Source organism: Flavobacterium sp. N3904 (genome assembly GCF_025947305.1).
Classification (GTDB): domain Bacteria; phylum Bacteroidota; class Bacteroidia; order Flavobacteriales; family Flavobacteriaceae; genus Flavobacterium.
The window spans coordinates 2,238,707-2,296,377 of the sequence record NZ_CP110009.1; the positions used below are offsets into that span (position 1 = coordinate 2,238,707).

General features: G+C 34.9%; 52 protein-coding genes, 3 tRNA genes and 1 riboswitch (2 of these 56 running past the window's edge). Of the genes, 29 read left to right on the plus strand and 26 right to left on the minus strand.

Going from position 1 to position 57,671, the window contains the following annotated elements; all coding sequences use genetic code 11:
• A protein-coding gene (locus tag OLM57_RS09375; RefSeq protein ID WP_264563440.1) for a hypothetical protein crosses the window boundary here: on the plus strand, positions 1 to 1,328 show its 3' portion. Its footprint begins 310 nt before the window's first position; 1,328 of the gene's 1,638 nt are visible here — the last part of the coding sequence; its start codon lies off the left edge, out of view; its stop codon occupies positions 1,326 to 1,328.
• 88 nt (positions 1,329 to 1,416) lie between these two features.
• On the opposite strand, the gene OLM57_RS09380 is transcribed toward OLM57_RS09375, so the two are convergent.
• Positions 1,417 to 1,782, minus strand: a complete 366-nt coding sequence (locus OLM57_RS09380) for a hypothetical protein (protein ID WP_264563441.1) — start codon at positions 1,780 to 1,782, stop codon at positions 1,417 to 1,419.
• A gap of 167 nt (positions 1,783 to 1,949) precedes the next feature.
• On the opposite strand from OLM57_RS09380, the gene OLM57_RS09385 reads away from it, so the two are divergent.
• The 3 genes from OLM57_RS09385 to OLM57_RS09395 all read left to right on the plus strand — a co-directional run bounded on the left by OLM57_RS09385 (position 1,950) and on the right by OLM57_RS09395 (position 4,712).
• On the plus strand, positions 1,950 to 2,525 hold the full coding sequence (locus tag OLM57_RS09385; protein WP_264563443.1) for a pseudouridine synthase: 576 nt from the start codon (positions 1,950 to 1,952) through the stop codon (positions 2,523 to 2,525).
• An 18-nt stretch (positions 2,526 to 2,543) separates the two neighbouring features.
• Positions 2,544 to 2,993 carry a tRNA (cytidine(34)-2'-O)-methyltransferase gene (locus OLM57_RS09390; RefSeq protein WP_264563444.1) on the plus strand — a complete coding sequence of 150 codons (450 nt, stop codon included), beginning with the start codon at positions 2,544 to 2,546 and terminating at the stop codon, positions 2,991 to 2,993.
• 111 nt (positions 2,994 to 3,104) lie between these two features.
• Entirely contained in the window at positions 3,105 to 4,712 is a 1,608-nt protein-coding gene (locus tag OLM57_RS09395; protein ID WP_264563445.1) for a class I SAM-dependent methyltransferase, read from the plus strand.
• A 78-nt stretch (positions 4,713 to 4,790) separates the two neighbouring features.
• Here the strand turns inward: OLM57_RS09395 and OLM57_RS09400 are convergent, their stop codons facing one another.
• The 4 genes from OLM57_RS09400 to OLM57_RS09415 form a co-directional block, all read right to left on the minus strand.
• A complete protein-coding gene (locus OLM57_RS09400) occupies positions 4,791 to 5,567 on the minus strand; it encodes an ABC transporter ATP-binding protein (protein ID WP_264563446.1) in 777 nt (258 codons plus the stop codon).
• 51 nt (positions 5,568 to 5,618) lie between these two features.
• Complete coding sequence (locus OLM57_RS09405) at positions 5,619 to 5,963, minus strand: 5-carboxymethyl-2-hydroxymuconate Delta-isomerase (RefSeq protein ID WP_264563447.1); 345 nt, start codon at positions 5,961 to 5,963, stop codon at positions 5,619 to 5,621.
• Positions 5,964 to 6,060: 97 nt separating this feature from the next.
• Positions 6,061 to 7,089: a FecCD family ABC transporter permease gene (locus OLM57_RS09410; protein WP_264563448.1), complete on the minus strand. Its 1,029-nt coding sequence runs from the start codon at positions 7,087 to 7,089 to the stop codon at positions 6,061 to 6,063.
• A gap of 63 nt (positions 7,090 to 7,152) precedes the next feature.
• A complete protein-coding gene (locus tag OLM57_RS09415) occupies positions 7,153 to 8,295 on the minus strand; it encodes an ABC transporter substrate-binding protein (RefSeq protein WP_264563449.1) in 1,143 nt (380 codons plus the stop codon).
• A gap of 262 nt (positions 8,296 to 8,557) precedes the next feature.
• Positions 8,558 to 8,816, plus strand: a riboswitch (cobalamin riboswitch).
• Positions 8,817 to 8,846: 30 nt separating this feature from the next.
• On the opposite strand from OLM57_RS09415, the gene OLM57_RS09420 reads away from it, so the two are divergent.
• Together OLM57_RS09420 and OLM57_RS09425 are read left to right on the plus strand one after the other, a co-directional pair.
• On the plus strand, positions 8,847 to 10,694 hold the full coding sequence (locus OLM57_RS09420) for a TonB-dependent receptor plug domain-containing protein (protein ID WP_264563450.1): 1,848 nt from the start codon (positions 8,847 to 8,849) through the stop codon (positions 10,692 to 10,694).
• Positions 10,695 to 10,698: 4 nt separating this feature from the next.
• Positions 10,699 to 11,799 (plus strand): YncE family protein, encoded by a 1,101-nt coding sequence (locus OLM57_RS09425; protein WP_264563451.1) that lies wholly within the window; start codon positions 10,699 to 10,701, stop codon positions 11,797 to 11,799.
• Between the two features lie 121 nt (positions 11,800 to 11,920).
• Here OLM57_RS09425 and OLM57_RS09430 read toward each other — a convergent pair whose 3' ends face one another.
• Positions 11,921 to 13,366: a S41 family peptidase gene (locus OLM57_RS09430; RefSeq protein ID WP_264563452.1), complete on the minus strand. Its 1,446-nt coding sequence runs from the start codon at positions 13,364 to 13,366 to the stop codon at positions 11,921 to 11,923.
• Positions 13,367 to 13,489: 123 nt separating this feature from the next.
• On the opposite strand from OLM57_RS09430, the gene OLM57_RS09435 reads away from it, so the two are divergent.
• The 5 genes from OLM57_RS09435 (at position 13,490) to OLM57_RS09455 (ending at position 16,759) form a co-directional block, all read left to right on the plus strand.
• Positions 13,490 to 13,999, plus strand: coding sequence for an RNA polymerase sigma factor (locus tag OLM57_RS09435; RefSeq protein ID WP_264563453.1), 510 nt, complete (start codon positions 13,490 to 13,492; stop codon positions 13,997 to 13,999).
• Positions 13,986 to 14,435, plus strand: coding sequence for a hypothetical protein (locus OLM57_RS09440; protein WP_264563454.1), 450 nt, complete (start codon positions 13,986 to 13,988; stop codon positions 14,433 to 14,435). The genes OLM57_RS09435 and OLM57_RS09440 overlap by 14 nt, the downstream gene beginning before the upstream one ends.
• An 80-nt stretch (positions 14,436 to 14,515) precedes the next feature.
• Complete coding sequence (locus OLM57_RS09445; protein ID WP_264563455.1) at positions 14,516 to 15,043, plus strand: DUF4252 domain-containing protein; 528 nt, start codon at positions 14,516 to 14,518, stop codon at positions 15,041 to 15,043.
• Position 15,044: 1 nt separating this feature from the next.
• Entirely contained in the window at positions 15,045 to 15,584 is a 540-nt protein-coding gene (locus OLM57_RS09450; protein ID WP_264563456.1) for a DUF4252 domain-containing protein, read from the plus strand.
• Positions 15,585 to 15,637: 53 nt separating this feature from the next.
• Positions 15,638 to 16,759 (plus strand): type I restriction enzyme HsdR N-terminal domain-containing protein, encoded by a 1,122-nt coding sequence (locus OLM57_RS09455; RefSeq protein WP_264563457.1) that lies wholly within the window; start codon positions 15,638 to 15,640, stop codon positions 16,757 to 16,759.
• A 228-nt stretch (positions 16,760 to 16,987) separates the two neighbouring features.
• Here OLM57_RS09455 and OLM57_RS09460 read toward each other — a convergent pair whose 3' ends face one another.
• The 10 genes from OLM57_RS09460 to OLM57_RS09505 all read right to left on the minus strand — a co-directional run bounded on the left by OLM57_RS09460 (position 16,988) and on the right by OLM57_RS09505 (position 28,291).
• Complete coding sequence (locus OLM57_RS09460) at positions 16,988 to 17,623, minus strand: NTP transferase domain-containing protein (protein WP_264563458.1); 636 nt, start codon at positions 17,621 to 17,623, stop codon at positions 16,988 to 16,990.
• On the minus strand, positions 17,613 to 18,374 hold the full coding sequence (gene xdhC, locus OLM57_RS09465; RefSeq protein WP_264563459.1) for a xanthine dehydrogenase accessory protein XdhC: 762 nt from the start codon (positions 18,372 to 18,374) through the stop codon (positions 17,613 to 17,615). The genes OLM57_RS09460 and xdhC overlap by 11 nt, the downstream gene beginning before the upstream one ends.
• Before the next feature lie 180 nt (positions 18,375 to 18,554).
• The gene (locus tag OLM57_RS09470) at positions 18,555 to 20,738 is read right to left on the minus strand and encodes a xanthine dehydrogenase family protein molybdopterin-binding subunit (protein ID WP_264563460.1); all 2,184 of its coding nucleotides are present in this window, start codon (positions 20,736 to 20,738) and stop codon (positions 18,555 to 18,557) included.
• A gap of 2 nt (positions 20,739 to 20,740) precedes the next feature.
• A complete protein-coding gene (locus OLM57_RS09475; protein WP_264563461.1) occupies positions 20,741 to 21,199 on the minus strand; it encodes a (2Fe-2S)-binding protein in 459 nt (152 codons plus the stop codon).
• A gap of 590 nt (positions 21,200 to 21,789) precedes the next feature.
• Positions 21,790 to 24,972, minus strand: coding sequence for a chemotaxis protein CheB (locus tag OLM57_RS09480; protein WP_264563462.1), 3,183 nt, complete (start codon positions 24,970 to 24,972; stop codon positions 21,790 to 21,792).
• A 379-nt stretch (positions 24,973 to 25,351) separates the two neighbouring features.
• Positions 25,352 to 25,714 (minus strand): hypothetical protein, encoded by a 363-nt coding sequence (locus OLM57_RS09485; RefSeq protein ID WP_264563463.1) that lies wholly within the window; start codon positions 25,712 to 25,714, stop codon positions 25,352 to 25,354.
• A 105-nt stretch (positions 25,715 to 25,819) separates the two neighbouring features.
• Positions 25,820 to 27,433, minus strand: coding sequence for an FAD-dependent oxidoreductase (locus OLM57_RS09490; protein WP_264563464.1), 1,614 nt, complete (start codon positions 27,431 to 27,433; stop codon positions 25,820 to 25,822).
• 549 nt (positions 27,434 to 27,982) lie between these two features.
• A tRNA-Leu gene (locus OLM57_RS09495) sits at positions 27,983 to 28,065 on the minus strand.
• Positions 28,066 to 28,107: 42 nt separating this feature from the next.
• A tRNA-Lys gene (locus OLM57_RS09500) sits at positions 28,108 to 28,180 on the minus strand.
• A gap of 38 nt (positions 28,181 to 28,218) precedes the next feature.
• Positions 28,219 to 28,291 (minus strand) — tRNA-Lys (locus tag OLM57_RS09505).
• Positions 28,292 to 28,417: 126 nt separating this feature from the next.
• Between OLM57_RS09505 and OLM57_RS09510 the strand changes: the two genes are divergently transcribed.
• The gene (locus OLM57_RS09510; RefSeq protein WP_264563465.1) at positions 28,418 to 28,936 is read left to right on the plus strand and encodes a shikimate kinase; all 519 of its coding nucleotides are present in this window, start codon (positions 28,418 to 28,420) and stop codon (positions 28,934 to 28,936) included.
• On the opposite strand, the gene OLM57_RS09515 is transcribed toward OLM57_RS09510, so the two are convergent.
• Together OLM57_RS09515 and OLM57_RS09520 are read right to left on the minus strand one after the other, a co-directional pair.
• Positions 28,928 to 29,428, minus strand: a complete 501-nt coding sequence (locus OLM57_RS09515; protein ID WP_264563466.1) for a phosphoribosyltransferase family protein — start codon at positions 29,426 to 29,428, stop codon at positions 28,928 to 28,930. The genes OLM57_RS09510 and OLM57_RS09515 overlap by 9 nt on opposite strands.
• Before the next feature lie 93 nt (positions 29,429 to 29,521).
• Positions 29,522 to 29,911, minus strand: coding sequence for an RNA-binding S4 domain-containing protein (locus OLM57_RS09520; protein WP_264563467.1), 390 nt, complete (start codon positions 29,909 to 29,911; stop codon positions 29,522 to 29,524).
• Positions 29,912 to 29,989: 78 nt separating this feature from the next.
• Between OLM57_RS09520 and OLM57_RS09525 the strand changes: the two genes are divergently transcribed.
• The gene (locus OLM57_RS09525; protein WP_264563468.1) at positions 29,990 to 31,045 is read left to right on the plus strand and encodes an FKBP-type peptidyl-prolyl cis-trans isomerase; all 1,056 of its coding nucleotides are present in this window, start codon (positions 29,990 to 29,992) and stop codon (positions 31,043 to 31,045) included.
• Positions 31,046 to 31,221: 176 nt separating this feature from the next.
• Here the strand turns inward: OLM57_RS09525 and OLM57_RS09530 are convergent, their stop codons facing one another.
• The 6 genes from OLM57_RS09530 to OLM57_RS09555 form a co-directional block, all read right to left on the minus strand.
• On the minus strand, positions 31,222 to 32,175 hold the full coding sequence (locus OLM57_RS09530; protein WP_264563469.1) for a transketolase family protein: 954 nt from the start codon (positions 32,173 to 32,175) through the stop codon (positions 31,222 to 31,224).
• 117 nt (positions 32,176 to 32,292) lie between these two features.
• A complete protein-coding gene (locus tag OLM57_RS09535) occupies positions 32,293 to 33,147 on the minus strand; it encodes a transketolase (RefSeq protein WP_264563470.1) in 855 nt (284 codons plus the stop codon).
• Between the two features lie 147 nt (positions 33,148 to 33,294).
• Positions 33,295 to 33,726, minus strand: coding sequence for an OsmC family protein (locus tag OLM57_RS09540; RefSeq protein WP_264563471.1), 432 nt, complete (start codon positions 33,724 to 33,726; stop codon positions 33,295 to 33,297).
• A gap of 5 nt (positions 33,727 to 33,731) precedes the next feature.
• A complete protein-coding gene (locus OLM57_RS09545) occupies positions 33,732 to 34,046 on the minus strand; it encodes a rhodanese-like domain-containing protein (protein ID WP_264563472.1) in 315 nt (104 codons plus the stop codon).
• 6 nt (positions 34,047 to 34,052) lie between these two features.
• Positions 34,053 to 34,331: a rhodanese-like domain-containing protein gene (locus OLM57_RS09550; RefSeq protein ID WP_264563473.1), complete on the minus strand. Its 279-nt coding sequence runs from the start codon at positions 34,329 to 34,331 to the stop codon at positions 34,053 to 34,055.
• A 248-nt stretch (positions 34,332 to 34,579) separates the two neighbouring features.
• Positions 34,580 to 35,020, minus strand: coding sequence for an endo-arabinase (locus OLM57_RS09555; RefSeq protein ID WP_264563474.1), 441 nt, complete (start codon positions 35,018 to 35,020; stop codon positions 34,580 to 34,582).
• Positions 35,021 to 35,224: 204 nt separating this feature from the next.
• Here OLM57_RS09555 and tgt point away from each other — a divergent pair, with 204 nt between their 5' ends.
• From tgt to OLM57_RS09595, 8 genes are all read left to right on the plus strand, one after another.
• Positions 35,225 to 36,355 carry a tRNA guanosine(34) transglycosylase Tgt gene (gene tgt, locus OLM57_RS09560; protein ID WP_264563475.1) on the plus strand — a complete coding sequence of 377 codons (1,131 nt, stop codon included), beginning with the start codon at positions 35,225 to 35,227 and terminating at the stop codon, positions 36,353 to 36,355.
• An 88-nt stretch (positions 36,356 to 36,443) separates the two neighbouring features.
• On the plus strand, positions 36,444 to 37,532 hold the full coding sequence (locus OLM57_RS09565; protein WP_264563476.1) for an LptF/LptG family permease: 1,089 nt from the start codon (positions 36,444 to 36,446) through the stop codon (positions 37,530 to 37,532).
• Positions 37,519 to 38,403, plus strand: coding sequence for a DMT family transporter (locus OLM57_RS09570; RefSeq protein ID WP_264563477.1), 885 nt, complete (start codon positions 37,519 to 37,521; stop codon positions 38,401 to 38,403). The genes OLM57_RS09565 and OLM57_RS09570 overlap by 14 nt, the downstream gene beginning before the upstream one ends.
• 136 nt (positions 38,404 to 38,539) lie before the next feature.
• On the plus strand, positions 38,540 to 39,493 hold the full coding sequence (locus tag OLM57_RS09575) for an acetyl-CoA carboxylase carboxyltransferase subunit alpha (protein WP_264563478.1): 954 nt from the start codon (positions 38,540 to 38,542) through the stop codon (positions 39,491 to 39,493).
• Positions 39,494 to 39,633: 140 nt separating this feature from the next.
• The gene (gene dnaB / locus OLM57_RS09580; protein WP_264563479.1) at positions 39,634 to 41,178 is read left to right on the plus strand and encodes a replicative DNA helicase; all 1,545 of its coding nucleotides are present in this window, start codon (positions 39,634 to 39,636) and stop codon (positions 41,176 to 41,178) included.
• 442 nt (positions 41,179 to 41,620) lie between these two features.
• A complete protein-coding gene (locus OLM57_RS09585) occupies positions 41,621 to 42,292 on the plus strand; it encodes a sensor histidine kinase (protein ID WP_264563480.1) in 672 nt (223 codons plus the stop codon).
• 3 nt (positions 42,293 to 42,295) lie between these two features.
• Positions 42,296 to 42,961, plus strand: coding sequence for a response regulator transcription factor (locus OLM57_RS09590; RefSeq protein ID WP_264563481.1), 666 nt, complete (start codon positions 42,296 to 42,298; stop codon positions 42,959 to 42,961).
• A gap of 96 nt (positions 42,962 to 43,057) precedes the next feature.
• Complete coding sequence (locus tag OLM57_RS09595; protein ID WP_413614325.1) at positions 43,058 to 44,320, plus strand: asparagine synthetase B; 1,263 nt, start codon at positions 43,058 to 43,060, stop codon at positions 44,318 to 44,320.
• 67 nt (positions 44,321 to 44,387) lie between these two features.
• On the opposite strand, the gene cphA is transcribed toward OLM57_RS09595, so the two are convergent.
• Positions 44,388 to 47,012 (minus strand): cyanophycin synthetase, encoded by a 2,625-nt coding sequence (cphA, locus tag OLM57_RS09600; protein WP_264563482.1) that lies wholly within the window; start codon positions 47,010 to 47,012, stop codon positions 44,388 to 44,390.
• 241 nt (positions 47,013 to 47,253) lie between these two features.
• Here cphA and OLM57_RS09605 point away from each other — a divergent pair, with 241 nt between their 5' ends.
• Together OLM57_RS09605 and OLM57_RS09610 are read left to right on the plus strand one after the other, a co-directional pair.
• Positions 47,254 to 48,126, plus strand: a complete 873-nt coding sequence (locus tag OLM57_RS09605; protein WP_264563483.1) for a cyanophycinase — start codon at positions 47,254 to 47,256, stop codon at positions 48,124 to 48,126.
• Positions 48,127 to 48,201: 75 nt separating this feature from the next.
• Positions 48,202 to 49,041, plus strand: coding sequence for an isoaspartyl peptidase/L-asparaginase (locus tag OLM57_RS09610; RefSeq protein ID WP_264563484.1), 840 nt, complete (start codon positions 48,202 to 48,204; stop codon positions 49,039 to 49,041).
• A gap of 2 nt (positions 49,042 to 49,043) precedes the next feature.
• Here OLM57_RS09610 and OLM57_RS09615 read toward each other — a convergent pair whose 3' ends face one another.
• Positions 49,044 to 49,847 (minus strand): endonuclease/exonuclease/phosphatase family protein, encoded by an 804-nt coding sequence (locus OLM57_RS09615; RefSeq protein ID WP_264563485.1) that lies wholly within the window; start codon positions 49,845 to 49,847, stop codon positions 49,044 to 49,046.
• Positions 49,848 to 50,148: 301 nt separating this feature from the next.
• Here OLM57_RS09615 and OLM57_RS09620 point away from each other — a divergent pair, with 301 nt between their 5' ends.
• The 6 genes from OLM57_RS09620 to OLM57_RS09645 form a co-directional block, all read left to right on the plus strand.
• On the plus strand, positions 50,149 to 50,649 hold the full coding sequence (locus OLM57_RS09620; RefSeq protein WP_264563486.1) for a hypothetical protein: 501 nt from the start codon (positions 50,149 to 50,151) through the stop codon (positions 50,647 to 50,649).
• 489 nt (positions 50,650 to 51,138) lie between these two features.
• On the plus strand, positions 51,139 to 51,906 hold the full coding sequence (locus OLM57_RS09625) for a DUF2490 domain-containing protein (protein WP_264563487.1): 768 nt from the start codon (positions 51,139 to 51,141) through the stop codon (positions 51,904 to 51,906).
• A 51-nt stretch (positions 51,907 to 51,957) separates the two neighbouring features.
• Positions 51,958 to 53,574 carry an NAD-dependent malic enzyme gene (locus OLM57_RS09630; protein ID WP_264563488.1) on the plus strand — a complete coding sequence of 539 codons (1,617 nt, stop codon included), beginning with the start codon at positions 51,958 to 51,960 and terminating at the stop codon, positions 53,572 to 53,574.
• A 210-nt stretch (positions 53,575 to 53,784) separates the two neighbouring features.
• Positions 53,785 to 55,464 carry an aspartate-alanine antiporter gene (aspT, locus tag OLM57_RS09635; protein WP_264563489.1) on the plus strand — a complete coding sequence of 560 codons (1,680 nt, stop codon included), beginning with the start codon at positions 53,785 to 53,787 and terminating at the stop codon, positions 55,462 to 55,464.
• A gap of 136 nt (positions 55,465 to 55,600) precedes the next feature.
• Positions 55,601 to 57,010 carry an aspartate ammonia-lyase gene (aspA, locus tag OLM57_RS09640; protein ID WP_264563490.1) on the plus strand — a complete coding sequence of 470 codons (1,410 nt, stop codon included), beginning with the start codon at positions 55,601 to 55,603 and terminating at the stop codon, positions 57,008 to 57,010.
• 38 nt (positions 57,011 to 57,048) lie between these two features.
• Positions 57,049 to 57,671, plus strand: the 5' portion of a protein-coding gene (locus OLM57_RS09645) for a type II asparaginase (protein ID WP_264563491.1). It continues 436 nt past the right edge of the window; only the first 623 of its 1,059 coding nucleotides appear in the window; its start codon is at positions 57,049 to 57,051; its stop codon lies off the right edge, out of view.

Here is a 57,671-nt window from a genome sequence, read left to right on the forward strand (position 1 = left end):
TGAAAAGCAACAGTAATTCTAAAAATAGTTTCAATCAAAACCGTGATAATGACAGTACGGATAAAAAAACCACAATTGTCAAATTAAATACTATTCAAATACATTCAAATCATAACCAGATTGTTACCATTTCAAACAATTCTTCTATAGCGGAAAAAAAATCAAGATTTAAGAATGCGGATCAAAATAAAAGAGAATCAAAATCCAATTCGGTAGTTGCGAATCAGAATTCAACTTCAATAGCTTCAACATCAAAATTAATAGTTGGCAATACTGTTGAAGTTGCTAATTCAAATTCCAGTGATAAAGCTTTAGTAAATAATGAAAATAAAAGCATTTCACAGTTGAATGCTGATAAAGATGATTTAGAAAATTCAATTTCCAAATCATCATTGTCAATTGATAAGTCAACTCAAGTGAGTAATATAAATGCCAATAAAGTGGCTATAACTAACCAAGAAACTAGTATTGAAAAACCTAACAGCAATAAAAAATCGATAGAAAGTGCAATCTCAAAAGATTCACTTAGCAAAATAAAATCAGAAGTTGCTCAATTAGAACAGGCTTTAGTGCAGGTGGAACTGGATAAAACAAAGAAAAAAACAATATCAGAAAGCATTGATAAATGGTCACTTCAAGTGTTTGCAGGAGTTATGAGTTCACAAAATTACAACAATGAAAAAGCTCTTGGAAACACTGTAGATTCAAAACAATCCAATGGTTATGGAGTGAAGACCAACTACAAACTGAACAAAAAATGGGGAATAAGTTCTGGATTTAAAATTAATGAACTTGGGCAAAAAATAGCAGGGGTTTCGTATTATGAACAACAAAGTCGTTCTGGAATTGTATCAGGTACTTTGCCAATTGTAAATACTATTTATCAGCCTAGTTCTTCAAAAAACAATTATGAAATTGTTTTTATTTCTAATAATCAAGATTATATGTTTGCATCAAATTCCAATGTTGATAATGGTTTTGAAAAAGGTAATGTGACTCAAAACTTAAAATATTTTGAGATGCCTTTAGAGGTTTCTTATGTGCTTTTAAGCAAAAAGAAAGCCAATATTACTATGAATACAGGAGGTTTTGTCGGTAAGTTAATTTCTAATGATATTGCTTTGAATGGCAATTCTATAGGAGAAAATAAAAATGTAAATGATTATGTGTACGGAACTTTATTGAGCAGTACTTTGCAATATGAAATCTATAAGAAAACCAAATTTTTTATCGAACCAGGAATGAATTATTATGTAAATCCATTAGAAAATCAATCGTTCAATCAGTTTCAATTGGTGTTTAATGTTGGGTTAAATGTTTCGTTTTAGTTTTAAAGCCTTAATAAAAAAATGCTAGATACTCTGGAGAGCACCTAGCATTTTGAGTTTAAAATTTTTTTCAAAAAGACCTTAACTCTTACTCATCCAATTTCTGATTTCCTCGATCTATGTGATTATCAGGATTTGAGTTTGGATATCGATTCGGTGTTATATCCGAATTTCGATCTCTATTTTCTAGTGTTTTTTTCGTGTCTTTTTCTGTTAAAACTCCACGGTTCAAACCTTTTTTTTCTAGTTGATCTGTATCGATTTCTTCCGGAAGATTTGGAATGGTACCTTCAATATTACGAGCTCTTTGTACTACTTTTTCATTCCCGTGACTATCAATTTCTATTTCTTCTTTAAGTTTTGATGTTTCTGGATTCAAGCTTCCAACAATAGATTCGGTGTCTGAATTTTGCTTGTTATTGGTTTTTTTAGAACCTAAATTATTGCTTTCCATATCGTTAAATTTTAGTGTTACTACTGTAATTACTATAATGGTACGCTTTTTTTCTACAGTAATTCAATTATTTAACAAAGCGTTTGGTTTAAAAAACGAAATGTGTAGTCCTTTTTTTTTATAGTGCAAAAACAAAACTATCTTTGTTTATTTAAAATTTAGTTATAATGTCCCATCATCATTTCATTCTCCATAAGCCCTATGGTTATTTAAGTCAATTTATTTACGAATTGAAGCGCAAGAAAAAACTCTTGGGAGAATTACACGATTTTCCTGCTGGAACAATGGCAATTGGTCGTCTTGATGAAGATTCTGAAGGTTTGCTATTATTGACGACCGACGGTAAAATGAGTGAAATCATTCGGAGCAAAAAAGTCGATAAAGAGTATTACGTGCAAGTCGATGGCATTATCACACAAGAAGCGATTGAACAATTGAAAAGGGGAGTTGAGATTGGTTTTAATGGCACCAAATACATCACCAAACCCTGCAAAGCTTTTATAGTAAACGAAATTCCCAATTTTGGAATAAGAGGAAAAAAGATTCGGGACGAACGTCACGGTCCTACTTCTTGGGCTTCTATAACTGTTAATGAAGGGAAGTTTCGCCAAGTACGTAAAATGACAGCAGCTGTTGGTTTTCCAACTTTAAGATTGGTAAGAGTCCGAATCGGAAACGTACATTTGGACGATTTGCAAGCAGGAGCAGTTTTAGAAGTGAAGGATTTCCAAATAGACAAATAACCGATTAACCATTAAGAAATGCTAAATATAGTTCTCGTAGAACCCGAAATACCAAATAATACCGGAAATATTGGCCGTCTATGTGTAGGCACCCAAAGTCGTTTGCATCTAATTCATCCTTTTGGATTTGTTATCAATGATAAAAACCTGAAGCGCTCCGGACTCGATTATTGGGTACACCTTGATGTAACCGAATACCAAAATGTAGCGGAATGGATGTCTCAAATTCCAGACCAATCCAGAGTTTTTCTGATGAGTTCTCATGCTTCGACATCAATTTATGATGCAAAATTCCAAGATGGTGATTGGCTGGTTTTTGGAAAAGAAAGTGTGGGTTTGAGCGTAGAAGTTTTAGGTTTATTCGAAAACCATCTGACTATTCCTATGTCACCATTAATTCGAAGTTTTAATATTGCCAATTCGGTTGCTTTTGTTGTTGGTGAGGCCAAGAGACAGATTGGGTTGTAGGTTTGTTTTTAGGTACTTAAAGAAAATTAGATACACAATTAGTAAGTCATTTTTAAAGGAAATTTCATATATTTGAGATAGACAATTTTGCTCTGTCTTAAATTCTTTTTTATGATAGATAATGTTTCCTTACGAAGTACCATTTTTAAACATTTGGATGGTTTAGTAACCGCGCCAGTTGCTTATTCGCTTTATAAAAAAGGAATAATGACTTGCATTTTGGATAAAAAGAAAACAAGTCTTTCAGAACTTACAGAAAAATTCAAAGCCAACGAAGGTTATCTTAATGTGGCTTTAAGAGTATTAGCTTCACAAGGTTTCTTAGATTATAAAATTGACGCAGAAGCTGACGGAATTACAATTAGCACCAATGAGATAAGCGAAATTGCTTTTTCTCTGTTTCCATTGTATAAAGAGGTGGTGGATTTATTGCAGTTTTCTATGGATTTTCATCCTCGATTGTTTGATGAAGCTCCATTTGAACGCTTAAAATTTATTTTCGAAAAATACAAAGACAACTATGGAATCTCATTTTCTACGGATTCTATGACCAATTCAATACAGCATCAGATTCTAAAACATATTGAAGGTTTTTTGGTTGGTCCAACTATTGTGGGTTTGGGTATGAGTGGCATGTTTCACAAATATTTTATGGAGATTTCCTTTCGCCCAGAGGAATTTCATAAATCACCTGAAAATTTCAAAATTATACTCGATTTTTTGGTGTATTTAGGTTGGTTTACCCAAAAGAAGGGCAATTATCAGTTTACCGAAACAGGTTTGTTTTTTGCCAAAAGAGCTTCGGCTTATGGAGTCACGGTTTCATATTTGCCTACTTTTAGTAAAATAGAGGAATTGATTTTTGGTAATCCTTCTATTTTAAGGATTGTTGGAGATGGAGAAGATGAAATTCACGTGGACCGCGAGATGAATGTCTGGGGAAGCGGAGGTGCACACGATGCTTATTTTAAAGTGGTGGACGAAATTATCATCAAATTATTTAATTTGCCAATAGAGGAACAACCCAAAGGAATCTTGGATATGGGCTGTGGAAACGGCGCTTTCCTAGAACATATTTTCAATGTTATTGAACGTCAAACTTTGAGAGGAAAAATGCTTAGTGCTCATCCTTTATTTTTGGTGGGAGCCGATTATAATCAAGCGGCTCTTAAAGTAACAAGAGCCAATTTGATTAAAGCCGATATATGGGCGAAAGTAATTTGGGGAGATATTGGTCGTCCCGATTTGCTGGCAGAAGATTTGTGGGAGAACTATAATATTGATCTGAAAGATTTGTTGAACGTAAGAACTTTTCTGGATCACAATAGAATTTGGGAAATGCCAAAACAAATCACTGAAGAAAGAATAAGTAATTCAACTGGAGCATTTGCTCATAGAGGCGTTCGGATAAATAATAGTTTAGTGGAAGATAATTTATTGGAGCACTTCAAAAAATGGTCGCCTTATGTTCATAAATTTGGATTGCTAATTATTGAATTGCATACTATTGCTCCTCATTTGACCGCTTTAAATTTAGGAAAAACTGCCGCAACGGCTTATGATGCCACGCACGGTTTTTCGGATCAATTTATAGTTGAGGTTGAAGTACTTCATAAAATCGCAGCCGAAGCTGGATTATTTCCAGATCCTAACTATTTTAAAAAATTCCCCGATTCAGAGATTGCAACGGTTAGTATTAATTTACTGAAAGGAGCATAAAATAGTTCACAGATTTCAGTTTACAGATTTCATTCTAGTACAGTAAAGCTAAGACCTATAATTCATGACTAATAATTTCTAAGTAATAACAAATTTACCCTTTTCGCTGTGAAAAACAATATGTTCGTCTTTGAATAAAGTATTAAAACTGCCTTTACTAATCAAGTTACAAGGGTCATCTTGGACTACTGTCTCCGGAGTCATGATAATCATTTCATCACTTAATTGTATGGCCATATCAATGTCGTGAGTTGAAAACAAAATACATTTTCCAGTTTCGTGAGTTAGTTTTTTTAATAGTTTAAGCAAAGAAACTTTGTGTAATAAATCCAAATGGGTAGTGGGTTCATCCAGAATAATCAAAGGCGTATCTTGCGCCAATGCTCTTGCAATCAAAACTTTTTGCAACTGTCCGTCACTGATTTCGAAATGTTTTTTTTGAGACAAATGGCCAATTTGTGTTAGTTCTATTGCCTCTTGAATGATTTTGACATCGGTATCTGCTAAAGTGCCAATCCAATTAGTGTAAGGCTGACGTCCGAGCGCCACCAATTCAAAAACGGTTAAATTACTCGAAGGCAACTTTTCGGTCAAAACCATACTTAAATTTTGGGCCAGTGCCAAAGGTTCGTAACTAGTTATTTTCTTATCGTTCAAAAAAACAGTTCCCTGCAAAGGTTTCTGAATTCCAGTAATGGTTCGTAATAAAGTAGATTTTCCAATACCATTTGCCCCAATCAAAGCAATCAGTTTCCCTGCCTGCAAATTCAAGTTGAGGTTTTCAGCAATGGTCACTGTTTCTTTTTTGGAAGTGTAGCCAATGCTTAAATTTTCTGTGGTTAGGATAGTATTCATTTTTGAGATGTTCTAAATTCTTAAATAATGGCTTTACTGAAAAACGAAAACTTAAACCATAGATTTATTGCAATAGGTTGCTTTTTCAAAGTCCCTAATATTGATAGATAAAATTGGAACCTCGGGAAATAGTACTTTTAGTTTACCAACTATTTTGTTGGAGAGATTGCTTTTTTGAACTGTGGTTCTCCCTTCCATTATATTGGCAAAAATATGAATAAAATCATCAGTAGTATTCCCAATATTGTAATATTGAAAAGGATTGATGCGAACTTTGATGTCACCGGGGCTAAAAAGGCCAGTGGATTCTGCGGTGTCATAAACAGCTTGCATAATTTCTTGGGGGGATTTTAGATTCAGTATGCTTTCGGAACAATCAATTACAAAATGTGGCATAATATGTTTTATTTATAGTTTTATTTTTTTTTAACCACATAGATTAAATTTTGAAATCAACACAGAATCTATGTGGTTAAAATTGAATCTTGAACCATCACTTAAAACTGCTCTTTCGAACCAACAGCCAAATCACAACTGGCGCTCCCAATATCGAAGTAATAGCATTAATAGGCAAGGTGATTTCCATTCCTGGCATTTGGGAAACTACATCGCAAATTAGCATAATTGCAGCTCCAAAAAGCAAAGTACTCCAGTATAAAATAGTATGATTACTCGTTTGAAACACTAATTTGGCAATATGGGGTACTGCCAAACCTATAAAAGCTATAGGGCCGGCATAGGCAGTAATGCTACCTACTAAAATACTGGTTGCCAATATAATTATAAGTCGGGCTCTATTGAAATTCAGCCCCATACTTTTAGCGTAATTCTCGCCCAAAAGCAACGCATTTAAAGGTTTAATACTGTATAAACTCAATAGTAACCCAATTGAAACACAGATGGACAAAATAAGAATTGAAGACCAAGATAAATTGCCCAAGCTTCCCATTGACCAAAAAGTGAATTTTTGCAATTGTTCTGCTGTACTAAAGTAAGAGAGTACACTAACAATGGCACTTGTAAAACTTCCAAACATTAGTCCAACAATAAGAATAGCGGCAGTGTCCCGCAGCTTTTGTGAGACAACTAAAACTAGAAGCAAAACCATTGTGCTTCCAATTGTTGAAGCCAAAATGATTCCGTAGGATGACAGTAATATGCTACTCAAAAATGGAGGTAATACACTAGCACCCAATATCACAAAAGCGACACCTAAGCTGGCACCAGAACTGAGTCCCAAAACGTAAGGTCCAGCGAGTGGATTTCGAAATAAAGTTTGCATTAATAATCCACTTATTGACAAGCCAATTCCAACTAACACTGCTGTAATGGCCTTAGGTAAGCGATAATTAACGATGATGTATTCCCAAGTTGATTTACTCGATTGTCCTCCTGTCAAACTGGTGTATACTTCTTTAAAAGGAATTCTAATGGATCCAAAACTGATGTTTATAAAAAACAGAACGATAAGCCCTAAAAAAAGCAATGTGAATAAAATTGTATTTCGTTTTGGATTGTTCAATTCGCTTTTTTTAGCAAAGCCCTAACCCGTCTTAGCAAGCTGTTAGGTCTGTTGAGTTGTTTTTTAATTTAGTTTTTGCGCAAATGTAAAAGTATAATTTGGAAGAAGTTCTGGATTGAAAATTTTAATATAATCTTTAAGAACTAAATCAGGACGACTTGCTGCAAGTTCGTAATAAATTGTGCCGCCAGTTGCTCCATATTTATTTTCAAATGTATAAACATTTTTTGTTTTGACAGCATCAAATTGACTGTAATGAGGATTGCTATTTTCTAATTCTAAAAATGTTTTGAAGGAACCTGTGGCAATCCAAAATTGAGCGTTTTTTGCCTTTTCCAAAACTTTTTCAAAGGGTAAACTTAGGCTTCCGGTTCCAGATTCATTTGCCCATAAATAATTGGCTCCAGCATCTTTCATAAACTGTGCTACCCAACTGTTTCCTCTAGCGACAAACCATTGGTCTTGGTACATAGAGCCATACATTACAGTTGGTTGTCTGTTAGTGTTGGCAACTAATTGTTTGGCAGCATTGTAGTTTTTGACAATAGTATTAAAGAGATTTTTTGCTTCTTTTTCTTTGCCAAAAAGTGCTCCGTAGAGTTTAATCCATTCTGCTTTTCCAAGAGGAGACTGCTCCATCCAATCAGCTTCAATCAGTACATTTAAACCACTTTTTTGAAGATTTTCAATTGATGGATTGTTATTGTCAATGCCAAAAGTGACAATTAGATTTGGTGACAAATCGATTAGTTGTTCGATATTAAGTTTCTCATTTTGCCCAACGTTTTTAATTAAATCGGCATCAATTAGAGCTCTCGTTTTTTGGGATGAAATATAATTGGTGTCGGGGAATCCTATTAATTTTTTTTCAACTCCTAGCATTTCCAAAAAAGGAATATTTGTTGTTGAGGTCACTACAATAGATTGCAGAGGAACGACAATTGTTGGATTTTTTTTCAAACTATCTGGTACAATTCCGTTTTTTTCTTTTAGAATATAAGTAAAGTTTTTATGGGCATCTGGCCACGGATTTGATACGGTTACTACAGTATAACCATTGTATTTGCAAATAGCCAAACTTTTGGCATATTCGACACTATTCTTTGATTTTGAAATGTCTAGAGAGCTTTTTTTTTCTTTGTTTTGGCAACCCGAAACAGACAATAGAGCAATAAAAAATAGTGTCCTGTAAATTGAAATTCTCATATTTTAATAATTAACTATGGCAACAAAGGTATGCCAATTTATAAATCCCTTGTTTATTTTTTATAAGAAAAAATAAGACAAATATTAGTTTTAAAAACCATTTTGGTTAAAAACCCAAGATAAATTATTTTAAAAAAAGAGAAATTTAAGCCCTAAAACTAGGTTACTATTCTTTCTTATTGCGTTTAATTTTTATGTTTAAATTTAGTTGTTTTTCGATTAAAAAAATAAAACTGTTGGATTTGTAGATTCATTTCGGTTATATTTGCATCCGAATTAAGGTTGTATTTTACATTTTTCGAAAACACATTAAAAGGGAATTAGGTTCAAAACCTAAGCTGTTCCCGCAACTGTAAGCTATCAAGCTTGTTGTTATCTACAAACCACTGTTTTAAATTGTAGATTTTAGAATTCAGATTTTAGATTAACTCTAAAGTCTAAACTCCGAAATTTAAAATTGTAATGGGAAGGTCAACAACAAGACGCAAGCCAGGAGACCTGCCTTTTTTCTTAACGAATATCGAACTTTCGGGAAAAAAGGTTCAGAAATTATGACTTTAAGAAAACTAATATTTTCCTTTTTTGTGTTGATGTGCCAATTTATTTCGGCGCAAAATGACTCTATAACCAATTTAAAAGAGGTTATTGTTTCTGACCGTACTCTATATACCAATAATAAATCGCAATCGATTCAGGTTCTTAATGATTCAGTTATTAACAAAAATCAATCTTCACTTTCCAATTTGTTGAATTATAACAGTGTGCTGTATTTCAAGGAATATGGGCGCGGAATGACTTCGACGGTTTCTTTTAGGGGAACAACAGCTTCGCAAACGGCAGTAATCTGGAACGGAATAAACGTTAATTCGCAACTCAACGGAAGTGCCGATTTTAATACATTCACAGCGCCCGATTTTAATTCGATAAGTATAAAAGGCGGTGGGGGAAGTGTGAGTTATGGAAGTGGCGCCATAGGAGGAACTGTTCATTTAAGCAATGATTTGGTTTTCAGGAACAAATTTGAAAATGATATTCGATTGGATTACGGAAGTTTCAATACTGTTAGTGTCAATTATAAAATGACGATTTCAAATAAAAAATGGAGTACTCAAGTTGGGTTTTCAAGAAACAGCTCGGATAATGATTATCCTTATATAAACCAATTTACAGGGGACGGGAAGCAGCGAAAAAACGAAAACGGACAATACGCAACGACCAATTTGTTTGCCAACGTTGGATACAAAATCAAACCCAATTCGGTTGTTACTTTTTACAGTCAGACTTCAAACACTGACCGTAATAACTCTTTAATTTCAGAATCCGATTCCAAAACAAAGTATATCAACACCTTTAGTCGAAATCTTTTGGAATATTCAACCACCAATGATCGTTTCACCAGCAATTATAAAATTGCCTATCTCACAGAACTATATCAATATTATGAAAATAATGACAGTGATGATTTTAGTTTTGGCAAATCGGAATCGTTTATTGCAAAAATGGATCTGGGCTACACAGTGTTGAAATCGGTTAAGTTAAACGGAATTTTAGACTACAATCGTACGAAAGGTTTTGGCACCAGTTTTGGAGACAATACCCGGCAGATTGGTGCGATTGCAATAAAAGCAGTTCAGAAATACAATGAAAAATGGCAAAACGAATTGGGTCTCAGAAAAGAAATTAGTTCGGATTATGAAAGCCCGTTTTTATTCTCATTGGGCTCGTCTTATATCTTTAATTCTTTTTATAATTTAAAAGTCAATCTTTCGAGAAACTTCCGGATTCCAACATTCAATGATTTGTATTGGCAGCCGGGCGGAAATGTCAATTTGAAACCCGAGAATTCCTATCAGGCCGAAGTTGGTAATGTTTTTTCGTATAAAAAAATCACTTTATCCGAAACAATTTATTTTATAAAAATAAATGATTTGATTGGCTGGATACCAACAAACGGATCAAATTGGACCCCCGAAAACACAAATCGAGTTAATACTTATGGTTCCGAAACTATTTTGGGTTGGTCAAATACTTATGGCAAAAATAATATAGCACTCAATGCAAGTTATGCTTATACTGTTTCAAAAAATGTAGAAACGGGTGAACAATTAATATATGTTCCATACCATAAATTTAATTCTAACGTTTCGTATTCCTATAACAAATGGACAGCAACTTATCAATTTTTATTTAATGGAGCAGTGTCAACACCTTCTGCAAAGTATAATTTGGTCAAAGAATATTGGGTTTCAAATCTAGCAATGTATTATAATTTGGGTTCAAAATATACCTATTCATTGGGTTTACAAGCATTGAACCTTTTTAATCAGAATTATCAAAGCATTTCTCAGCGTTATATGCCGGGAAGAAATTTTACAATCAGTCTAACCTTTAAATTTTAATACTATGAATTTCAGTAAATCAGTTTTGGCCTTAGTTTGTTTTTCTTTGTTTTTTGTATCCTGTACAAGTAACGATGACACAAATGACGATACTCCATTGGGAAGTTATGATAACGGCTTTTTAATTTTAAATCAAGGTGGATTTGGACATACAGATGCCTCAGTTTCTTATGTTTCGTCTGATTTTGTTACGGCACAAAATGATATTTTTTCAGTAGTAAATCCAACAATCACTTTAGGAGATGTAGGACAGGATATCGGTTTTAATGGAGAAAACGCTTATATTATATTGAATGGAAGTAACAAAATAGAAATCGTAAATCGTTATACGCTACAAAGTGTTGGAAGCATTAACTCGGGATTAAAGAATCCGAGATATATTGCTTTTGCAAATGGCAAAGGGTATGTGACCAATTGGGGCGATGGCGGTGTTGCAACAGATGATTATGTTGCCGTAATCGATTTGACAGCGAATAAAGTATCAAGCACCATTCCGGTTGTTGAAGGTCCTGAAAGAATTATTGCAAATTCAGGAAAATTGTATGTAGCCCATAAAGGTGGCTACAACTATGGAAATAAAATTTCGGTTATAGATGCCGCTACTAATAGTATTTCTACAACAATTGCAGTTGGCGATGTTCCAGACAGTATGGACATAAAAGGAGGAACTTTATGGGTTGCTTGTTCTGGAAACCCAAGCTATGTTTCTGCTCCTTTGACAGAAACGGCGGGAAAAATAGTAAAAGTAGATATGTCAACCAATAAGGTGACCAGTACAATTGGGTACTCGGATGCAAAAAAACATTTGTCAAATTTAGTTTTGGGAGGCAACGATGCTTACTATACTGTTGATGCGGATATTTTTAAAATGGAAGATGGGGCAACCGCTTTGCCTGCATCTCCATTGTTCAGCACTACTCCACAAGGTGTTTATGGTGTGTACAGTTTTGCAGTACACGGAAGTTATATTTATGTGGGTGATGCAGGAGATTATCAGCATAATGGAAAAGTATATGTTTATGGACTGATCTCACCATCTATAGGAGTCTTAGAAAAAACTTTCTCAGTTGGTGTTATTCCAGCGGGATTTTATTTTAATGATTAGTTTGGTATAATATCGTTGTATGTTTCATTTAATATTTTGAAATAATTAATGGTATTAGGTTTTTTAGTTTTTGGAAAAAAAAAGGCTTTCAGTGATGAAAGCCTTTTTTGATTTGATTTATTTATTCCAAAGATTTTAAAAGCCCGGCTGGTACTTTTTCGACATACATTTGATCTTGACCAATTACAGATTTTGCATCTTTAAAATAAGGGTATGATTTTCCTGAACTCTTTTTAATCATTTTGGCAGTTCCGATAATTTTCCCAATTGCCGTACTCAATAAAGGATCAGATGTAGTGCCTAAAATACCCAAATTGGCAAGGTTTTCTTTTAAGGCATAAGTAGGAGTTAAACCATTATAATAATCACCAAAATCAACTGCATTTACAATTTTTAAAACTAAAGGTTGCATGGCATAACGATGATTCGGATTTCTATTTTCTTTCCCAAAAGTTGGAGAGTCGTAGATCGTGATTGAACCCACATTTTTACCGGTAGTGATATCCCCAATTTGAACCACATCAATATAAGGCTTTAATCCGTTGATGACCAATTCACTTGCCGAGGCTGTGCTTTTGGTTGTTAAGATATAAATTTTAGTAAGATTCAAACTGTTCAATGGATCGGTACCAACTTTATTAGTAAATAAGTTTTTTAATGCTTCGGGATCTTCAGATTCAAAATAAGCATTGATTTTATCGTTCCATCGTTGTTTAGAAAAAACTTTGTCGGTAAATTGTCCCGTAATCATACTCGCCAAACGGGTAGCAGTTTGAACGGAACCACCAGAATTATATCTTAAATCTAAAACTAAATCGGTTACTCCTTGCGTTTTTAAAGTCCCAAAGGCATCATTCAATTGTGTGTCATAATTGGGGTAAAAACCATTGTACATTAAATACCCAATTTTATGGCTTCCGGATTCAATTACTGTATTTACCAAAATTGGATTTTCGGCAAGTTCGGTTTTTGTTAAAGATACCGATTTTCCGTTTGGTGTAATTTGACCATTATCAAAATCAGCTAAATTCAGAGTATAACTTTCGGCATTTATCAATAGCGTTTGGTAGTTGCCAACGGTAAGTTTTGTTCCATTTACACCATAAAATATAGCGCCACGTTTAATATCCTTGGTTGCAGCATCTGAGTTTGGAATAATGTATCGTACCCATCCAAATATTTCATCAGAGCTTGATGATTTGCGGTAGAGACCAAAATCTACTCCGTCATTTTTTGTTGTTCCTTGAAGCATCCCTTCCAGTTCCAGATAATCACTTACAATCCAACTAAAACGATCTATAGTTTTATCGACTCTTAATGCATCAAATAAATCTTCAGGTTTGTTGTATCCTTTCAAAAAAGTATTTAAATCGGTTTGATTGGCAAATCGCTTGTCTGCCAAATTAGGAACATCAGCTTGCCATAAATAATATAAGTTTAAGCCTTTCCATATAAAATCATTGACTTCTAGAGAAGGGGGTGGAGCAACATCGTCCATATCTTCGCAACTCTGAAATATAAAAAGGGCCAAGAATAATAAAAGTGTAATTTTGAAAGATGTCTTCATATCATATTTTCTAGTAGGTACAGAACGCAAAAATACTAACTTTAGTTTAATTTAATTTTTTTTTTGTAACAAATGTAATAGTGTATCGTCTTGATTGTATAACCGAATTAATAGAACCATTTTATGAACCAAAATGAATTTGTGTTTTTAATCAATCCATTCAAAGACAAGCTCTTTCGATTGGCCAAGCGATTGCTCGTAAGCACAGAGGAAGCAGAAGATGCCACTCAGGAAATTTTGGTAAAATTATGGAGTAAAAATGAAAACTTAGATTCGTATAATAGTATCGAAGCAGTGGCAATGACAATGACCAAAAATTATTGTCTGGACCAGTTAAAATCGAAAAGAGCCAGTAATCTAAAAATTGTGCACAATAATTTTACGGATAGAGAGCCAAGTTTAGACAAAAAAGTAGAGGACAACGATAGTTTAAATTGGGTAGAAAAAATTATAGAGCAACTGCCCGATCAACAACGATTGATTATTCAACTACGGGATATTGAGCAATGCGAATTTTCGGAAATCGCAAAAATAGTGGAGATGAATGAAACTGCCGTAAGAGTGGCACTTTCAAGAGCACGGAAAACAATTAGAGAATACATGTTTAAAACACACAGTTATGGAATACAATAAAATGGAAGCACTTTTAGAAAAATACTTTGAAGGAGAAACAAGTATTGCCGAAGAAAATGAGTTGAAAGATTATTTTTCTTCTCCAAATGTAGCAGAACATTTAGAGCAATATCGCCCTTTATTCGGGTATTTTGCAAAAGCAAAAGACGATACTTTTACACAAAAAGTAGCACTGCATTCAAAAAAAGGAAAAATCGCCTGGTTTTCGATAGCAGCATCGATTGTTGTGATGTTGGGAATAGGAACTTATACTTATTTTAATACTAATACCGTAAAAGAAAATCGAGAGTTAGGAACTTATGATGATCCGGAAGAAGCCTTAGCAGCCACTCAAAAGGCATTGGCCATGTTGTCTAATCATGTAAACGTTGGGATTGAAGGGGTGCAATATCTTCAAGTATATGAAACAACCAAGAACAAAGCATTTGTTGAATAAAAATAAAGCGAGAGTGATTCTAGAGCATTCAAGCCAATAGTTGAATTTTAAAATAATAATAATCATTAAATCAAAATAAAATGAAAAAGTTAATAATCACATTAGTAGCAGTATTAGTATCAAGTCCATTTTTTGCACAAGGAGCATTCGATAAATTTGACGGACAAGATGATGTAACATCAATTGTAGTCAACAAGAAAATGTTTGAATTGATGAGCAAAGTAAAAGTGGATACCTCCGATAAAGAGGCCCAGCAATACATGAACCTGATAAAGAAATTAGAAAATTTAAAAGTGTTTACTACTCAAAGTACAAGAGTAGAAGGCGAAATGAAAGTAGCTGCCGATAAATACATTAAGACCGCTGGGTTGGAAGAATTGATGCGTGTAAATGATAAAGGCCGAAACATCAAAATTATGGTGAGATCAGGAGCCAAAGATTCACAAATTAAAGAGTTGCTAATGTTTATCGAAGGCGGAAAAGACGAAGACACGGTCCTGATGTCATTAACAGGAGATTTTGATTTGGATGAAATCTCGGTCCTGACTGATAAAATGAGAATTCCTGGCGGGGATGATTTGAAGAAAGCAACTAAAGGTAAAAAGTAAAATGAAACTTATACTATTTATAATCACACTGCTGGTCAGTTTGTTTTTTGGAAGCTGTAATTCGGAGCCTACTTTGCAAAAATACTTTGTGCAGAATACCGAAAACAAAGATTTTATTGCCTTGGATATTTCGTCAAACATCTTGAATGTTGATAAAACCAAATTGACAGTTGCGCAGAAAGAAGCCTTGCACTCTTTTGATAAAGTCAATGTTTTGGCTTTCAAATTGAATGATAAAAACAAAGCGCAATTTGAAACAGAACGTGCCAAGGTCAATTTGATTCTAAAAGATACGATGTACCAACAGTTGATGAAATTTGGTTCGGGCAAGGAAGGAGCTTCAGTCAGTTATGTTGGGACTGATGATCATATTAATGAATTTGTGTTTTTTGCCAATAAAAAAGATGCTGGTTTTGCTGTCGTCAGAGTTTTAGGAAAAGACATGAATCCAACGAATATTATGAATATGATTTCGGTTTTGAAAGAATCAAAAATTGATTTGGAACAACTAAAACCATTGCAGGAATTAATTAAGAAATAGGTTGAATTTAATTTGTAAAAAAGCGTTTCGATAGTTTTCGAGACGCTTTTTTTATGTTAAATATTGCAATTGAAAGAATTATGCAACAAAAAGGTTTGCTAAAAGCAATGTGTAGATTTATTTTATTAGATTTGATTATAATAATTAAAAATTCTAAAATGGCAACAAATATTCCTAAACAGGCTATTAATCAATTGAAAAAATTGCTCGATAATTTTAAACTTACTGAAGCTATTGAATTATGTTCTAATGAAGCACAAACCCGTAAGTTTTTGATTGAGCCTTTTTTTGAGATGCTAAATTTTGTTTCAAATGATTTAATACCGGAATATAATGCGGATTTTGGAAATCGTATAAGTCAGAAAATAGATTATGCTATAATTTTAAATAAAAAGGATACTATTTTAATAGAAGCAAAAAAGTATAATAGTCGTTTAACTGATAAAGAAGCAGGTCAATTAAATGGGTATTTTGGTAATACAAAAAATTCAAAAATTGCAATATTAACAAATGGTATAGAATATAGGTTTTATTCAGACGTAATAGACCCAAATGTGATTGATAGTAAACCTTTTTTTATATTTAATTTAAACAGCTATACAGAGAGTGATATTGAAACATTAACTAAATTTGATAAGAGGTATATTTTGGTTAAGGAAATTATTCAAACTGCCCAAGAAAGTGTTTTTGTTGAAGACTTTGAGAATGCTTTGTTAAAAGAACTTCTTGCTCCGTCGAAGGACTTATTGAAAATTATTCATAGAAATATGAATTTCAAGACTAAGTTTAATGATGAAACGCAGAGTAAAATGATAAGTTTAATTAATTCCTCATTACTAAAATCACTATACGATAAAAAAGTTATTAATGAATCAAATTCTAATTCATTAGGGGTTGTTACGACAGAGTCTGAAATTCAAGCATATCATATGATAAGAACACTACTTATTCAAAATAAGAAAGTTCCAAATGAAAGAATTTTTTATAAAGATTTTAAAAGTTTTTTTAATATCAGTATTGATGATAGTACAAAAAAAGTAATCTGCAAATTAATGTTTAGCGATTCTAAAATGAAATTAAGTATTGAAAACAATGAATATTTATTAGAGCATTTAGATGATGTATTAAAATACAAGAATGAATTAACGAATAGAGCTTTGTTTTTACTTCAATAAAGATTTTTACGACTAATTTTTAAAAGCGTTTCGATAGTTTTCGAGACGCTTTTTTTTATGCTTATTTCTGATAAAAATTTAAATCTGCAATAGGCATTAGATTTTATTTGGCAGAGAAGCGCGAAGAATTCACAAAGTCTCGCAAAGTTTTTTAAGCTCAATCTCAAGAACCCATTTTTTCTTTGCGAATCTTTGTGTCTCCTTTGAGTAACTTCGTGAAATTTACTCCTATTGTGGAATTTCCGTTAAATACGTTGCCCAATCTTTTGGAGTATTTAGATTTTTTACGATACTGGAATCGGTTATCGCGATTGTTGTTATTTTTGAAGGATTTATTTTTTTGATTTCCAAATCCAATCGGCTACTTTCATCGGTTGGATCTAACGAAAGTAAAAGCTCCCAAAATTCTGAACCCAACTTTATCGGATGACCATTTTTGCCTTCAAAATTGGGAAGTACAATTTGGTTTTGTTCTTCGATAATGTTTTGTAGTTCGGCAGAGTTCAATATAGGAACGTCAATAGGACTAATGAGTACCGATTTGTTTTTGGGAATCTGGTGTAAAACAGTTTGAAGCGTTGAGAAAGAGCCTTGTTCCGGATTTTGGTTTATTAGAACTCTTACTTTTAAATTTTTATAAAGAACAAAATCCAATTGTGCTTCTTTGATCCATGAAATTGTATTCAAATATTCTTCGGAAAAATAACCCAATCCAATAAAAACTTCGGTTAGGGTTGAATTAGCAATGCGATTTAATTGTTCCAAAATCCAATAGGTGTTTTGGTATTCGAGCAATCCTTTTGCAACACCCATTCTTTCGGATTTTCCACCAGCCAGCAATACGAATACGGTATTATTTTCCATAATAGACTTTCAGTAATTCAGAACCGATGCTTATGGCAATTTCTTTAGGGGAATTACCGCCCAAATCCAAACCGATTGGGCAATGAACAGGAGAAATTCCAGCGCTAAAATTCAATTCGTTTATCAATAAATTATTGAATTTATTTTTCTTGGTTTTGCTGCCAATCAATCCAATGTATTTAGTTTGTTGGTGTAATGCTAAAGCAGTGATTTCAAAATCCAGTTTGTGGTCGTGAGTCAAGATCACAATGTAGCAGTTTGGTCCCCAGTTTATGGTTTGTTTGTAAAGATCAAAAGGAACAGCACTGTAAGTAACGGTTTGGTCAATTTGAACAGTTTCTCTCCAATTTTCTCGAGTGTCCAAAAGTGTAATTGCAAAAGGAGTGTCTTTTAAAACATTGCAAATGGCAACGCCTATATGTCCGGCTCCAAATAAGTATAATTCTGGGGATTGATTCATGGGTTCAATAATTAATTCTACTTTTCCGCCGCAGCATTGTTCAAATTCGGGACCTAAAGTATAAGTGGATTCTAAAATTTTATTTTCTTGTATAGCACGAACCGCTTCATCAATTACCTGAAATTCTAATTTTCCTCCACCAATGGTTCCATATATCTCTTTTTGAAGGGTAACAATCATTTTTGACGCAACTTTGCAAGGAGCTGAACCAAGAATTTTGGTGACTGTAACGAGTGCAACTGGTTTCTTTTTGCTTTTAAAATCGTGTAATAGTTCAATCCAATTGTTCATTAAAAATAGGTATTCGTTTGGGAATTTAATTTTTAAAAAATGACCGCAGATTCGCTGATTTTTTTGAAAAGTGAAATTTGTAATCTTATTAAAAACAATTTGCGCAATTTTGTTGGATGTGTAATTCATATAAAATCTGCGAATCTGCGGTAAAAAAGACTTATGCCTTTGCCTTGTCAATTATACTAAATCGTAATCACTTAACGGTAAATTGTAATATCGTTTTCCGGTTAGTTTAAATATCGCATTGACAATAGCAGGTGCAATCACAGGAACACCTGGTTCTCCTACACCAGTAGGTTTTTCGGTGCTTTCTACAATTTCGACATGAACCTTTGGAATTTCATTCATACGAATCATTCGATAATCACTGTAGCTATTTTGTTCTATTGCTCCGTCCTTGGCTGTTATTTTGCCGTAGTAAGCTAATGACATTCCGAAAATAGCAGCGCCTTCCAATTGCGATTTTATAGTGTCCCTATTGACAGCCGTACCACAATCAATAACGGTGTATACATTATGTACTCTTATTTTGTCGTCTACCATCGAGACTTCAACTACCGAAGCAACATAGGAATAAAAACTATAATGAAAAGCTATGCCATAAGCGTGTCCTTTGGGTAATGGTTTTCCCCAATTGGCATTTTTTGCAGCCATTTTGAGAACATTTTTGAGACGTGCGGTATTGTATTTTAGAGGGTCTTTAGTGTCTTCAATACGGTCATCACCGATTAATTTTAGCCGGAATTCTATTGGGTCTTGTTTTGCTGCATGCGCCAATTCATCGACAAAAACATTGATTGAAAAACCATGCAGTATATTAATTACCGATCGCATCCAGCCAATTCGAACCATTGCTGGAGCCTCACCCGATTCAACTTTGAAGTTTTTTATAGCAAAAGGAACATCCGCGGCGCTTGAAGCTTCCCATCCGGCAGGATAATCGGTGCCTGGCTGAAAGGTTGACATGATCGATGGGAAAGCAGATCGGTGTAGCCAACCTGTAACAGTGCCTTGTGCATCTAGCGAAGCTTTCATGTATTGGGAACTTACGGTATGATAATAACCGTGTTTGATGTCATCTTCCCGTGACCAAACTACCTGTACTGGTGCATTGATAGCTTTGGAAACCATAACGGCTTCTACAATATAGTCCGGTTTTGATTTTCGTCCAAAACCTCCACCCAAAAAGGTGACATTTAAAGTAACTTTATCTATTGTTGTGCCTAAATACGTAAAAACTTCTTCTCTGGCAGTTTGAGGAGATTGGGTGGGTGCCCAAACTTCGCAAGTATCTCCTTGAACCCAAGCTACAGCATTGGGAACTTCCATTGGCGCATGTGCTAAATGTGGCAATTGAAAAGTGCTTTCGACAATTTTCGTTGCTTCACTAAATGCTTTGTTTAGATCACCAATTTCTTTTTCGACTTTTGCTGCTTTATGGACTCTTTCGGTTAATTCGATCATGTATTTCTCCGAATCGTAACCTTCATTTTTGCCGTAATTCCATTTTATTTCCAGAGCTTCTTTTCCTTTAAAGGCAGCCCAAGTATTGGAAGCAATAACTGCAACTCCTCCGAGTGCCCCAAAAGGTCTTTCGATTCTTGGAATTTCGATTACATCTTCAACACCGCGTATTTTCATGGCAGCGGTTTTGTTGAAAGATTTGACGGTTCCAAAAGTAACGGGACATCTGGCGATAGCTACAACTTTCATGTTGGGTAATCGTTTGTCGATACCGTAAATAGCGCTTCCGTTTGCAAAATCTTTAACGTCGATGCTTTTTAGGGTTTTACCAATATACTTGAAATCTTTAGGATTTTTGTAGCTAATGTTTGTTGGAACGGGCAATGTTTTTACTAAATCGACCAATTCTCCATAACCTATTTTTTTTCCGCTGGAATGGATGATAAAGTGGTTTTGTGCTATACATTCACTTTCGGGAACTTGCCACGTTTTTGCGGCGGCGGTAATTAGCATCATTCGAGCCATGGCACCCATGGTACGCATGGTTTGATAAAAATCGGTTACACTTCTGGAACCGTCGGTATTTTGGTCTCCGTATTTGGCATCTCCAACAGCTTGTTTAACCGAAACTCTATTCCAATCGGCATCCATTTCATCTGCAACGATTGAGGTTAACGAAGTTCTTACTCCGTTACCCATTTCCGAACGAGAAACAGTAATGATTAAGCTTCCATCCGAATTTAATTGTACAAACAGATTCGGATTGAATTCGGTTGCAATTCCCGATTCGATGTCTTTAGAAAACAAAGTATAATTGCAGGCTAGGATTAATCCGCCAGACGCCAATCCCATGTTTTTTATAAAATTCCTGCGACTTATGTTTTGAATTTCACTCATGATTAGCGATGTTTTTTAAGTTCTACAGTATGTTGAATAGCATTTTTGATGCGTTGGTACGTGCCACAACGGCAAATATTACCACTCATGGCATCGTCAATATCAGTATCAGAAGGGTTTTTATTGGAGTTGAGTAGGGAAGTAGCGGTTATTAATTGCCCTGGTTGACAATAACCACATTGCGGGACATTGAATTCCTCCCAAGATTTTTGTAATAATTGTAAATTTTCAGAAGTTCCTTCAATGGTTGTAATGTTTTTGCCTTCAACCGTTGAAACAGGAGTTAGACACGAATAAGTAGCGACATTGTCAACAAGTACTTTACAAGCGCCACAAGCACCAATGCCACATCCAAATTTGGTTCCCGTGAGTCCGATACTGTCTCTAATAGCCCAAAGCAAAGGCATTTCGGGATCAACATCGATGGTGTATTTTTTTTTGTTTATGAGTAGTGTCGTCATTTGGATTTCAATTTTGCAATTAGGAAGTTGAAAGTTATGAATTTTTTTGAAATTTTATGAGATGAAATTAACATTGGTTATTATATCGCAGATAGTTGGTTTATAAAAGCAAAAAAATAGCAGCCATATTTTAAGGATGGTTGCTGTTTTTTCTAAAAATTGAAAGTGATGTTTTTTTTATGATACTATTTTATAATCAATTTATAGCGTTCAATACTTTTAGAAGAGATTTGAGAAAGATTATATTTGCTAAAAGGCTTATCGAAATGGTACTCGTTTTTTGGAATATTGTATTAAATAAAAAAATAAATAACAATAGAATCAATTGCAAACTCATTTAAAAATTAAAAAAGAGCATTCAAAAAGTAAGCTTGCTTAATATTTTTAATGCTCTTTTTTAATTTTTGTGAACTTCTTGGTATAAAATCCGAACCTTTTATTGAAAAATTGTCAACTCTTAAGCGAGTTGACAAAGGTTTAAAAAGATTCTGTATGTTTATGAAATAAAAATTAATCTTTGTAAAAATAGAGAGTATTTATATTTCTCTCAACATTGTTGAGTGTTTTAGAAAATTTGCTAACTTGTTCAATCACGCTTCAATCAATTCCTGGTTCAAATAAATTATAAATTTTGTACCTACACCCAATTCACTTTCTACAACGATTTTGCCTCCCGCAGCATTAATTATTTTTTTTGCAAGGTATAAGCCAATGCCACTTCCTTCAATATCTTGATGCAGTCTGCCATAGATATCGAAAATTTTAAGGAGTCCTTTTTCTGAGATTCCAATCCCATTGTCAGATATTGTTAAAACGCAGTAATTACCTTCCTGAGATGCCTTGATTGTTATTCCTGGATGTTCTTCACTTCTAAATTTTATGGAGTTACAGATCAGATTATACAATATACTTCGAATGTTTTTCTTAGAAAAATGAATTTCTTTAATAATAAGTTCCCGTGTAATTTTTGCTTCTGATTCTACGATTTTGTCTTTCAGACTCCATTCTATATTGTCTAAAATTTCGTTGAGGTCGACTTTCTCTGTTTGAATCATATCGTTTTCTACTTTGGCTATGGTAGATATATCAGTAATCAGCGCCCGAAATGTCTTGATTGAACTATTGATTATATATAAAAATTCTGAGAAGCTGGAGTCTGATATTTTTGTGTCATTCAACATTTCAATACTGCCTTCTATATTTCCCAAAGGGGTCAGAAGATCATGTGAAGCAGCATGGATGAAATGGTCTAAATCGGTATTGATACGTATGAGACTCTGGTTCTTTTTGTTGAGTTCGTATTGCATTTTTTTCAGTTCGGTGATATCGTTAAAAGTAATAATAGCACCATTATTCTTATTGCTTGCCTGAACATAAGGCATTATCATTACTTGGTACCATTTCTCATTGTTCGTTTCAATTTCCTTACTGATTACAATTCCTTTCTCTAGGACCAACCTAGTGTCTTCAATAATGGTATCAAATTTTATATTTGTTGATATGTGATTAATCGGGCGCCCAATGTCAGTATCTAGCAAATTAATATGTTTTACTGCGCCAGGTGAAAACTTCATCAATTTCAAATCATTGTCAATAAAAAGTTGTCCGTTTAAATTGCTTCTGAAATAGTTATTCAGGTCGTCATTGATTTCCAGTAGTTCTTTATTTTTTAAATGATAATCGGTATTTATAGTGTGCAACTCTTCATTGACTGATTGCATCTCTTCATTGGTACTTTGCATTTCTTCGTTGGCAGAAATCAACTCCTCATTAAAAGACTGCATATTTTCATTAGATGTGTCTAGTTTGTCATAAGTAGCCTGAAGCTTATTTTTGACTTCTTTTAATTCTGCTTCTAATGCTTGAGTATAACTTGTATTATAGGTTACTTCATCAAATAAAGGGTGTTCGTTTTTTTCTGGGCTAGCTAATTTGTCATCATTAAAAATTACAATCAAACCCTTTTGTTGATCTCCGTCAATTAGAATAGGGTTTACGGATAGGCTTACTTTCATTACTGCATTATTATGCTTGACGAATATTCCTTTTACAGTTGCACTTTCTTCATTTTTGAAGGCTTCTTTACTTAACGTATTATAGGCCACAGCCAATGCGCGTGGCAATAGTTCTGGCAGGTTTGTATTAAAATTTTTTGCCAGAAGGTATTTTGAGGTATGCCCATACGATTTGATTACCGTGTTTTCCTGATCCACACATATAGCTAGATATCCTATCTGATTGGCAAGAGTTGTGTTTATCGTTTCGGTCAAAGTATTATTCGAGCTTTTAGAAACATCATTCTTGATAGTTGTGATTTGGCGAAAATTGATGAGTTCAGGCAATGCAAACGTATCAATTCTGGGAGAGCGCTTTTCTTTTAAGCTTTTATAAACACGCCATTTTTTATTGATTATTTGCAAATTCTCAATAATGACCAATGGATTTTCACTTGAGCCCAAAAACAGGAAGCCATTTGTTTTAAGTCCGAATAAAAGCATTTCATATACCTTTTTTTGTAGAATAGGTGTCATATAAATTAACAAATTACGACAGCTAATGAAATGCATATTGCAATAAGGCGGGTTTTTTACCAAATCATGTTGCGCAAATATCATCATCTCGCGAATTTCTGGCTTAATTATATAATTGCTTCCATCAAAAGTAAATCGTTGTTTAAGTCGTTTCGGACTAATACCCTTTACCCTTTCAGGAGCATAAATTCCTTTACCCGCATGGAGTAATGCAGCCGAATCAATATCGGTTGCAAAAATTTTGACAATAGTGTTCTTAAATTTTCCTGTTAAGAGCTCTTTTAGCAAAATGGCGATAGAATATGCTTCTTCACCAGTGGCGCAACCCGCTATCCAAAACTTAATTTCATCATGAGGGGAGTGGTTTTCCAGTATTCTTGGCAAAACTGTATTTTGTATAAATTCAAATGCTTCGGGATCCCGAAAGAAAGAGGTAACACTGATTAGAAAATCTTTTGACAGAGCATTGACCTCCTCTGGAGTTTCTTTCAAAAAGAGCAAATAATCTTTGAGATTATAAATATTGATCGATGCTGCTCTTCTTTTAGTCCGTCGGACTATGGTTGTCATTTTATAATCTGAAAAATCGAAAGGCGATTTTTTGTTAATGTATTCGATAATTGCAGTGATATTTTTTTCATCCGATTTAGTGCTTTCCGATAGTTCGTCATTTTGTTTTACATATGCCTCTATAGCATTGGGCATAAATTGAGGTTCTAGAATATAATCAATCATATCGGTGGCTATTGCATTGACAGGCATACTGCTAAATTGGGTTGACTCTGGGTTTCGTGCAATAGTCATTCCGCCAGCTTCTTTTATGGCTTTGATGCCTTCACTTCCATCTGAACCCAATCCTGAAAGTATAATACCAATCGCTTTTTTGCCATTGTCTGTTGCAAGAGAATTAAAGAAAGTATTTATTGTGAGATGAGGACCGCGTATTTTTTCTTTATCCGTCAAATAGAGTCTATTATTTTTTATAGTCATATACTTATCATTCGGAATAAGGTAAACTATATTGGTGCAAACAGCCATTCCATGCGTAGCTTCCTTAACTAACAGCCGGCTATGTTTTGATAATAATTCGACCATACGACTTTTAAAATCGGGTGATAAATGCTGTACAATAACATAAGCCACCCCGTCAAGAGGTGTATTTTCAAAGAATGTATTTATCTCTTCCAAGCCTCCAGCAGAAGCGCCTATTGCAATAATATAGTTGGGTTCTTTGTTAATCATAAAATCTTGTTTTCTAATATTTTAAATCATTTTTTTTAAATATTTTTTGATTTTGTAGGCTGATAAATTTTGAATTTAAGTATAACAAATGTAGAGCGATGACTATGTGTAATGTTATAGAGTTTCGCTTTATTCTTATATAATATTTGGATGATTTTAAATTAATCATCCTTATGCGCTTAAAAACTAATTCCAATACATTTTGATTTTACTTCATAAAAATTCCCAATATTATTACATATTAGCTATGAAATAATATTAGGAACTTCTAATGATTTAGCAACTTTTCCTTAATAGTTTATGCTATACTTGCAAAGAAATGTTTTGCCTATCTTTTGCTTGCTTTTTTAGCTGCCATTATATTGACAAATCATAAGAGTTAGAATTGTCTTGGGTTGTTTTCTGGATAAAATTCCTCAGAGGTTTTATCAATTTCATCATCTTCTTTTTCGTTGTCTTCTTCTAAATCGTCCAGATTGTTGAAGTCATCACTTTCATCCTCTTCGTCATCATTAGTAATAGGGTCATCCTCATCAATTACTCGTTTTTCATTTGGGATGTTCTCATTTCGAGTGTAGCCATTTACTGAATAGTTATCATCTTCAATTGGGTCTTCTAAATATTCAATTTCATACACCCTTTTATTTAAAAAATTTCTTTCCGTAGAAACAAGGGTATTTTCATTTTCTTTGTAAAAACCTCGTTTAACTTGTCCGTAATTTTGTTTGATGCTTGTTTTCATGGTACTATATTTAATATTAGTTATTTTTTTGGTGTAAAACTACTTTGGGACTTTATGTGAATAATTTGCTCGATTTTTTTAGTTCAAATTTCACAAATGTGCTATTTATTCAGAATCTAAAAAAGACTGATCTTTCGTCATTATTTTTTTTAAATTGGAGATTGCCGGACCATTTATTAATTCACCATCAATGGTAAAACGCGAACCGTGGAGAGGGCAGTCAAAAGTCTTTTCATCATCATTCCATTGTACTATCGCTCCTAAGTGAGGACAAACCGCTGAGCAGATATGAAGATTATTCTCTTCGTCACGATATACTGCGGCCTTTTTTAACCCTGACGAAATAATTCCGCCTTGCCCAAGTTTTAAATCAGCTACTTCTTTTGCGTCTCCTTCAGTAAACCAGTCTCCATATTGTGCCAGCATGTTTCCAACTTCGTGCAAATAATCGCCTGTAGTTTTTAATGTAATACGTGACGGGCTGTAGATTTTGATCCAAGGATTTTCTTTTCCCGTGATAATATCAGAGATAATCATTCCGCCAAGTGTTCCGTATGTTATGCCATTTCCCGAATGACCAGTAATGATATAAATATTCTCATCACCAGGATTCTTGCCAATGTAGGCCAATGAATCAATAGGCTCTAGTACTTGACCTGACCATTTGAATTCAGTAGCACCAATAGCAGGAAAATGGTTCTTCGTCCAATTTTCCAGTTTAGTATAACGGTCTTCTTCGTTGCTATCCTTCTCGTCTGTCTGCCCAGTACGATGGTCTTCTCCGCCTGCAATCAACAAGTCATATTGGTCATTTAATTCTTCTAAACGAACATAATGATAGGGTTTCGATATCCATTTTGAGTTGCTGTCGCCTGTGTCCCACCACAATGCATAAGGAAGTGTTCCTTTAGGCACTTTGGCTGCTATCACATAGGTTCTATAAGGCCATTGTTTGGTGTGCATTGTTACCCAGTCATTTATGGGTGTGTTAGTAGCAACTACAATATGATTTGCTTTTATTGTAAAACCGTTTGCAGTAGCTCCTTCGATGGTAATGTTTTCTGCTTTTGTTTGAGTGTAAATTTCTCCGCCTAATTGTATAAAAGCAGTTGCCAACCCTTTGAGATAAAGGAGTATGTTAAATTGTGCCTGATCTGAAAATTTAATACACCCCTTTCCATCTTCGTTTGCAATAGACGGAACGGAATCCAGCATCTCGGTAATAAGACCCGCACGTTTTGTAGCTTCGTATTCTTTTTCTAATGTTTCCTTGGTGTCTGATGGATGTAAGAACAAATAACCATCCACTCTTTTAAAATGGCAATTGATTTTATGTTCCTTTATGGTGTTTGCTATCCATTCAATAGCTGTCATATGACTATCGGCAGCTAATTGGGCAGTTTCTCCATCAAATGTTTTTTCTAATTCGGAATAATGTGCGTCAAGGGCACAAGTAATATGAGCTGTAGTCCGCCCGGTTTCACCGCTTCCAATAAATTTGTCTTCTAACAGAATTACTTTACGTCCCTCTTTTGCAAGGCAATACGCGGTAGTGAGTCCAGAAATACCACCGCCTACAACTAAAATATCAGTACTTACATTCTGTTTCAGTTTTTCGAAAACTATTGGTTTTACCACTGAGGAAAACCAAAAAGACGTATTATTTGCCGAGGTGACAATATCATCTTCGGGTACGGATGCGTGATTTGAAGCTTTCATTTGAATGTCTTTTACAGTATTTGTTATACATATAAAGATATTCTAAGCTGAATTTTAGTGTGTTACATAATTTTATGGATAAGTTGTATCATTCGCAGACTTGTTAGTTTTTTTATTCAATCTATATCTCATCACAATTCTTTTTATAAAAAAAAGTTGTTATTGTTTACATATTGCTGCTAAAATGATTCTTTTTTAAAAAAAGAGCTTCATTTTTCTAATAATGAATTATAAATTAACAGCTGAGTTTTCTCAAACAGTGTGCTTTGGAGTAATTACTTTGAAACCAACTACTTTAAATCTTGTATAAAAGAGTCTGAAAGAATCATAAATTATTATAAAATTACAATATCATTTGATTTTAGATAATAATTGAATAAATATTGATTCATTAGAAAGCAGGGATTTTAAAATAAGAAGTGTCTTAAGTGGAGCATCAAAAGCCAAAGTTTGTTTTGATGTTTTTTGTGTATTAGATCTATTGATAATTTTGTCTAACAATAAAAAGCCTGTAAAATTAATGCTTTACAGGCTTTTTTAATTTTCTTGTGACCACGGTGGGATTTGAACCCACACGCCCTTGCGAGCACCAGCCCCTCAAGCTGGCAAGTCTACCGTTTCTCCACGTGGCCTTAAAAAAACAAAGGTCAAGTAATAAATTACTCGACCTTTTGTGACCCGACTGGGGCTCGAACCCAGGACCCCATCATTAAAAGTGATGTGCTCTACCAACTGAGCTATCGAGTCATTGCTTCAAAAAACTTATGCTTTGATCACATAATTTGTGACCCGACTGGGGCTCGAACCCAGGACCCCATCATTAAAAGTGATGTGCTCTACCAACTGAGCTATCGAGTCATTTCGTTTCTTGAATGCGGGTGCAAATATAAGGACTTTTTTTCGAAGTTTCCAAGCTATTTTATTATAAATTTGTCTTTTTTAATCAAAAACTCTTAACGCCTTAGTACGTAAGGTCTTATTCAAATGAAAAAAATTATATTATTAGGGTATATGGGTTGTGGGAAGTCTACAATCGCCAATAAGCTTTCGGGAATGATTGCTATTCCATATGTTGATTTGGATGAATTTATCGAAAAAAAAACAAATTTGTCGATAAAACAAATTTTTGAAAACCACGGCGAAATCCATTTTAGAAAATTAGAACATACTTATTTTATCGAGTTATTAAATAGTCCCGACGAAATTATTATCGGTTTAGGAGGAGGTACTCCGTGTTATGCCAATAATCATGAATTGTTAACAGGTGATCAGGTGACTTCTATTTATCTAAAAGCATCAATTGACACTTTATATAATAGATTGGTGTCCAATAAAAGCAAACGACCACTTATAGCAAATAAAAGCGAAGAAGAAATGAGAGAGTTTATAGCCAAACATCTTTTTGATAGAAGCTTCTATTACAATCACGCACAATACAAAGTGAATGTGGATGATAAATCAATTGAAGAAACAGTAAATGATATTTTAAATCTATTAGCTTAAACTGGCATAGCTACCACCATTGTTATCAAATACAACATCAACGTGTTCCAATAAAGAAGTAGAAAGCGAGATTCCTTTGAAATCGGCTTTAATCGGAAATTTTTTGTGGTTTCGGTCGACAAGAACAACGGTTTTAAACTTTTTCAAAGGAACGTCCAGAAAATGTCTTACCGCATATATTAATGTAGTTCCAGAACTCAATACATCATCAACAAGTATTAAGCCTTTACTGCTGTATTGTTCCTTTGTTAAGGAAGTGGTTATTGGCAGTTCTGGATTATGTTTGTTGATGTGAACCTCACAAAGCGAAATTTTGGTAGGCGAAATAGTGGATAATACTTGAGCAATCTTTTCAGCAAAAATAAAGCCGTTTGATGTAATTCCCGCAATCACAATTTCATCTTCTTCCACAAAAGTCTCATAGATTTGATAAGCAATTCTTCTGATGGTGTGCTCTATTTGTTGATTGGTAAGAATTATATTTTTGCTCATGGCCTATTGTTATTTTATTTTTCAAAGATAAAAAAGTTAGATGAATTTTGTGAGATTAAATTTAATTCCAAATCGGAAATTAAAACTAAAAAGTTAGTCAGTCTCATCATCGGTTTTAATTTCGTTTCCAAATTCATCAATATCTCTTCGGTCTTTTTTGGTTGGTCTTCCTGTACCGGTTTTTCTATAATGCTCTTTGGATAATTTTAGTAATTCTAAGTGTGCATAAGCTTCGGCAGGAGTCTCATTTTTTCGATACATATCAACAAGTTTGGCGCCAACACGATTATCCGGAATATCAAGCACGGTGATGATTTGTGTGATTTGATCTTTTCTAAAAGTAATCTTATCGGTAGGAAAAACTTCCTTCGATGGTTTGGCTACAAGACCATTTACGGTAATGTGATTTTTTTTGCAGGCCTCAGTTACCATATTTCTGGTTTTATAATACCGAACGCACCATAAATATTTGTCTATTCTCATGAATTTTCTAAAATCGAAGTTAAATGTGTTAACAAAAGTAAATCATTAATGTATATTTGCCGCCTAAACCTATGTATAATGAGCAAAATTAAGTTTTATTTTATTTTATTGATTGCCACAATTGCAGTAATTTCATGTAATAAAGATGATAATAGTGTTACACCAACCCCTGTTAAACCTTATGCTGAGCAATATCCCATCGATAGTTTAGCAATAAACACCTATTTAAAAACAAATTATTTCACAGTATTAAATCATCCTGGTTTTCCAGATGATCAAGATGTTACTATTACCAAGATAACCCCTACAGGAAATCAGCCTTCTATTTGGTCGTATTTAAATAGTCCTACTTTGCCAAAACTCTTAAGTAGAGAAGTATACCATAATAAAATTACCTATAAAATTTACTATTTAGTTATAAAAGAAGGTGTAAAAGATGCTAACGGTATTGGTGGTGAATCTCCTTGTAATGTTGATGCTGTTTTTACAGGTTATAAAGGAACGTTACTAGATGGATCTGTTTTTGATTCTTCAAATAATGGACAATTACAATTTAATCTAGATGGTTCCAATTCAAATGGTGGAGTTGGTGTTTTTGTAAAAGGATGGAGCGAAATTTTTCCTCAATTTAAGACAGGAACATATACTTCAAAAAATGATGGGACAGTTGTTTACAATGATTTTGGTGTAGGAGTAATGTTTCTTCCTTCTGGATTGGGATATTATAATGCCTCACAAACAGGAATTCCGGCTTATTCTCCTTTGGTATTTAGTATTAAGTTGTATGCTTTAAAAAGAATAGATCACGAATTTAAATATGTCGGTACAATTGCAGTTGCAGAACCCGATGGTATTCCTTCTTATCTTGAAGATATAAATAGAGATGGTTATGTTAGGACTACATCTCAATTACCACCGGGAGATTTAAATCCAGATGATTCTGATAAAGACGGAACCCCAGATTTCTTAGATTTTGATGATGATGGTGATAATTATGCGACAAGAGGAGAAATCAAAGATACAAATGGGAACTATTACCCTTATGATTTAATTCCAGATTGCTCTGGAAATATACCTACGGATATAAAGAAAAAAAGGCATTTGGATGCATCTTGTCATTTTATGAATCAATAAAAAGCAATAAATAATATTAAATCCCATTTCTCAGTTTGTCTGGTAATGGTTTTTTTTTATGTGATCAATTACTAAAGATCAGTTTGGCTTTTCAATCAAACTACAAAGATAAACCCATAAAAAATCCCATCTCATTTTTCAAAACGAGATGGGATTTTATATTTTAAAGAGAAAAATTACTTTCTTTTGATTACTCTTTCTACAGCTTCAACAATCGCTTGATTGTTTAGTTTGTATTTTTCCATTAATTGTTCTGGTGTTCCAGATTCTCCAAAGCTATCATTTACCGCTACAAACTCTTGTGGAGCCGGTTGGTGCAATGCCAATACTCTGGAAACGCTTTCTCCAAGACCTCCAAGAATGTTATGCTCTTCGGCAGTAACAATACATTTGGTTTTGGCTAATGATTTTAGAATAGCTTCTTCGTCTAGTGGTTTAATGGTGTGAATGTTGATTACTTCGGCAGAAATTCCTTTGGCTTCCAAAGCTTCGGCAGCAATAAGAGCTTCCCAAACCAAATGCCCTGTTGCAACAATGGTTACATCAGTACCTTCACTTAAAAGAATTGCTTTCCCAATTATGAAAGGTTCGTCAGCAGGCATAAAGTTAGGTACAACTGGACGTCCAAAACGCAAATAGGCTGGACCATGATGATCTGCCAATGCTAAAGTAGCCGCTTTGGTTTGGTTGTAATCACAAGTGTTGATTACTGTCATTCCAGGCAACATTTTCATTAATCCAATGTCTTCCAATATTTGGTGTGTAGCTCCATCTTCTCCAAGAGTCAATCCTGCGTGAGAAGCGCAAATTTTTACATTTTTATCAGAGTAAGCAACCGATTGACGGATTTGGTCATAAACTCTTCCGGTAGAAAAGTTTGCAAAAGTTCCTGTGAAAGGAATTTTTCCTCCAATAGTTAATCCTGCAGCGATTCCAATCATGTTTGCTTCTGCAATTCCAATTTGGAAAAAACGTTCTGGGTGATTTTTCTTGAAATCATCAAATTTTAACGATCCAATTAAATCAGCACAAAGTGCCACAACGTTTTCATTCTTTTGACCCAATTCAGTCATTCCCGCTCCAAAACCCGAACGAGTATCTTTACTTCCTGTATTTGTATATTTTTTCATTTTCCTCCCCTAACCCCTCCGAAGGAGGGGAATTCCTATTAGGGTGAATAGGGTTTTTATATTTTTTATTTTCTCAATCTGTAGCTATTCCTCCCCTTCGGGGAGGCTAGGAGGGGATTAATAGTCTTGTTCGCCACCTCTATTGTAGTTCTGAGCCAAAGCATTTTCCAGTTGTGCATCATTAGGCGCTTTTCCGTGCCAAGCATGACTGTACATCATGAAGTCAACTCCATTACCCATTTCGGTATGCAATAAAACACAAACTGGTTTTCCTTTTCCGGTTCTTGATTTTGCATCTGTCATTCCGGCAATAATAGCCTCGATGTTGTTTCCTTCTTTTATTTCAAGAACATCCCAGTCAAAAGCTTCAAATTTAGCCTTAAGATTTCCCATGTTCAAAACTTCGTCGGTAGTACCGTCAATTTGTTTTCCGTTAAGGTCGATAGTTGCAATAACATTGTCTACTTTTTTGGCAGATGCGTACATAATTGCTTCCCAGTTTTGACCTTCTTGCAACTCACCGTCACCGTGAAGGGTGTACACGATATGGTTATCACCATTTAGCTTTTTAGCCTGAGCCGCACCAATTGCTACAGATAATCCTTGTCCCAATGAGCCAGAAGCAATACGTACTCCAGGTAAATTGTCATGCGTTGTTGGATGTCCTTGTAATCTGGTATTGATCAAACGGAAAGTAGCCAATTCCTTTACCGGAAAATAACCGCTTCTTGCCAAAACGCTGTAAAATACAGGCGAAATATGTCCGTTTGAAAGGAAGAATAAATCTTCTCCAATTCCGTCCATGTCAAATCCTTCTTTGCGATCCATTAGATTTTGGTACAAGGTTACAAGAAATTCTGCACATCCTAGAGAACCTCCTGGGTGACCTGAATTGACAGCATGAACCATTCGAAGAATATCTCTTCTTACTTGGATAGTTAAATCGTTTAATTGTTGTGTGTTAGGCTTCATTTTGTGTGTAAAAGTTAAACTGCTGCAAAAGTAATTTTTATTTTGCTGTAAGTCAAATGATTTTTGGATTACTTGATAAAGAAAAGAATAGAAATGTAGAAAGCCTCAAAAGAGGCTTTAGTATAAAATTATAAATTCGATTGAAACTTAAAAATTTATAACAGGTATCAATGTAATTTTTGATTTTATGGAATTGGATACCAAACAAGCAGCTTCCGATTTTTGTAAAACTCTTTCGGCTCTGTCTTTGTCAGATTCTTTTGTAATTATTAGTGTAGGTTCAAGTATTACTTCGGTTATTAAAAATTTACCATCTATTTGTTCTAGTTTGCCTTTTGATTTACAATTAAAACTAATGAATTCTAATTTTGAATTTTCTGCAATAGCCAAAAAAGTAGTCATAAAGCAACTGTTTACGGCTGCAGTCAATAAATGTTCTGGTGACCATATTCCTTCTATTCCTTTTGGAAATTCTGGAGGAGTGGCTACTTCAATAGTTTGTTGGAGTTCGGGTGAAGAAATTTTACCTTTTCTGTCTGAAGTCCAATTTAGGTCTACATTGTAATAGTGTGCTTCCATTTTTTTTAGATTTTATTGTTGAGACTGCTCCATCCGCCGCCGTTATGAACATCGTTATATCCATGTGTTTTAAGGATACTTTTGGCCGATGCGCTTCGCATTCCCGAAGCACAACAAGTGATAATGGTTTTGTTTTTGTCTTTCAGTTGAGTCAGACTGTTTTTTAAAACATCTACAGGAATGTTTATGGAACCTTTGATGTGTCCGCCTGCAAATTCGCCTTTGCTTCTTACGTCTAGAATAATAGCGCCTTTTTTGACAAGATCGGCGTAGTCTACAGTTGCTCCGAAACCGAATAATTTTTTGAGTGTGTTAATCATTGTTTTTTATTTTGATTGGTAGTAATTTACATCTAGCCAAGAACCGCCATTGTAACAGTCGATTCCTTTTTGAGAAAGATAATGTTGTGCTTGTCCGCTTCGGTTTCCGGAGGCGCAACAAAGTACTAATGGAGCTTTCAGGTTCTCAATTTCTTCAATTCGGTTTTGTATTTCGCCCAATGGAATGTTGATGGAGCTCACAACATGGCCACCCATAAATTCTTCATGAGTTCGTACGTCTACAATTGTGCCTTGTTTTTCTTTAATTATGTTTTCTAGTGTCATTTTTTTGGAATAAAATTATTTTGATGATGCAAAAATATGATAAGGATTAAGACTATACAGTAACTTTTGTTACATAGGTTTTTTTAATGGCTAAATTTTTAAGATTTTGAACGTTAATCTTTTTCAAAGTTTAAAACTTTGAAAAAGATTTGATTATAAAAGACTAAGAGGTTAAAAGATAATAGTTTGAATTTATTTGTGAGAGATTAAAATTAAATTCAAAAAACACATCTTATAGTTTTTTTTATCTACTCGGTTTTATAAGCATGAATAGATTGTCCTACAAGTTTCCAATCGCCATTTATTTTTTCTAGTAATCGAATCTCATGCGAAAAGGTTTTCTTGCCATCTTTGGCAATCGATACTTCGTCATGGCTGACCCAAGCATTATCGTCGTGAATGCTCATTTTATAATTTGAATTTATCGAAGTGCCACCACTTGCATTCACAATAGGTTTTATAATAGCGGCTGGAGGTACTTCAAAAGTCTTACCATCAGCAGTCGAAATCAAAATTTTGCTATAAGGCTGAATATGCCAGCAGGCAGCATGTGCTTCACTATCGCCCAATCTCCAAGTGGAAGATTCTTTTTCAAGGAGGCTTTTAATAGCTTCTTCATCATTGACTGTAGGTTTGCAACTCAACAAAAGTAAACTTGGAATAAGAATCAGGGCTAATTTTAATTTCATGATAGTATGGTTTTGTTTTAAAAGAAGTTTAAAGATACGTTTTTCGGGAATGTTTTTTTTAAGCAAATTAAGTAAAACAAATAAAGTATGTGAATCGAAAAAATAAGGTAAAAATAAATACTGAAACATTTTTAATTTAGTAATTATCAAATTTTGAAATTAACCTATCTTTGCCGACCCGAACAATAGGGAAAAAGAACGTTTATGAAGTTTGATTTATTAAAAACAGATCCGCAATCGAAAGCACGTGCGGGAAGTATTACTACAGATCACGGTGTGATTGAAACACCAATTTTTATGCCTGTTGGTACGGTTGCGTCGGTAAAAGGGGTGCATCAACGGGAATTAAAAGAAGATATAAACCCTGATATTATCCTGGGAAATACTTACCATTTGTACTTGCGTCCGCAAATCGATATTCTCGAGAAAGCGGGTGGATTACATAAATTCATGAATTGGGATCGCAATATTTTGACCGATTCTGGCGGATATCAAGTGTATTCGCTTTCGGCTAACCGAAAAATCAAGGAAGAGGGAGTGAAGTTTAAATCGCATATCGATGGTTCGTACCATGTGTTTACGCCAGAGAATGTGATGGAAATTCAACGTAGCATCGGGGCCGATATTATCATGGCTTTTGATGAATGTACGCCTTATCCTTGCGATTACCGCTATGCACAGCGCTCGATGCACATGACCCACCGCTGGCTGGACCGTTGCATCAACCACTTAGAGAAAGTGCCGGTGAAATATGGTTACGACCAAACTTTTTTTCCTATAATACAAGGAAGTACGTATAAAGATTTAAGACGACAATCGGCAGAATATATTGCCAATTCCAATCAGCAAGGTAACGCCATTGGCGGACTATCGGTAGGAGAGCCTGCCGAAGAAATGTACGCCATGACCGAAGTGGTTTGCGAGATTCTGCCCGAAGACAAACCCCGTTATTTGATGGGAGTTGGGACGCCAATTAATATCTTGGAAAATATCGCTCTTGGAATTGATATGTTCGACTGTGTGATGCCTACGCGCAACGCCAGAAATGGTATGTTGTTTACGGCTAACGGAACGATTAACATAAAGAATAAAAAGTGGGAAGCCGATTTTTCTCCCGTAGACGAAATGGGAATTACCTTTGTAGATACCGAATATTCTAAAGCGTATTTGCGTCACCTTTTTGCTGCCAACGAATACTTGGGAAAACAAATCGCCACGATACACAATCTTGGTTTTTATATGTGGTTGGTTTGCGAAGCTAGAAAACATATCTTAGCTGGCGATTTCAAACCTTGGAAAGAAATGATGGTGAAAAACATGAGCCAACGACTGTAAAATAATTATGAATTATAAGTTATAAATTATGAGTTAGCTTGTCGCCCATAATTCATAACTCATAATTCATAACTCATAACTTCAAAATATGCTAACAATAATAGATAAATACATTCTAAAAAGATACTTGGCCACTTTTGCGGTGATGCTTTTGTTATTTGCCCCTATTGGGATGATTATTGACATCTCGGAGAAGATCAATAAAATGATTGAGAACCAGGTACCAGTCTTGAAAATTGCCATTTATTATTATCATTTTACGATTTATTTCATGAATAACCTCTTTCCGATATTCTTGTTTATATCGGTAATTTGGTTTACTTCAAAATTGGCCAATGACACCGAAATTATTGCTATTTTAAGTTCGGGTATTTCGTTTACACGATTCATGAGGCCTTATATTATAGGAGCTTCGATTATATCGGTTATTGTTTTGCTAATGGGGTTTTGGGTTATTCCAATTTCGAGTGAAGGATACAATAATTTTAGGTATACGTATTTGAGGAACAATGGCAAGGCGCTGATGCAAGGCGATAATACAGACGTGTACAGACAAATCAGCGATAAGGAGTTTATCTATGTAAACAGTTTTAACAATGAGACGCAAATGGCGTTTAATTTTTCGCTGGAACATTTCGAAAAAGAAAAGTTAGCCTACAAAATTACCGCCAGTAGAATCAAATGGAATCCAAAAGACAAGACCTATTCCTTGTTTGACTATACCAAAAGAATGGTAGAACCTTTGGGCGACAAGATTGAAAAAGCACCGGAGAAAAAGATGAAGTTCAGCTTTGAGCTTCAGGATTTGGCACCAGTAGTGTATATTGCGGAGACATTGAGTCTGGGCGATTTGAATGCTTTTATAGATAAGGAAAGAAAAAGGGGTTCCTCCAATATCAATGTATATTTGGTGGTGCTGTATAAAAAATACAGTGTCCCGGTTTCGGCATTTATATTGACAATAATTGCTGTTTCTGTGTCTTCTATGAAACGAAGAGGCGGGATGGGAGTGAATCTCGCTATTGGTATTGCTGTTGCGTTTTCGTTTGTGTTTTTTGATAAAATTTTCGGAGTTCTTGCCGAAAAATCTGCGTTTTCACCTTTGTTGGCAGTTTGGTTGCCTAATATAGTTTTTGGAATTTTAGCTGTTTACCTATTACGAAATGCGAAACGATAATTTAAAATCATACCTCAATTTACATTTAATTGTTTTTATTTGGGGATTTACAGCCATTTTGGGCGCCTTAATTACTATTCCAGCCAATTTTTTAGTGTGGTATCGTATGCTTTTTGCGGCCGTATTTATTGCCATTTTTCTTGGAGTCAAGAAGAAATCTTTTCAGGTATCGCCCAAATCATTTGTAAAGCTGGTGGTTGTCGGGCTTTTGATTGCGCTGCACTGGATTTTCTTTTTTGAGGCAATAAAAATTTCAACGGTTTCTATAACCCTATCGGTTTTTTCGTTGGGTGCTTTTTTTGCATCCTTATTGGAACCCATATTTTATGGACGAAAAGTACTTTGGTACGAAGTGTTTTTTGGATTGGTGATTATAGCAGGATTGGGGATGATTATGAATGTGGAGATTCATTACCTCAATGGAATGCTTTTGGCTTTGGTTTCGATAATATTGGGTGTGCTGTTTACTTTAATGAATGGAAAATTAATAGAACAACACGATCCGTCTGTGATCTCTTTTTATGAATTTGCGGCCGGTTTTTCTTTTATTACACTCTATTTTTTGTTTCAAGGAAAATTCACTGCTGATTTTTTTGTGTTAACAACCAAAAATTGGGTTCTTATTTTGGTTTTGTCTTCCATTTGTACCGCCTATGCATTTACGGCATCGGTCAAAGTCATGCGAAGACTGTCGCCTTATACCGTAATGCTAACTACCAATTTAGAGCCGGTTTACGGAATAATTCTTGCTTTTTTCATCATTGGCGGTAAAGAAAAAATGAGTACAGAGTTTTATATAGGTGCCATTATTATTGTGATAACGGTTCTCTTAAACGGAATTATAAAACACTACAGAAAAGAAGATCAATAAGTAAGAAGGAATGTAAAACTGGAAAAGTGTATTTTTTTATACTTAAACAAAAAAATAAGTTTAGAACGATATTAAATTTTATATTTGCAGTTCCAAATCAAAAAAATAAAAACAATAATAAATACGCACAAATCCTATGGAATATTTAGATTTTGAGCTTCCTATAAAAGAACTTGAAGAACAATTAGATAAATGTGTTGTTATTGGGCTAGAATCTGATGTTGATGTTACTAATACATGTAAACAAATCAACAAAAAACTGGAAGAAACCAAAAAACAAATTTATAAAAACTTAACCGCTTGGCAACGTGTACAATTATCAAGACATCCGAGCAGACCTTACACTTTAGATCATATAAAAGGACTTTGCGGAGAAACTTTTTTAGAACTTCACGGTGACAGAGGTTTCAAAGATGATAAGGCCATGATTGGTGGTTTAGGAAAAATAGGCGGACAATCTTTTATGATTGTCGGACAACAAAAAGGATTCAATACAAAGACACGCCAGTACAGAAACTTTGGGATGGCCAATCCAGAAGGTTACAGAAAAGCATTGCGTTTGATGAAAATGGCAGAGAAATTTGGTATTCCAGTAGTGACTTTAATTGACACTCCGGGTGCATATCCGGGATTGGAAGCTGAAGAGCGAGGACAAGGAGAAGCTATTGCCAGAAATATATTTGAGATGGTACGTCTTAAAGTTCCGATTATTACAGTAATTGTTGGTGAAGGCGCATCGGGCGGTGCATTGGGAATTGGTGTTGGAGACCGCGTTTATATGTTGGAAAATACTTGGTATTCTGTAATTTCACCTGAATCCTGTTCCTCCATTTTATGGAAAAGCTGGGACTATAAAGAACAGGCTGCCGATGCTTTGAAGTTGACTTCTGCCGATATGAAAAAACAAAAATTGGTAGACGATATTATTCCGGAACCTTTGGGAGGTGCTCATTATGATAGACAGACAACTTTTACAACTGTAGAGCAATACATCATGAAAGGATTCAATGAACTTAAAGATTTATCAACAGAAGAATTAATAGCTCAGAGAATGGATAAATACTGTAAAATGGGCGAATACAAAGAGTAAAATCTTACTTTTATAAACTTGATCCGAAGCCTTATAGTTTCGGATTTTTTTTTGGTTATAAACAAAAAACAAGTACTTATAAACAATTATTAGTTATAACTCAATAGTGATTTTTTTAGAATTTTAGTTACTTTCGTTACATGGAAAATTTCAAGAATATAAGTCCAATTAAGGTGGATAAAACAACTATAATAAACCTTGAAAAAGGAAAATTACCTCCACAGGTATTGGAGCTGGAAGAGGCTGTACTTGGGGCAATGATGATTGATAAGAAAGGAGTAGATGAGGTAATTGATATCCTGCAACCCGATGCATTTTACAAAGAAGCGCACAAGCATATTTTTGAAGCAATTGTTCAGTTATTTACAGATACACAGCCAATCGATTTATTGACCGTTTCGGCTCAACTTAGAAAAAATGCAAAATTGGATTTGGCTGGCGGTGATTTTTACTTAATTCAGCTGACTCAAAAAATTTCTTCCTCGGCACACATTGAGTTTCACTCTCGAATTATCCTTCAAAAGTTTATTCAGCGAAGTTTGATACGGATTTCATCTGAAATTATCGAAGATTCGTATGATGAAACTACCGATGTATTCGATTTATTGGACAAGGCAGAATCAAAATTATACGAAGTTACACAAGGAAATATCAAACGTAGTTCTGAAACCGCTCAAAGTTTAGTGCTACAGGCCAAAAAGCGTATTGAAGAAATAGCCGGTCAGGAAGGTCTTTCTGGTGTGGCAACCGGATTTGATAAATTGGATAAATTAACATCGGGCTGGCAGCCAAGCGATTTAATTATTATTGCTGCGAGACCAGCAATGGGAAAAACGGCTTTCGTATTGTCAATGGCAAGAAATATAGCCATTGATTATGGTCATCCGGTAGCATTGTTTTCTTTAGAGATGGCGTCAGTTCAGTTGATAACAAGGCTTATTTCTTCAGAAACAGGTTTGTCATCCGAAAAATTGCGTACCGGAAAATTAGAAAAACACGAGTGGGAACAATTGAGTACCAAAGTAAAAAATTTGGAAAAAGCACCTCTTTTTATTGATGATACACCTTCACTTTCCATATTTGATTTAAGAGCCAAATCTAGACGTTTGGTTTCTCAACACGGTATAAAAATTATTATTGTAGACTATTTGCAATTGATGACTGCCGGAGGAAATGGTAAAGGTGGCGGAAATAGGGAGCAGGAAATCTCGACTATTTCCCGAAATTTAAAAGCATTGGCAAAGGAATTGAATGTTCCGGTAATTGCACTTTCGCAATTGTCCCGTGCCGTTGAAACGCGTGGATCGAGTAAAAGACCTTTGTTGTCAGATTTAAGGGAATCGGGAGCGATTGAGCAGGATGCCGATATCGTATCGTTTTTATATCGTCCCGAATATTATAAAATTGATGAATGGGATGACGATGAGGCTTCTCCAACTGCTGGTCAAGCAGAGATTATGATTGCCAAACACCGAAATGGTAGTATAGAAAACGTTCGTTTGAAGTTTATCGGACATTTGGGTAAATTTGACAATCTCGAAGATTATAGTGGCAATTACGATGATTTGCCTTCGAGTATGAATCAAGATGAAAGTTCCTTTATTACCAAAAATTTGCCATCACCCAATGAAGCTTTTGGAAGTACTTTTAACGACGATGACGATGACGGAGATGTTCCTTTTTAATCTTAACTAAAAAATGAATCAATATAAAATACAATATATTGGTTCATTTTTTTTTAAAGGCTTTTTTGGGTCCAATGTTAAACGGAATCCTTAAAAATTTAAATCATTGATGTCAAATGTTTTATGATTTATTACATGAAATTTTCTTATGTTTGTATAGGACTTGAGAATGAATCCTTTAGTTTATTTGAAAAAATTTTTAAACTTTTTAAATTTTTATTTTTGATCTAAATCTTATTTTACTTCTTTTTTTAATATTTTGGTAAGGGTGTAAAGAAAATATTTTTATTAGGTAAATGATTTAATAAAATTTATTTTTGACGTTTAAAGTCTAAAATAAACTACGAAATGTATCTTTTTTGGTTATTATAAAGTAAATTATTATTTTTTGTTAAATTATTCAGATCATTAAATTGAATTTATTTTTTTAATTTTTTTGCATATGGAAAAGGAGATTAATTTTTTGGATTTGAAATCGATTAGCCAAAAGAACCAATTGGAGGCGCTGATTGTTACACTTGAATCGGATAGAAAAAGAGTTGCTCAAGACTTGCATGACGATATAAGTTCAAAACTGAATGTTGTTTCCTTAAATTGCCACCTTCTGAATACCCCCAATTTAAGTCAAAAAGATATTACGGAAATCACTAAAACTATTATTGAGTACACTTCAAAAGCTTTGGAAAGTTCAAGACGAATTACCCATACTTTGTTGCCGCCAGTGTTGGAACGATTCGGTCTCCATTCCGGAATTGAGGAACTTTGTATGGATTTGAACAATAAAAGTGGAGTTGTTGTACATTATACAAATAATTTAAAATTTGATTTTAAAGAGAATTCTAATCACATTCATATTTATAGAATTCTTCAGGAATTAGCAAAAAATTCAATTCAGCATAGTGAAGCAACTTCTATTTCTATACTCTTTGACATTGTAAACGATAGAAGAACTTGTATCTATTCAGATAACGGAATTGGTCTTGATATCAATGAATTAAAAAACAGTAAAGGTCTTGGAATGAAAAAAATAGCGAGTAGAGTTGCGATACTTGAGGGTAGTGTTAGTGTAGAATCATCTTTGAATAAGGGTATGACTGTTGTTTTTAATTTCTAGATTATGAGTGAACCTATTAAAATTGTTTTGGTTGATGATGAAGTTCTTTTCAGGAAAGGGATTTCTTTTTTATTGGGTAGAGAAGAAAACATAGAAGTCATTTTTGAAGCATCGGATGGTATGGAATTGCTTAGCTTTCTCAGAAGCAGTACTATTAAGCCTGATATAGTCATTATGGACTTGAAAATGCCATTGCTCAATGGAATAGAAGCTACAAAGATCATGCACAGAGACTTTACCGATGTAAAAATTATTGCTTTGACGAGTTATGATTCCAAATCGTTTATTGCCAATATGATAGATGTTGGAGCTGTTTCTTATTTGATAAAAAATGCTACACCACAAGAACTGTTAACAACGATAAATCAAGTAGCAACCAAGGGTTTTTATTATTCGGATTATGTTCTGGAAATTATTCAAAATGATATTGTTTCCAATAAAAAATCCAAATGCAGTTTGGATAACAATTTTATTACTTCTCGCGAACTTGAAGTATTGCAGCTTATTTGCAAACAAAAAAGTACTGTAGAAATTGGGGAGAAGTTATTTATTAGCCCCAGAACGGTTGAAGGACACCGAAATAATCTATTACTCAAAACCGAATCCCGAAATGTTGCCGGTCTGGTTGTATACGCCATTCAGAACCAAATTGTGTCAATTGATATATAATGGAATTGTTAAAAAAATAACATTGCATTATTATAGGATGATAAAATGAAGTACCTTCGATAACTAACTTTATCTTTGCTTTAAATTAGTTTTATAATGATGCACAAAAGAGTATTTTTTATATTTATTTTTATTATTTCACTTACTTCCAGGGCTTCTTTTATTTTGTTGCCAATGGATGAAACTACCCAACAAAATCATCTTAAGGCTTATGGGATTACCTATTGGTGCTTAGCCAAAAACTATAAAGCCAGTTGGTTACTCAATTACCGCGGCGGTTCTTTTTTATTACCTGATGCTGAAGAAATTCGTAAAGAATGTCAAATTCGAGGCGTGAGTTTTGAAATACTGTCTGACAACGAAGAAGCATCTATTTTAAATGAAATTTCTAGTCCATCTCAAAACATGGAAACAGTTATTCTGGAGAAAGCACCAAAGATTGCAGTTTATACACCCAAAGGGAAACAACCCTGGGACGATGCCGTAACTCTCGTTTTGACCTACGCCGAAATACCATTTACTCCTATTTATGACGAAGAAGTCTTGAGTGATCAATTAATATTATATGATTGGTTGCATTTGCATCATGAAGATTATACCGGGCAGTATGGAAAGTTTTACGGTGCCTACAAAAATGTACCTTGGTATATTGATCAAAAGAGAGAGGCCGAGGCCCTAGCCAAAAAATTAGGTTACGAAAAAGTATCTCAAGAAAAAGGGGCTGTTGCCAAAAAAATACGTGATTTTGTAATTGGAGGCGGATTTTTGTTTGCCATGTGTTCTGCTACAGATAGTTTTGATATTGCTTTGGCAGCAGATGGAGTCGATATTTGTGAACCCATGTTTGATGGAGATCCTAGTGAAGCCAATTATCAATCGAAACTAAATTATAAAAACACATTTGCTTTCAAGGATTTTATATTGGAACGAAGACCGGAGCAATATGAGTTTTCGGATATTGATATGACGCTAAAACGAAAAGTCCCAATGGAAAAAGATTATTTTACTTTGATGGATTTTTCTGCTAAGTGGGATTTTATTCCAAGCATGTTGTGTCAAAATCATACTCAATTGGTAAAAGGATTTATGGGGCAAACAACAGCTTTTGATTCTGAACTTATAAAGTCGAATGTTTTGGTAATGGGAACTTGCGAACTAAATGGTGAAGCACGATACATACATGGTGAAAAAGGGAAAGGAATGTTTACTTTTTATGGAGGTCATGATCCTGAAGATTTTCAGCATCAAGTCGGAGATCCGGCAACAGTTTTAGACTTGCATCCTAATTCTCCAGGTTATCGTTTAATATTGAATAATGTTTTGTTTCCTGCAGCCAGAAAGAAAAAACAGAAAACGTAAAATATAAAATCCAAATCCCAATAGTATAATCAGGATTTGGATTTTTTTACTTATAATACTTTTAGAATTAAATCAATCCGCCTTCATTTTCTTTATCCAAATATTCCTGAACAATATCAATGGCATTGGTCACCACATCACTCAAGGCGGTAATATAGCTGCCTTCTTCAGCACTGTTTATGGCGTGTCGTATGGCCTCGGTTTCTTTTGGAATAATTTCATAAGTCACCACTTTGTCGGATGTATTGATACCTTCCAGTATTAAATTAATGATTTCCTCTTCTGTTCTTCCTCTAAGGTATTTTTCTTGTCGAATGATGATATGATCAAACATACGCGCAGCGATTGAAGCACATTCTTTGATGTCTTCGTCACGACGATCGCCGACTCCTGCAATAATTCCAATTTTTTTGGTTGCTTCAACACTTTTTAAATATTCTTCAACACCTTTGTAACCGGATGGATTGTGTGCAAAATCAATCAAAACTTTAAATTTCTTGAATTCAAAAATGTTCATGCGTCCTGGAGTCTGTGCCGCACTTGGAATAAAAGTCTGCAACGACAAACTTATATCTTCAGTTTTGAATCCCCATAAATAACTAGCCAAAGTAGCAGCAAGAACATTGGCAATCATAAATTTTGCTTTTCCGCCAAGCGTTAACGGAACGTGAGTAGCGCGTTCGATACGTATTTTCCATTCTCCTTTTTTGATGGTAATAAAACCATTTTCATAAACGGCTACCGTTTTTCCCTCGGCACATAGTTTTTTTATTAGAGAATTATCTTCGCTCATACTAAAATATGCGGTATTGCAACCTAGTTCGCTACCCAGTTTTATACAATGCTCATCATCGGCATTCAAAACGGCCCAACCATCTTTTTTGATGCTTTTTACGACCGTAGCCTTTACTCTTGCCAAGTCATCAAGGGTATGAATATCACTTAATCCCAAATGATCTTCCTGAATATTGGTTATTATTCCAATATCACAACTGCTAAAACCCAAACCGGAACGAAGAATTCCGCCTCGTGCAGTTTCCAGAACGGCAAATTCTACCGTTGGATCGCGCAACACATATTCGGCGCTTTGAGGGCCAGTGGTATCACCCTTTTCCATCATGTGATTTTGGATATAAATTCCATCTGAAGTGGTAAATCCTACTTTGTAACCATTGTTTTTTACAATATGAGCCAAAAGTCGGGTAGTAGTCGTTTTTCCATTGGTTCCTGTCACAGCTATAATAGGAATACGGCAGGATTTTCCCGGAGGATACAACATGTCTATAACGGGTTCAGCCACATTTCTTGGTAATCCCTCTGAAGGGGCAAGGTGCATTCTGAATCCTGGAGCAGCATTAACTTCCAGTATAACTCCACCATTTTCTTTTAGAGGTTGAGTCAAATTCTCTGCCATAATATCGACACCGCAAATATCCAGTCCTATCACTCTAGAGATTCTTTCGGCAAGGAAAATATTCTCGGGATGCATCATATCGGTAACATCTACAGATGTACCTCCAGTACTAAGATTGGCAGTCGATTTAAGAAAAACTGTCTCCCCAATTCTTGGAATCGTTTCTAGGGTATAGTTTAGTTTTTCCAATAAATCTTCGGTATCGCGATCAACGTCTATTTGAGTTAAAACATTTTCATGTCCATAACCTCTTCTCGGATCTTGATTGGTAATCTCTATTAGTTCCCGAATGGAATCTTTTCCGTTTCCAATTACATGTGCAGGGACTCTTTTTGCGGCAGCGACTAATTTATTATCGATTACCAATATTCTAAAATCAAATCCTGTTATGAATTTTTCTACAATGATGCGTTTGCTGTATTCTTTGGCAAAAGCCAAACCCGAGACCGCATCTTCCCAATTGGTTACATTGATTGAAGCTCCTTTACCATGATTTCCATCGAGTGGTTTTAGTACAATAGGATAACCTATCTTTTCAATTGTTTTTGCCAAATCTTCCTCATCGGTGCAAATGCTTCCGCTGGCAACAGGAATTGAAGCCATATCGAGCATTTTTTTTGTAAGTTCTTTATTGCAGGCAATATCTACTGCGATGCTGCTGGTTTTGCAGGTTATGGTTGCCTGAAATCGCATTTGATTGATTCCGTAACCTAATTGTACCAGCGAATTAGTGCCCAATCGAATCCAGGGAATGTTTCTGGAAACAGCTTCTTCTACAATGCTGCCAGTACTTGGTCCAAGTCTGACACGTTCCCTTATTTCTCGCATTTTTTGCAGATCGGCATTCAAATCATATTCGGTTCCGGCAATTAATGCCTCGGCAATGGCTACTGAACTTTCGGCAGCAAATAGACCAACATTTTCCTCTGTATAACTAAAAACAACATTGTAAGTACCAAGTGTTTTAGTTTCTCTAGTTCTTCCAAAACCGGTTTCCATACCTGCTAATGACTGGATTTCTAGGGCAATATGTTCGATTACATGACCCATCCAAGTACCGCGTTCGACTCTGGAAAAGAAACCGCCACGGCATCCTTCAGAACATCTGTGCTCAATCATAGTCGGAAACATAGCTTCAATTCGTTCTCTAAATCCTTCTATTTTATTGGTGGGAAATTGCTCCATTTCTTCCAAATCTAAACGCATCTGGATTAGTTTTTTTCTCTGAATACTCCAGATATTGGGTCCGCGAAGGGCTTGAATTTTTATTATTTTCATTGAAGGATAGGATTAATTTAGTATTCGAAATAAAAAAAGCTGTGGTATTTTATTTTTAAAAAGGAATGGATTTGAATGACAAAATGGTAAATTTTTGTCTATTTTGCGTTGCCAGAAAAAATAAATTGCAACTAATTTAGTTTTTTTAAGGTTGAAATCAAAATTTATTCGGTTGATATTTATAATTAAAAATATATTCGAGTTCAATAGGTTCTTTTATCTTTTTGGTTATTTTTACAAAATGAACAAACGAGGAAAATTAATTATAATAGGAGGTGCGGTTGACAAAGGTAGTTTTACAGAAACCGAATTAGATAAAAATGCCACAAACAACTTAAATTTTTTTGAGACAGGTATTTTAAAAAGAATAATAAACGAATCCAAACACGGTGAGAATTCCCGAATAGAAATTATCACCACGGCCTCGGTAGTTTCCAAAGAAATTGGACCCGAATATGTAAAAGCATTCGAATATTTGAACGCCAAAAACGTGGGTGTACTTTATATAGAACGAAGAGAACAAGCTGCAGATGAGGAAATTGTTGAGCGATTACGTAACGCGGATGTTGTGATGTTTACAGGAGGAGATCAACTTCGATTAACTTCTATTCTTGGAGGAACACGTTTTCATGACCTACTTTTAGACAAATACCATAACGAAGATTTTATCTATGCAGGAACTTCGGCAGGAGCAGCAGCAGCCTCAATCAATATGATTTATCAGGGAAGCAGTTCTGAAGCTTTACTCAAAGGAGAAGTAAAAATCACCAGTGGATTGGGACTAATTGACGGTGTAATTATCGATACTCATTTTGTGCAAAGAGGCCGAATTGGAAGACTTTTTCAAGCTGTAGTCGGTAACCCAAAAGTGTTGGGAATTGGTCTGGGGGAAGATACTGGTCTGTTAATTACGAACAATACCCAAATGGAAGCCATAGGTTCTGGACTCGTAATTTTGGTAGACGGACGCGAGATAAAAGACACCAATTTAACCCAAGTCGAATTGGGACAACCCATTTCGATCAGCCATCTGGTAACTCATGTCATGAGTAAGTTCGATACTTTTGACCTCGAATCGCATAAAATGACGATCCATAATTCGCAATACGTATAATTTTAGATATTAGATTGCAGATTTCAGATTATTCGAGAAATCTAAACTCTAAAATCTGCAATCTAAACTCTTAAAATGAAAATAATCATACACGGCGGTTTTTTCTCTGAATCATCGACCAATCACGAAACAAAAGTTGCCAAACAAAATGCTTTGGAGCGAATTGTAAAAGATTCTTACGACTTTTTAAAAACGCATTCGGCACTCGAAACGGTTGTTTTTGCCGTTTCATTATTAGAAGACGATGAATTATTCAATGCCGGAATTGGTTCCCAAATACAAGCTGACGGAAAAATAAGAATGAGCGCTGCAATCATGGATGGCGAGACCCAGAAAATGAGCGGGGTTATCAATATCGAAGATGTAAAAAATCCTGTTCAAGTTGCCAAAAAATTAATGCAGTACGACGACCGAATTCTTGGTGGAACCGGTGCAACAAATTTTGCAAGACAAAATGGTTTCGAACCTTTCTCTACCGAAATCCCACAGCGTCGTGCCGAATATGAAACCAAACTCAAAGCAACGGGTACAGGCACTGTAGGTTGTGTGGCTTTGGACCAAGACGGGAAAATCGCCGTGGCCACTTCTACTGGCGGAAAAGGTTTTGAAATTCCGGGAAGAATATCAGATTCGGCTACAGTTGCCGGAAATTATGCCAACTCTTTTTGTGGGGTAAGTTTAACAGGAGTAGGCGAGGACATTGTCAGTAATGCAACGGCGGCCAAAATTGTTACACGGGTTACAGATGGTTTTTCGCTAAAAGAAGCTTTTGATAAAACCTTTGCCGAATTGAAACCGTACGATGGCTTTGCAGGTGCAATCGCTATTGACAATAATGGAAATATGTATCACCAAGATTCCCATCCAAATATGGTTTTTGCCAGTTTTGATGGTCTGGAATTTGAGGTTTTTTAATATCAGTTTAAAGAAAATTCAGTCCAGATCGGAATATGATCGGAAATTTTTTTGGCTTCTTTCAATGAAATAAAATCAGTAAAAAATAAAAGTACTCCAGCATTTTTTACCGACACTTTCGAATAATTATAAAACATATTGTCAAATTCCGAAGCGAGGCATTGATTTTTTTTGCAGGCTTGTTTCAGGGATGTTTTTTGGTTAATCAATATAGATTTAAACCCCATTTTTTTCAAAGGATTAAAAACCGTATGCGATTGCGGACAATTGAAATCTCCTGCAAACAGCAAATTCAAATTTGGATATTCTTGCGGTAAAAACTTGAAATATTTAATTTCGGTTTCCGGTTGTTTGCTTTTGGTAATAGCATGAAACGAGACGATAGTTATGGTTTTTCCTTTTACTTCAAAAGTAGCAAAATAGGGTTCTCGGTCAATTTCTAGATGGTAGTTGCGCTCCAGCCAGGGTTTGCCTTTTAGTTTCAGGCTTTTTGTTTTCCAAAGAAAGGCATAACGTTCGGTTTTGTAAGCACTGCTTGAAGTAGGATCACTTATTCGATAATCCCATTTAGATCCTTTTCGGTTGAGTTCATCTGCCAGTCTGGCTACTGCCTCAGCGCCACCATCTCCTGCCACAACTTCCTGAATGCTCACAATATCGAAGTCTTTTATGGTATTGGCAATAAATGCAATCTCTTGATTGGATTTGGATTTGCCAAAATTTTCGAGATTCCAGGAAAGGAGTTTGGTTTGGGAATAAAAGGGAATAAAAAAAAGTAAAAAGAAAATACAGAATGCTTTGTTCATAGATTGGGATTAATGTCCAAATATAAAGATTGTAAAAAGGAATATTTGTCTTTACTGCCATAAAGTGCGAATCATTTTTTTTAGCAACAATTAATTTTTTAAAGTGTGTTTTTCTGACGTTTTTTCCGGGAAACAAAATTCAATAAAAAACATCCAAAAAAGGTAATTTATCAGTATTTTCCGTGCTTTGCTAAGTTTTATAATTGTTTAAAAATCACTGTTTTTGGTGATTTTTTTTACGTTTTTTATTTTTTATTTTTGAAAATCAAACAAATATTTTTAACAAATAAACACTTTAATTATGCCATTAGAAAATTTAAATGGATTGCATTACACGGCTGCCGAAAAAACGGCGGTGGGAACTAGCTTAACAGCGATTGAAACAGCTCTTGCAGCAAAATTAAAAAATCTTTCGCCTGAGGAAAGAAGTAAATTTGGAAGCGTTCAGGAGCAAAACAAGCTTATTATCAATAGAGTAAAAGATTTTAGAAACAGTCAGCCTGCTTTGAGCAGTCCCGATATTGACTGGGTAGAGTTTCAGAACGATGTTGATTCTCGCGATTTTATTCAGTCCACTATTGCCCGACTGGAGAGTATTGCACAAAGTCTGAACAACAACAAAATCATGCACGATTACGATTGCTACCAAGCGGCATTGACCGACTATGATTATAGCAAATACAAAACGGGAACCAAAGTTGCTGGTTTTGAGAAAAAGGTAAATGAGCTGTCCCAATTTTTCAATAGAACAGGAACGACCAATAAAGCAGAAACTCCCGAAACAACATCACCAGCAGTATAATTCGATTAATGCCAATCTAAGATCCCTTTTGGAAGCCAAATTCCGAAGGGGATTTTTTTTGCAAGTAGCCAAAAACGTCAAATTTGGGAAACCGAACGTCATTTATGACGTGTTCGAGGTCAAATTTGACGTCTCATAGGTCAAATTTGAGGTTACCTATGTCAAATTTGACGTGGTACAGGGTCAAATTTGACGGTTCATGGGTCAAATTTGACGTCACGTACGTCAAATTTGACGTCCAAGACGTCAAATTTGACCCATAGTGACGTCATATATGGGGTTTTAGCGAGGTTGTTTGGCTATAGCAGTAATGAAATAGCAAAAAAAAATACTAGCATTCTGTCGTTATACGGTAAAAACAGAAATAAAAGGAATCTGCCAGCTGATAAAAATCATATTAATTGTACAGAAGTAAAAGTAACTTTACAGGATAAGTGATTTTTTAAGTAATTTTATATGGTACTTTTAGGAAAATTAAATTCTCTTATTTTGAAGCAAGTATCCAATATTCTCATTTTATTTTTACCTTTCTTGGTATTGGGTCAAACGACTCAAACAAAAGAAGTGAATCAACAAATGCAGACTTGGCTTTCTTTGAATTCTGTAACGCGGTTTAGTGAGCATTGGGGAATTGTTGCAGATGTTCACATACGTACAAATGAGTTTTTTGACAGTACCAATTTTTTCTTTTTGAGAGGAGGGATAAGCTATATTCCCAATTCTTTGGTTTCTATTTCCGGGGGATATGCACATATGTGGTTGTATCCGTCAAAAGAAGGTTGGACTACTATATCTAATGAAAACAGAATTTACCAACAAGTACAATTGAATACCAAAGCGGGCAACGTAGGCATTGTTCAAAGATTGCGAAATGAACAGCGCTGGCAAGAAAAAATTGCCAATGACGAACTTACGGGTGAGCTTCGATTTACCGATAGGGTTCGGTATCTAATAACTTTTAATATTCCAGTTTTCAAGAAAAAAACATGGCCATTATTGGTGGTTTCCGATGAGATTTTAATTCATTTTGGGCAAGATGTTGTCTACAATACGTTTGATCAAAACCGCTTGTTTTTGGGGATCAAGGAACAATTAACACCACAATTAAGTTTTGATTTTGGCTACATGAATGTATATCAACAAAAATATTCGGGCTATCAATACGATATGAATCATACTTTAAGATTGTTTTTTTACCTCAATACCAGAATTAAGCATAAAGCCCCTAAAGAAACTATTGGATTTGACGATGAATAATTTTGAATGCTCAGTTGGATTCTTAATACTAATTTAAATAAAAGAAATACGATGATTAATAGTTATGGTTATTCAATTTTACGAAATCCCCGTTTCAATAAAGGAACCGCTTTTACTCTGGAAGAAAGAGAAAAATACGGATTGGTTGGCATCATACCCGACGAAATTGAAACTTTGGAAACGCAAATTTTACGCATTCAGGAACAACTCGAAAGCTTTGAGAAACCCATTAATAAGTACACTTATTTAATGCAATTATTGGAAAATAATGAAACTTTATTTTTTAAAACCATTACTAGTGAACCCGCAAAATTTTTGCCTCTTGTTTATACCCCAACGGTTGGCGAAGCATGTCAGCGATTAGGTCATATTACACGACGCCCAAGGGGTTTGTTTATTTCGATTGATCAAAAAGACAATATTAAAACTATTTTAAAAAACTGGCCTGAACAAGATATTCGCTTTGCTGTAGTTACTGATGGCGGACGCATATTGGGGTTGGGAGATCTGGGAATCAACGGTATTGGAATTCCTATCGGGAAGCTAATTTTGTATACGAGTTGTGGAGGAGTTCCGCCCGAACATACGTTGCCTATTATTTTGGATGTGGGAACCAATAATGAAGAGTTTTTGAATGATCCGTTGTATCCAGGTTTAAAAAGAAAAAGAATCAGGGGTAAAGAATTTGATGATTTTGTAGCAGCCTTTGTAGCAGCCATGTATGAAGTTTTTCCTAAAATTTGCATCCAATGGGAAGATTTACCTGGAGTAGATGCAATTCGAATTTTAGATACTTATCGTGATAAAGTATGTACTTTTAATGATGATATTCAGGGAACTGCAGCCATTGCAATTGCTGGATTTATATCCATTAGCCGGTTGATGAATAAAAAGTTCATCGACCAACGATTTCTTTTTATGGGAGCAGGAGCTGCAGCATTTGGAATAGCCGATATGTTGGTCAAAAAATTTGAGCGGGATGGCTTAACTAGGGAAGAAGCATTGGGTCAAATCTGGATGTTTGATGTGAATGGATTGTTGGTTAGTAGCCGAACCGATCTTGTGGAACATCAATTGCAATTTGCCCATGATTGCGAACCTTCGGATAATTTTGCCGAAGCAATACTAAAAATAAGACCAACAGCAATTGTTGGAGTAAGCACGGTTGGTGGCGCTTTTAACCAACAAGTTATAGAAAACATTAGCTTAGTCAATGAGCGACCAATAATTTTTCCGTATTCCAATCCAACTTCCCATTCCGAATGTACAGCAGAACAGGCATATACCTGGAGCAAAGGGAAAGCCATTTTTGCCAGCGGAAGCCCTTTTGCACCAGTAGAATACCAGGGCAGAATATTCACTCCAGGTCAAGGAAATAATGTTTTTATTTTTCCAGCTTTGGGCATGGCTATTTTTGCGACCGAAGCCAAAAGGGTGACTGATGATATGTTGCTGACTGCTTCGGAAGCTGTTGCGGAGCAAGTAACCACTGCCGATTTTGAAAAAGGATTGATATATCCGAATGTAAATGATATTTTGAAAGTTTCGATAAAAGTAGCCGAAAAAGTGGCCGAACATATCTTCGACGGTGGACTGGCCAGTGTAGAACGACCAGAGAATATTGCCGATTTTATTAAAAGTAAAATGTATGTGCCTAGTTACAATTGATTTTCATGTTTCAGGCATGCTAATAGTTGCTAATTGATAAAATATTATTTAAGAATTATTTTAAATTGCTAATAAAAACCCATATTTTTTCATTAATAATTAAATATTTTTTTTAATTTTAATACGTTTAAACAACAGTATATTAGATTTTTATATACAACCTACTTGTTCTTTTAACAGAATATTAATTAATTAAATTTAATTTTTAGAATGTTAAGCTTTACGAATATTTTAAGAGAGCATCCCGAATTAGCCGTTTTTTTAACTTTGGCTTTTGGGTTTGCAATGGGCCATATTAAAATAGGTACATTTAAAATTGGGGTTGTCTTAGGAACTTTATTTGCTGGAGTGCTAATAGGGCAATTGGATATTCAAGTGCCTTCTATTGTAAAAATCATATTTTTCGATTTTTTTCTTTTTGCTACCGGATATAAAGTGGGTCCACAGTTTTTTCAGGGACTCAAGAAAAATGCATTCCCTCAGTTGATGCTAACTTTAGTCATTTGCGTTTCCTGCTTATTAATTGCTTTTGGGGTTTCTAAGCTTTTTGGCTATGATACAGGAACTGCCGCAGGACTTTTGGCAGGCGCTTTTTCTGAATCTACACTTATAGGTACGGCATCAGAGTCTATTCAACAACTTTCAATAACCGAAATCGAAAAAGCAAGATTAATTAACCACATGCCTGTGGCTTACTCGCTAACGTATCTTATAGGTGCTACTTCTTTTGTTTTCTTTTTAACAACTATCGCTCCCCAACTTCTAAGAATTAATTTGAAAGAAGAAAGCGAAAAACTGAGTCAGTCACTGACTGGTGAGACGGAACACGAACCAGGAATACAATCAGCATATCAACGATGGATTATTAGAGCCTATAAAATCACTAATGAAAAGTGGATAGGACTGACTATAGCCGAATTTGAAAAAATAAATGCAGACCTCAGACTTGCCATTCAAAGGATGCGTCATCATGGAGAATTATTTGAGCCAACACCAGACACAATTATCAGTAAAGATGATATTATGGTAATTATGGCACAACACGGAATTATTTTAGATAGTTTATCGACGATTGGGCCTGAAGTTCTGGATGAAGAATTGTTGAATTTTCCTTTGGCCCGCATGGATATTACAGTAACCAATAAGCAAATAGCGGGAAAAACAATTGGAGAATTGGGTAAACGTTATGGTAATGGGTTAATGCTGGACAAGGTCACCAGAGAGTATCATGAAATTCCGTTTAATAGAAAAACAGTTCTGAATAAAGGAGATGTTTTAAAAGTAAGTGGCAAAATGATTCATATAGAAAATGCTGCAAAAGGAATAGGGTATTTGGACAGACTAAGTTCTGAAACGGATATTGTGTTTTTAGGAATCGGCATCGTTTTGGGTGGATTATTCGGACTGCTTTCTGTCACTCTTTTTGGAATTTCAATTACACTAACCACTAGTGGAGGCGCCTTGGTAATGGGGTTGGTTTTTGGTTGGCTGCATTCACATACTCCTATGTTTGGAAGAATTCCTGAAGCGGCTTTATGGATATTTGATAATGTTGGCTTAGCTACTTTTATAGGTCTTGTTGGTTTAGCTGCAGGACCTAGTTTTATTTCGGGTCTTAAGGAAATGGGTTTCAGTATCATATTGGCGGGATTGCTAGTTGCTATTGTTCCGCACATAATAGGATTGTATTTCGGACGCTATGTTCTAAAAATGAATCCCATAATCCTTTTGGGGGCACAAACTGGAGCAGGAACATCAACAATTGGACTAAAAGCCATTCAGGATGCCTCGGCCAGTAAATTTCCTGTGTTGGGATATACCATTCCTTATGCATTGGGCAATATTCTTTTGACAGCTTGGGGACCAGTTATAGTTTCTTTGATGAGTTAATTATTCAAGGAATCATAAGTAAAACGGTTTCTTTAGCACTTGAAAAAGGATAATTCAAGTTTTATTTATGTTGGGATAATTGTTATTTTTTTTATAAAGTAAAGTCAAACAAATTTAAAAATCATTCAATTTTATTATGGAAACAACAAGAAAAGAACACGATTTTTTGGGACATTTGGAAATCCCAGATCATTTGTATTATGGAATACAAACTTTTAGAGCGGTAGAGAATTTTAATATTACAGGGATTCCGATCTCAAAAGAGCCCTTGTTTATAAAGGCTCTAGGATATGTAAAAAAAGCAGCAGCTATGGCAAACAAAGATTGCGGTGCTCTGGATGCTAAAATTGTAGAAGCCATTTGCTATGGTAGTGATCAGGTAATTGCAGGTAAATTTGATAAAGAATTTGTAAGTGATTTAATTCAGGGGGGTGCTGGAACCTCCGTAAATATGAATGCCAACGAGGTAATTGCAAATATTGGGTTGGAATATCTGGGATACAAAAAAGGAGAATATAAATTCTTGCATCCAAACAATCATGTCAATTGTTCACAATCCACCAATGATGCTTATCCATCAGCATTTAGAATTGCACTTTATTTAAAAATGGATCATTTCATCAAGACTTTGGAGGGATTGGAAGTCGCTTTCACCGCAAAAGGAAATGAATTTAACAAAGTGTTAAAAATGGGACGAACACAGTTGCAGGATGCGGTTCCTATGACTTTAGGGCAGGAGTTTCATTCTTATGCAACCACAATTGGTGAAGATGTAAGACGGCTTAGGGATGCTCAAAGTTTAGTTTTAGAAATCAATATGGGAGCAACCGCCATAGGTACGAAAGTAAATGCTCCGGAAGGATATCCCGAAATTTGTGTTAACTATCTGGCCAAAGAAGTCGGAATACCATTGACATTATCCCCCGATTTAATAGAAGCCACCGTAGATACGGGAGCATATGTACAAATTATGGGAACACTTAAACGTACAGCTGTCAAAGTTTCGAAGATATGCAACGACTTAAGATTATTGAGTTCGGGACCAAGAACCGGGTTTAATGAAATAAACTTGCCGGCGCGTCAGCCAGGTTCTTCAATTATGCCCGGTAAAGTGAATCCGGTTATTCCGGAAGTGGTCAATCAAGCTTGTTTTTATGTTATTGGACAAGATTTGACCGTTACGATGGCTGCAGAAGCGGGTCAATTGCAATTGAATGTGATGGAACCTGTTATTGCATTTGCAATGTTTACCTCATTGGACTATTTATCAAATGCCATTCAAACTTTAATTGATAAATGTATTGTAGGCATTACGGCAAACGAAGAGCATTGCTATCAATTGGTGATGAACAGCATTGGAATTGTAACTCAATTAAATCCAATTCTCGGTTATGAAGAAAGTGCTAGTATTGCTGGCGAGGCTTTAAAAACAGGTAAAAGTGTTCATCAGATTGCAGTTGTAGAACGTAAATTGATAACACAGGACAAATGGAATGAAATCTATTCGATAGAAAATTTAATTAATCCTAGGTTTATTACTTCTTGATTGTTTAAAGTTATTGATTAAAAATTAAAAAGAAAATCATGAAAAAAATTTTTCTACTTTTTTTAGTGTCTTTTGCATTTATACACATACAGGCTCAAGACAAATCCCCAAAAAAAATGCCAAGAATAATTATTTTGGCAACAGGTGGGACTATTGCTGGTTCTGGAGAGTCAGAAACTAAAGCTGCTTATACGGCGGGTAAGGTGCCAATTGACGATTTACTTAATGCTGTACCACAAATTCACAATTATGGCAAAATAACTGGGGAGCAAATTGCGCAAATTGGAAGTCAGGATATGAATATCACTACTTGGTTGAAATTGGCTAACAGAATCAATCAGATTTTCAAAGATAATTTAGCAGATGCTATAGTGGTCACTCATGGAACAGATACACAGGAAGAAACAGCTTATTTTTTGGATTTAACTGTGCAATATGAAAAGCCTGTGGTTTTGGTAGGAGCCATGCGTCCCTCTACGGCAATGAGCCAAGACGGGAATAGGAATTTATTGGATGCCGTAATGGTTGCAGCAGACCCCAAAAGTCAGGATAAAGGAGTTATTGTATCAATGAATGAAAGAATTTTTGATTCTAGAGATGTCACAAAAACCAGCACTACAAATTTGGGTACTTTTCAATCTCGAAATTTTGGACCTATTGG

Coding starts and splice junctions, on each gene's coding strand:
- OLM57_RS09380 (WP_264563441.1), bottom strand. CDS start 1,782: ATGGAAAGCAATAATTTAGGTTCTAAAAAAACCAATAACAAGCAAAAT.
- OLM57_RS09385 (WP_264563443.1), top strand. CDS start 1,950: ATGTCCCATCATCATTTCATTCTCCATAAGCCCTATGGTTATTTAAGT.
- OLM57_RS09390 (WP_264563444.1), top strand. CDS start 2,544: ATGCTAAATATAGTTCTCGTAGAACCCGAAATACCAAATAATACCGGA.
- OLM57_RS09395 (WP_264563445.1), top strand. CDS start 3,105: ATGATAGATAATGTTTCCTTACGAAGTACCATTTTTAAACATTTGGAT.
- OLM57_RS09400 (WP_264563446.1), bottom strand. CDS start 5,567: ATGAATACTATCCTAACCACAGAAAATTTAAGCATTGGCTACACTTCC.
- OLM57_RS09405 (WP_264563447.1), bottom strand. CDS start 5,963: ATGCCACATTTTGTAATTGATTGTTCCGAAAGCATACTGAATCTAAAA.
- OLM57_RS09415 (WP_264563449.1), bottom strand. CDS start 8,295: ATGAGAATTTCAATTTACAGGACACTATTTTTTATTGCTCTATTGTCT.
- OLM57_RS09420 (WP_264563450.1), top strand. CDS start 8,847: ATGACTTTAAGAAAACTAATATTTTCCTTTTTTGTGTTGATGTGCCAA.
- OLM57_RS09425 (WP_264563451.1), top strand. CDS start 10,699: ATGAATTTCAGTAAATCAGTTTTGGCCTTAGTTTGTTTTTCTTTGTTT.
- OLM57_RS09430 (WP_264563452.1), bottom strand. CDS start 13,366: ATGAAGACATCTTTCAAAATTACACTTTTATTATTCTTGGCCCTTTTT.
- OLM57_RS09435 (WP_264563453.1), top strand. CDS start 13,490: ATGAACCAAAATGAATTTGTGTTTTTAATCAATCCATTCAAAGACAAG.
- OLM57_RS09440 (WP_264563454.1), top strand. CDS start 13,986: ATGGAATACAATAAAATGGAAGCACTTTTAGAAAAATACTTTGAAGGA.
- OLM57_RS09445 (WP_264563455.1), top strand. CDS start 14,516: ATGAAAAAGTTAATAATCACATTAGTAGCAGTATTAGTATCAAGTCCA.
- OLM57_RS09450 (WP_264563456.1), top strand. CDS start 15,045: ATGAAACTTATACTATTTATAATCACACTGCTGGTCAGTTTGTTTTTT.
- OLM57_RS09455 (WP_264563457.1), top strand. CDS start 15,638: ATGTTAAATATTGCAATTGAAAGAATTATGCAACAAAAAGGTTTGCTA.
- OLM57_RS09460 (WP_264563458.1), bottom strand. CDS start 17,623: ATGGAAAATAATACCGTATTCGTATTGCTGGCTGGTGGAAAATCCGAA.
- xdhC (WP_264563459.1), bottom strand. CDS start 18,374: ATGAACAATTGGATTGAACTATTACACGATTTTAAAAGCAAAAAGAAA.
- OLM57_RS09470 (WP_264563460.1), bottom strand. CDS start 20,738: ATGAGTGAAATTCAAAACATAAGTCGCAGGAATTTTATAAAAAACATG.
- OLM57_RS09475 (WP_264563461.1), bottom strand. CDS start 21,199: ATGACGACACTACTCATAAACAAAAAAAAATACACCATCGATGTTGAT.
- OLM57_RS09480 (WP_264563462.1), bottom strand. CDS start 24,972: ATGATTAACAAAGAACCCAACTATATTATTGCAATAGGCGCTTCTGCT.
- OLM57_RS09485 (WP_264563463.1), bottom strand. CDS start 25,714: ATGAAAACAAGCATCAAACAAAATTACGGACAAGTTAAACGAGGTTTT.
- OLM57_RS09490 (WP_264563464.1), bottom strand. CDS start 27,433: ATGAAAGCTTCAAATCACGCATCCGTACCCGAAGATGATATTGTCACC.
- OLM57_RS09510 (WP_264563465.1), top strand. CDS start 28,418: ATGAAAAAAATTATATTATTAGGGTATATGGGTTGTGGGAAGTCTACA.
- OLM57_RS09515 (WP_264563466.1), bottom strand. CDS start 29,428: ATGAGCAAAAATATAATTCTTACCAATCAACAAATAGAGCACACCATC.
- OLM57_RS09520 (WP_264563467.1), bottom strand. CDS start 29,911: ATGAGAATAGACAAATATTTATGGTGCGTTCGGTATTATAAAACCAGA.
- OLM57_RS09525 (WP_264563468.1), top strand. CDS start 29,990: ATGAGCAAAATTAAGTTTTATTTTATTTTATTGATTGCCACAATTGCA.
- OLM57_RS09530 (WP_264563469.1), bottom strand. CDS start 32,175: ATGAAAAAATATACAAATACAGGAAGTAAAGATACTCGTTCGGGTTTT.
- OLM57_RS09535 (WP_264563470.1), bottom strand. CDS start 33,147: ATGAAGCCTAACACACAACAATTAAACGATTTAACTATCCAAGTAAGA.
- OLM57_RS09540 (WP_264563471.1), bottom strand. CDS start 33,726: ATGGAAGCACACTATTACAATGTAGACCTAAATTGGACTTCAGACAGA.
- OLM57_RS09545 (WP_264563472.1), bottom strand. CDS start 34,046: ATGATTAACACACTCAAAAAATTATTCGGTTTCGGAGCAACTGTAGAC.
- OLM57_RS09550 (WP_264563473.1), bottom strand. CDS start 34,331: ATGACACTAGAAAACATAATTAAAGAAAAACAAGGCACAATTGTAGAC.
- OLM57_RS09555 (WP_264563474.1), bottom strand. CDS start 35,020: ATGAAATTAAAATTAGCCCTGATTCTTATTCCAAGTTTACTTTTGTTG.
- tgt (WP_264563475.1), top strand. CDS start 35,225: ATGAAGTTTGATTTATTAAAAACAGATCCGCAATCGAAAGCACGTGCG.
- OLM57_RS09565 (WP_264563476.1), top strand. CDS start 36,444: ATGCTAACAATAATAGATAAATACATTCTAAAAAGATACTTGGCCACT.
- OLM57_RS09570 (WP_264563477.1), top strand. CDS start 37,519: ATGCGAAACGATAATTTAAAATCATACCTCAATTTACATTTAATTGTT.
- OLM57_RS09575 (WP_264563478.1), top strand. CDS start 38,540: ATGGAATATTTAGATTTTGAGCTTCCTATAAAAGAACTTGAAGAACAA.
- dnaB (WP_264563479.1), top strand. CDS start 39,634: ATGGAAAATTTCAAGAATATAAGTCCAATTAAGGTGGATAAAACAACT.
- OLM57_RS09585 (WP_264563480.1), top strand. CDS start 41,621: ATGGAAAAGGAGATTAATTTTTTGGATTTGAAATCGATTAGCCAAAAG.
- OLM57_RS09590 (WP_264563481.1), top strand. CDS start 42,296: ATGAGTGAACCTATTAAAATTGTTTTGGTTGATGATGAAGTTCTTTTC.
- OLM57_RS09595 (WP_413614325.1), top strand. CDS start 43,058: ATGATGCACAAAAGAGTATTTTTTATATTTATTTTTATTATTTCACTT.
- cphA (WP_264563482.1), bottom strand. CDS start 47,012: ATGAAAATAATAAAAATTCAAGCCCTTCGCGGACCCAATATCTGGAGT.
- OLM57_RS09605 (WP_264563483.1), top strand. CDS start 47,254: ATGAACAAACGAGGAAAATTAATTATAATAGGAGGTGCGGTTGACAAA.
- OLM57_RS09610 (WP_264563484.1), top strand. CDS start 48,202: ATGAAAATAATCATACACGGCGGTTTTTTCTCTGAATCATCGACCAAT.
- OLM57_RS09615 (WP_264563485.1), bottom strand. CDS start 49,847: ATGAACAAAGCATTCTGTATTTTCTTTTTACTTTTTTTTATTCCCTTT.
- OLM57_RS09620 (WP_264563486.1), top strand. CDS start 50,149: ATGCCATTAGAAAATTTAAATGGATTGCATTACACGGCTGCCGAAAAA.
- OLM57_RS09630 (WP_264563488.1), top strand. CDS start 51,958: ATGATTAATAGTTATGGTTATTCAATTTTACGAAATCCCCGTTTCAAT.
- aspT (WP_264563489.1), top strand. CDS start 53,785: ATGTTAAGCTTTACGAATATTTTAAGAGAGCATCCCGAATTAGCCGTT.
- aspA (WP_264563490.1), top strand. CDS start 55,601: ATGGAAACAACAAGAAAAGAACACGATTTTTTGGGACATTTGGAAATC.